Annotated in this window: 48 protein-coding genes and 2 tRNA genes (2 of these 50 only partly in view); 29 read left to right on the top strand and 21 right to left on the bottom strand. The window is 73.9% G+C overall.

Going from position 1 to position 57,671, the window contains the following annotated elements:
- The 3 genes in view from cobA to nirB are tightly spaced (each overlapping or abutting the next) and all read right to left on the bottom strand, a layout consistent with a single transcriptional unit that may run on beyond the window.
- Positions 1–808, bottom strand: the 5' portion of a protein-coding gene (gene cobA, locus CLV34_RS13385) for a uroporphyrinogen-III C-methyltransferase (protein WP_100350794.1). The gene continues 2 nt to the left of window position 1, outside the view; the window shows 808 of its 810 coding nt (coding positions 1–808); its start codon is at positions 806–808; the stop codon is cut by the window's left edge — 1 of its three bases falls inside, at position 1.
- Positions 805–1,269 carry a nitrite reductase (NAD(P)H) small subunit gene (locus CLV34_RS13380; protein ID WP_100350793.1) on the bottom strand — a complete coding sequence of 155 codons (465 nt, stop codon included), beginning with the start codon at positions 1,267–1,269 and terminating at the stop codon, positions 805–807. Before CLV34_RS13380 ends, cobA begins: the two co-directional genes overlap by 4 nt.
- Positions 1,266–3,890 (bottom strand): nitrite reductase large subunit NirB, encoded by a 2,625-nt coding sequence (gene nirB, locus CLV34_RS13375; RefSeq protein WP_100350792.1) that lies wholly within the window; start codon positions 3,888–3,890, stop codon positions 1,266–1,268. The genes CLV34_RS13380 and nirB overlap by 4 nt, the downstream gene beginning before the upstream one ends.
- Positions 3,891–4,106: 216 nt before the next feature.
- Here nirB and CLV34_RS13370 point away from each other — a divergent pair, with 216 nt between their 5' ends.
- Complete coding sequence (locus CLV34_RS13370) at positions 4,107–4,631, top strand: SMI1/KNR4 family protein (RefSeq protein ID WP_100350791.1); 525 nt, start codon at positions 4,107–4,109, stop codon at positions 4,629–4,631.
- Positions 4,632–4,684: 53 nt separating this feature from the next.
- On the opposite strand, the gene CLV34_RS13365 is transcribed toward CLV34_RS13370, so the two are convergent.
- The 6 genes from CLV34_RS13365 to CLV34_RS13340 all read right to left on the bottom strand — a co-directional run bounded on the left by CLV34_RS13365 (position 4,685) and on the right by CLV34_RS13340 (position 13,246).
- The gene (locus CLV34_RS13365) at positions 4,685–5,107 is read right to left on the bottom strand and encodes a hypothetical protein (RefSeq protein ID WP_100350790.1); all 423 of its coding nucleotides are present in this window, start codon (positions 5,105–5,107) and stop codon (positions 4,685–4,687) included.
- Complete coding sequence (locus CLV34_RS13360) at positions 5,104–6,264, bottom strand: hypothetical protein (RefSeq protein ID WP_100350789.1); 1,161 nt, start codon at positions 6,262–6,264, stop codon at positions 5,104–5,106. The genes CLV34_RS13365 and CLV34_RS13360 overlap by 4 nt, the downstream gene beginning before the upstream one ends.
- Complete coding sequence (locus CLV34_RS13355) at positions 6,261–7,553, bottom strand: SPFH domain-containing protein (RefSeq protein ID WP_100350788.1); 1,293 nt, start codon at positions 7,551–7,553, stop codon at positions 6,261–6,263. Before CLV34_RS13355 ends, CLV34_RS13360 begins: the two co-directional genes overlap by 4 nt.
- 84 nt (positions 7,554–7,637) lie before the next feature.
- Positions 7,638–9,410: a pyruvate dehydrogenase gene (locus CLV34_RS13350; RefSeq protein WP_100350787.1), complete on the bottom strand. Its 1,773-nt coding sequence runs from the start codon at positions 9,408–9,410 to the stop codon at positions 7,638–7,640.
- A gap of 122 nt (positions 9,411–9,532) precedes the next feature.
- Positions 9,533–10,840, bottom strand: coding sequence for an MFS transporter (locus CLV34_RS13345; RefSeq protein ID WP_245859219.1), 1,308 nt, complete (start codon positions 10,838–10,840; stop codon positions 9,533–9,535).
- Positions 10,841–11,245: 405 nt separating this feature from the next.
- Positions 11,246–13,246, bottom strand: a complete 2,001-nt coding sequence (locus CLV34_RS13340) for a discoidin domain-containing protein (RefSeq protein WP_100350785.1) — start codon at positions 13,244–13,246, stop codon at positions 11,246–11,248.
- Positions 13,247–13,448: 202 nt separating this feature from the next.
- Between CLV34_RS13340 and CLV34_RS17285 the strand changes: the two genes are divergently transcribed.
- The 4 genes from CLV34_RS17285 (at position 13,449) to CLV34_RS13320 (ending at position 17,124) form a co-directional block, all read left to right on the top strand.
- A complete protein-coding gene (locus CLV34_RS17285) occupies positions 13,449–15,293 on the top strand; it encodes a putative protein N(5)-glutamine methyltransferase (protein WP_342747230.1) in 1,845 nt (614 codons plus the stop codon).
- Positions 15,294–15,340: 47 nt separating this feature from the next.
- Complete coding sequence (locus tag CLV34_RS13330; RefSeq protein WP_211289455.1) at positions 15,341–15,664, top strand: GNAT family N-acetyltransferase; 324 nt, start codon at positions 15,341–15,343, stop codon at positions 15,662–15,664.
- A gap of 28 nt (positions 15,665–15,692) precedes the next feature.
- The gene (locus tag CLV34_RS13325; RefSeq protein WP_100350784.1) at positions 15,693–16,019 is read left to right on the top strand and encodes a GNAT family N-acetyltransferase; all 327 of its coding nucleotides are present in this window, start codon (positions 15,693–15,695) and stop codon (positions 16,017–16,019) included.
- 85 nt (positions 16,020–16,104) lie between these two features.
- Positions 16,105–17,124: a hypothetical protein gene (locus CLV34_RS13320; protein WP_100350783.1), complete on the top strand. Its 1,020-nt coding sequence runs from the start codon at positions 16,105–16,107 to the stop codon at positions 17,122–17,124.
- Positions 17,125–17,133: 9 nt separating this feature from the next.
- Here the strand turns inward: CLV34_RS13320 and CLV34_RS13315 are convergent, their stop codons facing one another.
- The 6 genes from CLV34_RS13315 to pgm all read right to left on the bottom strand — a co-directional run bounded on the left by CLV34_RS13315 (position 17,134) and on the right by pgm (position 23,643).
- On the bottom strand, positions 17,134–18,387 hold the full coding sequence (locus tag CLV34_RS13315; protein WP_100350782.1) for an RNA polymerase sigma factor: 1,254 nt from the start codon (positions 18,385–18,387) through the stop codon (positions 17,134–17,136).
- Between the two features lie 62 nt (positions 18,388–18,449).
- On the bottom strand, positions 18,450–18,842 hold the full coding sequence (locus CLV34_RS13310; RefSeq protein ID WP_100350781.1) for a YciI family protein: 393 nt from the start codon (positions 18,840–18,842) through the stop codon (positions 18,450–18,452).
- A gap of 127 nt (positions 18,843–18,969) precedes the next feature.
- The gene (locus CLV34_RS13305; protein ID WP_100350780.1) at positions 18,970–20,622 is read right to left on the bottom strand and encodes a peroxidase family protein; all 1,653 of its coding nucleotides are present in this window, start codon (positions 20,620–20,622) and stop codon (positions 18,970–18,972) included.
- Between the two features lie 122 nt (positions 20,623–20,744).
- Complete coding sequence (locus tag CLV34_RS13300; protein WP_100350779.1) at positions 20,745–21,287, bottom strand: hypothetical protein; 543 nt, start codon at positions 21,285–21,287, stop codon at positions 20,745–20,747.
- Positions 21,288–21,297: 10 nt separating this feature from the next.
- Positions 21,298–21,936, bottom strand: coding sequence for a TMEM175 family protein (locus CLV34_RS13295; RefSeq protein ID WP_100350778.1), 639 nt, complete (start codon positions 21,934–21,936; stop codon positions 21,298–21,300).
- A gap of 3 nt (positions 21,937–21,939) precedes the next feature.
- Positions 21,940–23,643, bottom strand: coding sequence for a phosphoglucomutase (alpha-D-glucose-1,6-bisphosphate-dependent) (gene pgm / locus CLV34_RS13290; RefSeq protein WP_100350777.1), 1,704 nt, complete (start codon positions 23,641–23,643; stop codon positions 21,940–21,942).
- Between the two features lie 102 nt (positions 23,644–23,745).
- Between pgm and CLV34_RS13285 the strand changes: the two genes are divergently transcribed.
- Positions 23,746–24,648 carry a M15 family metallopeptidase gene (locus CLV34_RS13285; protein ID WP_245859218.1) on the top strand — a complete coding sequence of 301 codons (903 nt, stop codon included), beginning with the start codon at positions 23,746–23,748 and terminating at the stop codon, positions 24,646–24,648.
- Positions 24,649–24,685: 37 nt separating this feature from the next.
- Here CLV34_RS13285 and CLV34_RS13280 read toward each other — a convergent pair whose 3' ends face one another.
- The gene (locus CLV34_RS13280; protein WP_157803850.1) at positions 24,686–26,266 is read right to left on the bottom strand and encodes a Na+/H+ antiporter; all 1,581 of its coding nucleotides are present in this window, start codon (positions 26,264–26,266) and stop codon (positions 24,686–24,688) included.
- A 37-nt stretch (positions 26,267–26,303) separates the two neighbouring features.
- Here CLV34_RS13280 and CLV34_RS13275 point away from each other — a divergent pair, with 37 nt between their 5' ends.
- The 7 genes from CLV34_RS13275 (at position 26,304) to CLV34_RS13245 (ending at position 34,034) form a co-directional block, all read left to right on the top strand.
- The gene (locus CLV34_RS13275; RefSeq protein WP_100350775.1) at positions 26,304–27,086 is read left to right on the top strand and encodes an LLM class F420-dependent oxidoreductase; all 783 of its coding nucleotides are present in this window, start codon (positions 26,304–26,306) and stop codon (positions 27,084–27,086) included.
- Between the two features lie 156 nt (positions 27,087–27,242).
- On the top strand, positions 27,243–28,358 hold the full coding sequence (locus CLV34_RS13270; RefSeq protein WP_245859217.1) for a DUF4037 domain-containing protein: 1,116 nt from the start codon (positions 27,243–27,245) through the stop codon (positions 28,356–28,358).
- 45 nt (positions 28,359–28,403) lie between these two features.
- Positions 28,404–29,363, top strand: coding sequence for a DUF389 domain-containing protein (locus tag CLV34_RS13265; protein ID WP_100350774.1), 960 nt, complete (start codon positions 28,404–28,406; stop codon positions 29,361–29,363).
- An 80-nt stretch (positions 29,364–29,443) separates the two neighbouring features.
- Entirely contained in the window at positions 29,444–31,501 is a 2,058-nt protein-coding gene (locus CLV34_RS13260) for an elongation factor G (protein WP_100350829.1), read from the top strand.
- A gap of 155 nt (positions 31,502–31,656) precedes the next feature.
- The gene (locus CLV34_RS13255; protein ID WP_100350773.1) at positions 31,657–32,217 is read left to right on the top strand and encodes a hypothetical protein; all 561 of its coding nucleotides are present in this window, start codon (positions 31,657–31,659) and stop codon (positions 32,215–32,217) included.
- Between the two features lie 73 nt (positions 32,218–32,290).
- Positions 32,291–33,115 carry a DUF5926 family protein gene (locus CLV34_RS13250; RefSeq protein WP_100350772.1) on the top strand — a complete coding sequence of 275 codons (825 nt, stop codon included), beginning with the start codon at positions 32,291–32,293 and terminating at the stop codon, positions 33,113–33,115.
- A 76-nt stretch (positions 33,116–33,191) separates the two neighbouring features.
- Positions 33,192–34,034, top strand: coding sequence for a glycosyltransferase family 2 protein (locus CLV34_RS13245; RefSeq protein ID WP_425436242.1), 843 nt, complete (start codon positions 33,192–33,194; stop codon positions 34,032–34,034).
- On the opposite strand, the gene CLV34_RS13240 is transcribed toward CLV34_RS13245, so the two are convergent.
- Together CLV34_RS13240 and CLV34_RS13235 are read right to left on the bottom strand one after the other, a co-directional pair.
- Positions 33,976–36,405: a hypothetical protein gene (locus tag CLV34_RS13240; RefSeq protein WP_157803849.1), complete on the bottom strand. Its 2,430-nt coding sequence runs from the start codon at positions 36,403–36,405 to the stop codon at positions 33,976–33,978. The genes CLV34_RS13245 and CLV34_RS13240 overlap by 59 nt on opposite strands.
- Positions 36,406–36,466: 61 nt before the next feature.
- A complete protein-coding gene (locus CLV34_RS13235) occupies positions 36,467–37,594 on the bottom strand; it encodes a diacylglycerol/lipid kinase family protein (RefSeq protein WP_100350770.1) in 1,128 nt (375 codons plus the stop codon).
- Between the two features lie 108 nt (positions 37,595–37,702).
- Between CLV34_RS13235 and serS the strand changes: the two genes are divergently transcribed.
- The 8 genes from serS (at position 37,703) to CLV34_RS13195 (ending at position 46,283) form a co-directional block, all read left to right on the top strand.
- Positions 37,703–38,983: a serine--tRNA ligase gene (gene serS, locus CLV34_RS13230; RefSeq protein ID WP_100350769.1), complete on the top strand. Its 1,281-nt coding sequence runs from the start codon at positions 37,703–37,705 to the stop codon at positions 38,981–38,983.
- Positions 38,980–39,834: an HAD family hydrolase gene (locus CLV34_RS13225; RefSeq protein WP_100350768.1), complete on the top strand. Its 855-nt coding sequence runs from the start codon at positions 38,980–38,982 to the stop codon at positions 39,832–39,834. The genes serS and CLV34_RS13225 overlap by 4 nt, the downstream gene beginning before the upstream one ends.
- Before the next feature lie 29 nt (positions 39,835–39,863).
- A complete protein-coding gene (locus tag CLV34_RS13220; protein ID WP_100350767.1) occupies positions 39,864–40,892 on the top strand; it encodes a LacI family DNA-binding transcriptional regulator in 1,029 nt (342 codons plus the stop codon).
- 201 nt (positions 40,893–41,093) lie between these two features.
- Positions 41,094–42,503, top strand: a complete 1,410-nt coding sequence (locus CLV34_RS13215; RefSeq protein ID WP_100350766.1) for an ABC transporter substrate-binding protein — start codon at positions 41,094–41,096, stop codon at positions 42,501–42,503.
- A 102-nt stretch (positions 42,504–42,605) separates the two neighbouring features.
- Positions 42,606–43,586, top strand: a complete 981-nt coding sequence (locus CLV34_RS13210; RefSeq protein WP_100350765.1) for a carbohydrate ABC transporter permease — start codon at positions 42,606–42,608, stop codon at positions 43,584–43,586.
- A complete protein-coding gene (locus tag CLV34_RS13205; RefSeq protein ID WP_100350764.1) occupies positions 43,586–44,524 on the top strand; it encodes a carbohydrate ABC transporter permease in 939 nt (312 codons plus the stop codon). The genes CLV34_RS13210 and CLV34_RS13205 overlap by 1 nt, the downstream gene beginning before the upstream one ends.
- Positions 44,525–44,568: 44 nt before the next feature.
- Entirely contained in the window at positions 44,569–45,426 is an 858-nt protein-coding gene (locus tag CLV34_RS13200) for an EamA family transporter (protein ID WP_100350763.1), read from the top strand.
- A gap of 68 nt (positions 45,427–45,494) precedes the next feature.
- Positions 45,495–46,283, top strand: coding sequence for a hypothetical protein (locus tag CLV34_RS13195; protein ID WP_157803848.1), 789 nt, complete (start codon positions 45,495–45,497; stop codon positions 46,281–46,283).
- A 35-nt stretch (positions 46,284–46,318) separates the two neighbouring features.
- Here CLV34_RS13195 and CLV34_RS13190 read toward each other — a convergent pair whose 3' ends face one another.
- Both CLV34_RS13190 and CLV34_RS13185 read right to left on the bottom strand, forming a co-directional pair.
- The gene (locus CLV34_RS13190; protein WP_100350761.1) at positions 46,319–46,864 is read right to left on the bottom strand and encodes a proteasome activator; all 546 of its coding nucleotides are present in this window, start codon (positions 46,862–46,864) and stop codon (positions 46,319–46,321) included.
- A gap of 26 nt (positions 46,865–46,890) precedes the next feature.
- Entirely contained in the window at positions 46,891–47,871 is a 981-nt protein-coding gene (locus CLV34_RS13185) for an NAD(P)H-quinone oxidoreductase (RefSeq protein ID WP_100350760.1), read from the bottom strand.
- Between the two features lie 253 nt (positions 47,872–48,124).
- Here CLV34_RS13185 and CLV34_RS13180 point away from each other — a divergent pair, with 253 nt between their 5' ends.
- The 8 genes from CLV34_RS13180 (at position 48,125) to CLV34_RS13140 (ending at position 57,322) form a co-directional block, all read left to right on the top strand.
- Positions 48,125–51,997: a sensor histidine kinase gene (locus tag CLV34_RS13180; RefSeq protein ID WP_170044686.1), complete on the top strand. Its 3,873-nt coding sequence runs from the start codon at positions 48,125–48,127 to the stop codon at positions 51,995–51,997.
- A gap of 78 nt (positions 51,998–52,075) precedes the next feature.
- Positions 52,076–52,522, top strand: coding sequence for a roadblock/LC7 domain-containing protein (locus tag CLV34_RS13175; RefSeq protein ID WP_100350758.1), 447 nt, complete (start codon positions 52,076–52,078; stop codon positions 52,520–52,522).
- 53 nt (positions 52,523–52,575) lie between these two features.
- Positions 52,576–52,962: a DUF742 domain-containing protein gene (locus CLV34_RS13170; RefSeq protein ID WP_100350757.1), complete on the top strand. Its 387-nt coding sequence runs from the start codon at positions 52,576–52,578 to the stop codon at positions 52,960–52,962.
- 214 nt (positions 52,963–53,176) lie between these two features.
- Positions 53,177–53,755, top strand: coding sequence for a GTP-binding protein (locus tag CLV34_RS13165; RefSeq protein ID WP_100350827.1), 579 nt, complete (start codon positions 53,177–53,179; stop codon positions 53,753–53,755).
- A 146-nt stretch (positions 53,756–53,901) separates the two neighbouring features.
- Positions 53,902–53,986 (top strand) — tRNA-Ser (locus CLV34_RS13160).
- Positions 53,987–54,616: 630 nt separating this feature from the next.
- The gene (locus CLV34_RS13150; RefSeq protein WP_211289454.1) at positions 54,617–55,318 is read left to right on the top strand and encodes a nucleoside/nucleotide kinase family protein; all 702 of its coding nucleotides are present in this window, start codon (positions 54,617–54,619) and stop codon (positions 55,316–55,318) included.
- 156 nt (positions 55,319–55,474) lie between these two features.
- Entirely contained in the window at positions 55,475–57,070 is a 1,596-nt protein-coding gene (locus tag CLV34_RS13145) for a gamma-glutamyltransferase family protein (RefSeq protein ID WP_211289453.1), read from the top strand.
- A gap of 163 nt (positions 57,071–57,233) precedes the next feature.
- Positions 57,234–57,322 (top strand) — tRNA-Ser (locus CLV34_RS13140).
- Between the two features lie 21 nt (positions 57,323–57,343).
- Here CLV34_RS13140 and CLV34_RS13135 read toward each other — a convergent pair.
- Positions 57,344–57,671: the final stretch of an MFS transporter gene (locus CLV34_RS13135; protein ID WP_100350754.1), read on the bottom strand. 1,739 nt of this gene lie beyond the right edge of the window; only the last 328 of its 2,067 coding nucleotides appear in the window; its start codon lies beyond the right edge, outside the window; its stop codon occupies positions 57,344–57,346.

Here is a 57,671-nt window from a genome sequence, read left to right as displayed (position 1 = left end):
ACCGGCCGGCCGGGGCGAGCAGCTCGGGGCGCAGCGCCACCGGGCCGAGCAGGTCGGCCGCGGCGACCGCCCCGACGACGACGACCGCCGGCGACCGCACTCCTGCGGCGGCGGCCGCGTCCGGCAGGTCCGCCAGGGAGCACCGCGTGACGCGCTGGGACGGGGTCGTGGCGCGCTCGACGACCGCGCACGGCGTCACCGGGTCCACGCCGCCCGCGAGCGCCCGCGCCGCCAGGTCGGGGAGGGTCGCGACGCCCATGAGCACGACGAGGGTCGTCGACCCGGCGGCGAGCGCGGCCACGGCCTCGGCGGGTACCGCCTCGTGCCCGTGCACGACCTGGACGGACGACGCGACGCCGCGGTGCGTGACGGGGATGCCGGCCGCGGCCGGTGCGGCGAGCGCGCTCGACACCCCCGGGACGACCTCGACGGGCACGCCCGCGGCGCGGCACGCGGCGACCTCCTCGCCGCCGCGTCCGAAGAGGAACGGGTCGCCGCCCTTGAGTCGCACGACGGTCTTGCCCTGCCGGGCGAGGTGCACGATCAGGGCGTCGATGCGGTCCTGCGGGACGGGGTGGCTGCCGGGCGTCTTGCCGACGTCGATCACCTCGACCTCGGGGGGCAGGTCGTCGAGCACGGAGCGCGGGCCGAGGCGGTCGGTCACCACGACGTCGGCCGTCGTGAGGGCGCGCCACGCGCGCAGCGTCAGGAGGTCCGGGTCGCCGGGGCCGCCGCCGACGAGCACGACGCGGCCGACGCGCGCGGGCGCGGTGCTGCGCCCGGTGCCCTCGGCGCGTGCGGCGGTCATCGGGCGTCCCCGGGGAGGCCGACCTGCACCAGACCGCCGGCGTCGTCCTGCCCGTCGTGCACGACGCGCACGGGATAGGTGCGCAGGTCGCCGGAGCCGCCGAGCGGGGCCTTGCCCGCGGTGTCGAGGCACGTGCCCGTCTCGAGCGAGAACACCTGCTTGTGCAGGGGGGACGAGAGCGTCGGGACGGGACGGCCGTCGACGGTGCGCCACCCGACGATCCCGCGCGAGAGGACGTTCGCGCCCGAGAACGGGTCGTGGTTGTCGACCGCGAGGACGCGTCCGTCGAGCAGCCGGACCAGCGCGACCTGGACGTGCCCGCCGGGGCTGTCGGGGCCGGGCAGCAGGGCCGCCGCGCCGCGCTCGGGCACGAGGTCGTCGAACCGGCAGACGGACACCCACACGACGGACGAGAAGGCGGGCGCCTCGGCCGCGACCTCCGTCACAGGAAGGGTGGTCATCGACGGACCTCCAGGCTCGGACCGGCGACCAGCACCGGCTCAGGGACGGCGTGGTCACGCTCGTCGGGGGACGCCGGACGGACCTGACCGCGCTCGGCGACGTACGCGAGGGACGGGTCGGCGGTGTCCGGGGCGTTGACGAACGACGCGAACCGTCTCAGCTTGTCGGGGTCCTCGAGGGTGGCGCGCCACTCGTCCTCGTAGGAGCCGACGTGCAGCGCCATCTGAGCGTCGAGGTCGGCGCCGATGCCGAGGGAGTCCTCGACGACGACCGCGCGGACGCCGTCGAGCCCGCCCTCGACGTCGTCGACCCAGGGCGCGGTCCGCTGGAGGCGGTCCGCCGTGCGGACGTAGTACATGAGGAACCGGTCGACCGTCCGGATCAGGGCGTCGTCGTCGAGGTCCTCGGCGAGGAGACGGGCGTGGCGGGGCGTGAACCCGCCGTTGCCGCCCACGTAGACGTTCCAGCCCTTCTCGGTGGCGATGATCCCGACGTCCTTGGACCGCGCCTCCGCGCACTCGCGGGCACAGCCCGAGACGCCGAGCTTGATCTTGTGCGGGCTGCGCAGGCCGCGGTACCGCAGCTCGAGCCGGACGGCCATGCCGACGGAGTCCTGCACGCCGTACCGGCACCACGTCGACCCGACGCAGGACTTCACCATGCGGACCGACTTGCCGTACGCCTGGCCGGACTCGAACCCGGCGTCGACGAGCCGTCGCCAGATGTCGGGGAGCTGTTCCATGCGGGCTCCGAACATGTCGATGCGCTGCCCGCCCGTGAGCTTCGTGTACAGGCCGTAGTCGCGGGCGATCTCGCCGATGACGATCAGCCCCTCGGGGGTGACCTCGCCGCCGGGCATGCGGGGGACGACCGAGTAGGTGCCGTCCTTCTGCATGTTGGCCATGAGGTGGTCGTTGGTGTCCTGCAGGGTGGCGCGCTCGCCGTCGAGGACGTGCGCGGGGGCGAGCGTCGACAGGATCGACACGACGACGGGCTTGCAGATGTCGCAGCCGCGCGACGCCCCGTCGGTACCGAATCGTCCGAGGACGTCGGTGAACGACGTGAGCCCGGCGACCCGGACCGCGTCGTACAGCTGCGCGCGTGACAGGTCGAAGTGCTCGCACAGGGCGTTGCTGACGGTCACGCCGGCCCGCTCGAGCTCGGTCGTCACGAGCTTCTTGACGAGCGGGAGGCACGAGCCGCAGGTCGTGCCGGCGCGCGTGCACGCCTTGACGGCGGCGACGTCCGTGCACGCGTGCTCGGTGACGGCGGCCCGCACCGTCCCTGCGGACACGTTGTTGCAGGAGCAGACGTTGGCGTCGTCCGGCAGGGCCAGGTTCGCGAGGCCGCCCCCCGCAGCGGGGTCGCCCTCGGGCAGCAGGAACGCGGCCGGGTCGCCCGGCAGCTCCCGGCCCAGCATGGGGCGCAGGGCCGTGTACGCGGACGCGTCGCCGACGAGCACCCCGCCGAGCAGGGTGCGGGCGTCGTCCGCGAGGACCAGCTTCTTGTAGACGCCGCCGACCGGGTCGGCCCACACGACCTCGAGCGAGCCCTCCGTCCGGCCGAACGCGTCGCCGAAGCTCGCGACGTCCACACCCGCGAGCTTGAGCTTGGTCGCCGTGTCAGCGCCCGGGAACGCGGCGCTGCCGCCGAGCAGCCGGTCCACCACGATCTCCGCCATCGCGTAGCCCGGCGCGACGAGGCCGATGCACGCGCCCTGGATGCACGCGACCTCGCCGACGGCCGACACGTGCGGATCGGCGGTGCGGCACGCGTCGTCGACGACGACGCCCCCGCGGGCGGCGACCTCCAGCCCGGCAGCCCGGCCGAGCTCGTCGCGCGGCCGCACGCCCGTCGCGAGGACGACGACGTCGACGTCGAGCCGGCCGCCGTCCGCGAAGTCGAGCCGCCCCGCCGTGCCGCGCCGGTTCGCGCGGATGCGGGACGTCGCCGTGTCGCAGCGCACCGCGAGCCCGAGCCCCTGGATCAGCCGCTGCAGGGCGTGGCCGCCGCCCAGGTCGACCTGGGCCGACATGAGGTGCGAGCCGAACTGGATGATGGTCGGCTGCGCGCCGAGGTGCTGGAGCGCGCCCGCCGCCTCGAGGCCGAGCAGGCCGCCGCCGATCACCGCACCGCGGACCGGGCGGTCCCAGCGGGCGCGCTGCTCCTCGACCCAGCCGCGCAGCGCCGCGACGTCGTCGATCGTCCGGTAGACGAACACGCCCGGCAGGTCGTTCCCGGGGATCGGGGGGACCGCGGCGTTCGAGCCCGTCGCGAGCACGAGGTGGTCGTAGGCGAACGTGCGGCCCGCGGCCGTCGACACGGTGCGCGCCTCCCGGTCGATCCCGACGACGGCCTCGCCGCGCAGCAGCCGGACGCGCGGGTCGGCCCACAGGGCCGCGTCACCGAGCGCGAGGTCCTCGGGGTCGCGACCGGTGAAGTAGCTCGTGAGCGCAACCCGGTCGTAGGGCGCGCGGGGCTCCTCCGCGAGGACCGTGACGTCCCAGGTGCCGTCCGTGTCGCGGTCGCGCAGCGCCTCCACGAGCCGGTGCGCGACCATGCCGCCGCCGACGACGACGAGGTGCTGCGGGGTGTCACGAGCGGGGTCGGAGCCGGGCATGTGTCCTCCTGAGGCCGTGGGCGATCTGCTCCTCGACAGTAGGAAGACGGTGTTTCACGCGGCGGTTCGGGTGCGTTTCCCCGAGGGAACACTTCGCTCACGGGCGCCCCGGTCGCTGTGTGAGCATGTGACAGGGGCCCTGGGCGGCGGGAGTCGGCACCGGCGAGCTCTCCCGAGAACCAGCACGGCTACCGAACCGGAACGGGGGGGGGACGCATGGCGAGCGTGGAAGACCTGATCGCTGCCGCAGGGCTCACAGGGGACTTCGAGCTCGACTGGGAGCGGGCCGAGGCGACCCTGGGGGCCCGGATCCCTGACGACTTCCGCCACCTGCTCGGTGCCGGGGGCGCCGGCGCCTGGTTCGACTACGTCCGGCTCTATCCGCCGGACGAGAACTTCGGAGACCAGAACCTCCTGGACTCGGTCGGGGCGTTCGAGGATCTGAAGATCCTCTGGGAGGGCGAGATCTCGACACCGCCGGACGACCTGGCCCCCGAGAGCCGGCTCATCGCCTGGGCCGATACCGCTGCGGGCGAGACCCTCTTCTGGCGTGTCGATCCGGGGGTGGAGCCCACCGCGTACCCGATCTACGTCGAGAACGCCGACGGTGACGCGTGGGAGCGGTACGACCTGTCGGTGGCCGACTTCCTCGCGGGCATCTCCCGAGGCGAGGTCCGCAGCGCCTTCTTCGCCGAGGCGTACCTCGACGTCTCCAGGACGTTCCGCCCGTACGCACGCTGAACCGAGCCGTGACGTGACCCTGTGGTGCGTCGGCGGCTCAGACAGGCGGCGGCTCAGACCGGCGGTGGGTCTGACGGCGGTTCGTCGGGCGGCGGCTGGTCGGCAGGCGGTCGGCCGCCCCCGACCTCGGCCGCGAGCGGGCCCGGCAGCTGGCTGGCTCGCGGCCAGGTGACGCGCAACGGCACGCGCGCCGTCACGTCGTCGTCGTTGCTGCCGTCCATCGAGGACGAGCGCAAGCCGGTGCGGTGGCCGGTCCGCTCGTCCTGGCCCTGGACGTTCGAGACCGTGGTCGTGGTGGTGTCCTCGAAGCGGAACCGGGCGTTCGCGTTGCGGTAGTACCGCGCGAAGCCCCAGTAGAAGCCGATCCCGACGGCGAGCGCCAGGATGACGACGAACGCCGGGCTCCCGTCCGACGTGGTGTCGGACGACGACGCGAGCACGACGGGGTGCCCGAGCAGCAGGGAGGCGGCGGTCACAGGAGCACCAGAGCCCCGAGGACGAGCACCACGGCCGTGAGGGCGACCGAGAACGCGGCCAGCAGGGGCTTGTTGACGGGGACCGAGCCCATGGTCGCCCCCGTCCGGGCGTTGACGGCGATGTAGTGCAGCACCTCGTCGTGCTCGCCGTGGTTCTCGTAGTAGGAGTACAGCCACACGGGTGCCAGCATCGCGAGGTAGCGCACGCCCTGCACGGTCACCGCGCCGGACTCCCAACGCACCCCGCGGTCGTACGCGGTGAGGGTGCGGCGGAGCTTCGACGTGCCCAGCCCGAACACCATCTGCGCGATCCGGTCGCCCGTGTCGTGGACGTCCATGTCGCGCTTCTCGGACGTGAACCCGCCCAGGTAGTTCGCGTCGTAGCTCACCGCGTTCTTGGTGTCGAAGGGCAGGACGGCGTTGATGACGTTCGAGGTGTCCTGGGCGCGTCCGCCGCCGGCGCGTCGGGCGGACGACTCCGCGGTGAGGTCGTCGACGGTGATGTCGGCCTGCCGCGCGACGTCGTAGACGTCGGCGTCGTAGCGGGTCTCGGTCGAGTTCTCGCCGACGCGCACCGTGTACCGGCGGGTCTCGACCTCACCGCGGCCCTGCGCCACGATCTGCGCGTTGACGTCGACCACGAGGTACGGCATGAACACGCCGACGACGTTCTCCGGCTGGAACTCCTTGCGGAACCTCCGGAGCGCGAAGAACCAGCGCTTGCGGGCGAAGCCGTGGATCGCGGTCACCGCCTGCTCGTGCGTCACGCGGAACGGCAGGACGGCGTCGGGGACCGCGCCGTTGGGGACGCGGGCGTCGAGCGACAGCACGCTGCGGCACCAGTGGCACCGCGCCTGGACGCTCGCGGCCGAGTTGACGACCACCTCGGCCCCGCAGCCCTGGCACCTGAGGGTGATGACGTCGGACGCGTCCCGGTCGATGTCCGACGCCCCGCGCGAGACCGTGGTGCCGCGCAGCGTCGCGATGTCGGTGTCGTAGCCGAGCGCCTGCTCCGCGAACGCCAGCGACCACTCGGCGCGGCAGTACCGGCAGACCAGGAGGCCCTTCTTCTGCGAGTACGCGATGTCGGTCGACCCGCACGTGGGGCACTTGTCGTGGCCGCCGACGTCGTCCGGCGGGTCCGCCGGCCCGGTCACAGCCCGAGCACCTTCGCCTTCGCGGCGTCGAAGTCTGCCTGGGTGATGAGGCCCGCGTCGAGCATCTGCTTGAACTGCGTGAGCTTGGCGACGGGGTCGTCGGCGGTGGGCTCGGCTGCGGGCGCTGCCGGCGCTGCGGGTGAGGGCGCGTTGGGCGTCGGCTGCGCGTCCGCCGCAGCGTCGGGCGTCGCGGCCGCCGGGGCCGCCGGTGCGGGCGCCGGGGGCGGCTGCACCCCGAACGGCCCGGGGGTCGCGCCGGGGTTCTGCTGGACGGCGCCGCCGACGCCGCCCGCCATCCCGGCGCCGAACCCGAACGCCGCGAGCCCGGCCCCGCCGCCGTTCTCGCCGGCGCCCTGCACGCCGCGGGCGACGGACTGCTGCAGGAACGAGTTGCCGCGCTGCCCGGACAGGGCGTCGGCCTTCTTCACGTCGGACAGCAGCGCGCGGGTGTCCGCGTCGTACTCGATCGCCTGGATCGCGACGGAGACGATCTCGAGGCCGCGCTCGGTGCGCCACTGGTACGCGTCCTCGACGGCCTGGCCGAGGGACTGCGCGAAGCCGAGCGCGTCGGACTGGATCCGGGTGATCCGGTTCCCCTTCGACGGGTCGTTCGTGTACAGCGAGAACCCGGGCGAGAGGGCAGACACGACCTCGTTGAACAGCTGCGACGCGGCGTCGTTGTCGACGTCCTGGAGGTCGAAGACCGGGGCTCCGGCGGTGATGTAGAGGGCGGGGACGAAGCGCGAGACGAACAGGACGGGGTCGGTGATCCGCAGCGTGTAGCTGCCGCGCACCAGGGCACCCACCTGCGCGTTGAGGTACGCGTCGTCCCAGTAGATCTCGGACTGGGTGCCGAACCGGTTGTTCGGGATCTCCTTGAGGTTGACGTACAGGGCGATCTGCTGGGCGCCCGGTTGGCCGCCGAACTTGAACCGCTCCCACGACGTCTTGACGAGCGGGCTGATGATCCCGTCGCCCGCGAAGATCGACTGCGAGTTCTGCTCGTCCGTGGTGAACGTGTACCCGCCCGGGTCGGCGACCAGACCGGTGAGGCGCCCCTCGGCGAACGTCAGTAGCCCGTACCCCTCGGGGACGACGATGCGGGAGCCGTTCGTGATGATGTTCGCCGAGCCCTTGGTGTTGGACCCGCGGCCCGCGTTCTGCCCCTGCGCGACGGCGGGGAACAGGGCCGCCGTGGGGGAGAGCCCCTGCGGAGGCGCGAGGAAGTCGAGCCACTGGTCGGCGAGCGTGCCGCCGAGAGCTCCGGTGAACGCCTTGATGAACCCCATCGTCTGCTCCCTGGTCGGATCGGTGCCGCACGGGTCCGTCGATGCTATCGAGACGACTCCGCGGACACCTGCTCGGCGAGGTGCTCAGGGACGCGGGACGTTGCGCAGGTTCGACCGCGCCATCGACACCGCCTCGCCCATGCCCTTGCCGAGGATCTCCTTGCTCATCGCGACGGCGAACCCGCGCACCTGCCCGGCGGTGATCGTCGGCGGGATGGACAGGGCACGCGGGTCGGTGACGACGTCGACGAGCGCCGGCCCGGGCCGGTCGAACGCCCCGCGCAGCGCGCCACGCACGTCCTGGGGCCGCTCGACGCGCACCGCGGGGATGCCCATCGCGGTCGCGATGGCGGCGTAGTCGAAGTGCGGCGACTCGGTCCCGAAGTTGGGCAGCCCGTCGACGAGCATCTCGAGCCGGACCATCGCGAGCGAAGCGTTGTCGAACAGGACGATCTTCACGGGCAGGTCGTACGCCTTGATGGTGAGCAGGTCGCCGAGCAGCATCGACAGCCCACCGTCGCCCGACATGGCGACGACCTGCCGCTCCGGGTCGGCGAGCGCGGCGCCGATGGCGTGCGGCATCGCGTTCGCCATGGACCCGTGCAGGAAGCTCCCGACGACGCGTCGCTTCCCGTTCGGGCTGATGTACCGGGCGGCCCACACGTTGCACATGCCGGTGTCGACGGTGAAGACCGCGTCGTCCGCGGCCTCCTGGTCGAGCAGGTCGGCGACGTACTCGGGGTGCACGGGCGTCATCTTCTCGACGTCCTTCGTGTACGCGCCGACGACCCCGTTGAGCGTCTTGACGTGCTTCTTGCGCAGCCGGTCGAGGAACGACCGGTCCGACTTCTCGCGGACCAGGGGCAGCAGGGCGCGGACCGTCTCGCCGACGTCGCCGACGACGGCGAGGTCGAGGCGGGTGCGCCGGCCGAGGCGCGACGGCTCGTGGTCGACCTGCGCGGTGCGGACGTCCGCGGGCAGGAACTGGTCGTACGGGAAGTCGGTGCCGAGCAGGATCAGCAGGTCGGCGTCGTACATGGCCTCGTGGCACGACCCGTACCCGAGCAGGCCGTCCATGCCGACGTCGAACGGGTTGTCGTACTGGATCCACTCCTTGCCGCGCAGCGAGTGGCCGACCGGGGACGCGATCTTGTCGGCGAGGGCGACCACGTCGTCGTGCGCCCCGCGGACGCCCGCGCCGGCGAAGATCGTCACCTTCTTCGCGCCGTCGATCGCGGCGGCGAGCGCCTCGAGCGACTCCGTCGACGGGATGACGCGCGGGCGGCCCACGGGCGTCGAGATGCCGGGCACGACGGGCGGGGCGTCCTCGTCGGCGACGTCGCCGGGGATCGTCAGGACGGCGACGCCGGGGCCGCCGAGCGCGTGCTGGATCGCGGAGTTGATGACGCGGGGCGCCTGCGCGGCGCTCGAGATCATCTCGGAGTACACCGAGCACTCGGTGAAGAGGCGGTCCGGGTGGGTCTCCTGGAAGAACTGGGTGCCGATCTGCGCCGACGGGATGTGGCTCGCGATCGCGAGCACGGGCACGCGCGACCGGTTCGCGTCGTACAGGCCGTTGATGAGGTGCAGGTTGCCCGGCCCGCAGGAGCCCGCGCACACCGCGAGCGTGCCCGTGACCTCGGCCTCGCCCGCCGCCGCGAACGCCGCGACCTCCTCGTGCCGCACGTGCACCCACTCGATCGCGTCGGACCGTCGCACCGCGTCGACGACCGGGTTGAGCGAGTCGCCCACGATCCCGTAGATGCGCTTGACGCCCGCCTCGACGAGCTGCGCGACCAGCAGGTCCGCGACGGTCTTGTTGCGCTTGTCCTGGGGTGCCTTGCGTCCGAGGGCCATGGGGCGTCCTCCCTGTGCGGGGTCGAGAGCGGAGCGGATGGGTTCCGTTCATCGTCCGTCGGAGGGCCGCGGGCCGCAGGGCGAGCGGCGTCCGCGAGGGTGTGACGTCCCTCGCAGCGGTCTCAGGCCGCCGCGCGCGTGGTGCGGCGGCGCAGCACGCCGACCGTCGCGAGCGTCACGACGACCGCCAGCACCCCTGCCGCGAGCACCACGTGGTACCCGCCGTGCGCGCCGGCGGCGTCGATGCGCGACCCGGCGATGGCCGACCCGACGGACACGCCGACGCCGAGCGCGGTGCCCGCCCACGCGAGGCCCTCGGTGAGCTGTCCGGGCTCGACGGCCTGCTGGATGAGCGCGTTGCCGTTGACGAGCGTCGGCGCGATGGCGAGCCCGGTGACGAACATGATGACGAGCAGCACCGGGACGCTGTGCGCGAGCTGGAACAGCGACACGCCCACGGCGAGCAGCACCATGCCGATCACGAAGCGCTTCCACAGGGCGGACCGCCAGTGCCGGGCGCCGTACAGCAGCCCGGACGTGAACGACCCGAGCGCGAACACGGCGAGCATCGCTCCCGACGCGGACCGCACGCCGTGCTCGGTCGCGAAGGCGATCGTCGAGACGTCGGTCGCGCCGAACACGCAGCCCAGGGCGACGAACACGACGCACACGACCGCGACGACCGGGTTGAGCAGCGCCGACCGGTGCGGGCCGTCGGTGTGGCGGGGGATCGGTGCGGGTTCCGTCGAACGCTGGCTGAGGAACCACAGGCCGCCCACCACCGCTGCGACGAGCGGCAGGATCAGCCCCGACCACGGCGTGACCGTGGTGGCGAGGAGGGTGACGGTGACCGGGCCGATCACGAAGACGACCTCGTCGAGCACCGACTCGAGCGAGTACGCCGTGTGGAGCCGGCGGGGTTCGTCGACGACGTTCGACCAGCGCGCGCGAACCATCGATCCGTAGGAGCCGGCCGTGGCGCCGGCGATGACCGCGAAGACGTAGAGGAGCGCCTCGGGCGCGTTCGTGACGGCCGTGATCACGAGGCCGGCGAGGCCGAGCGTCGTCGCGGCGAGCATGGGCAGCATGACGCGACGCTGTCCGTACCGGTCGACGAGGCGTGCGAGCTGCGGCGACCCGAGGGCCTGGGCGACCACGAGCGCGGCCGAGACGCGTCCGGCGAGCGCGTACGAGCCGTACATGCCCTGGATCATCAGGACGGTCCCGATGCCGACCATCGACATGGGCAGGCGCGCGACGACGGCGGCGGCGGAGAACCGCAGCGCGCCGGGGACGGCGAGGACCGCCGTGTACGGGTTGCGGCGGCGGGTCGGCGCGGGCGTCTTCGCGACGTTCGGGCGCGGGCTCGGGTTCGGCGAGGGGCTGGTGCTGGGGGTGGTCGACATGTCTCGGGTCAGGGTCTCAGGCACGGTGGTGCGCTCCGGTCGGTCGCGCGGGGCGCGGCACGCCGGTGGGCGTGCGGGCGCGGGTGGCGCGAGCAGAGCCGCCCGTCGTCGTGGCGGGCGGCTCGTAGGGGTGTGGCGATCTAACTCTGGTACGACTGTACCAGATCGGCGGCACGCTCCGAAACCCCCTCCGTGGCGTCCGCCCACCCCCCGCCCCCACGCGTCCGTCCGTCGCCTACGCAAGGTCCCTTCGCGCGCGATGCGGCGCACGCGAAGCGCCGAAACGCACGCGCACCGGCGCCGCACCGCACGCAAACCCGCACCGGCGCCGTTCCGCACGCGAAGCGCCCTTGCCTACGCGACGGCGCTTCGCGTGCGCCGAAGCGCACGCGAAGCGACCGTGCGTAGGCAAGGTCACCGCGCCCGGGGTCAGCGGTAGAGGCGCACGTCCGCGACGCTCCACCAGCTGCCCGACGACGCCGTCTGCGTCACTCGCACGTACCGCGCGAGGGTCAGCCGCAGGTCGACGTTCGTGAGCTGGCCCGTGCCGACGCCTGACGCCGCGTCACGCCAGTGCGTCCCGTCGAGGCTCGTCGAGACCGTCCACCCGCGGGCGTAGTCCCCGAGGTTCCCGCCCGCGTCGACGGCGACCCGGCGGAACACGGTCGCCTTGCCGAGGTCGACCTGCACGTACTGCCCCGGCGCCTGCGCCGCACCGGACGACCAGCGGGTCGACCCGTCGGCGTCGATCGCGAGCCCGGCGTCCCCGGCCGCCGACGACGCGGTGGCCGTCGCGTGCGCGAGCGACACCGGGACCAGCCCCGACAGGCCCGCGAACGCGGACGCCGTGACGGATCCGGGCCACGTGAACGTGGCGAGCGACCCGCCCGGCAGCGTGTACTCGACGTGCTGGGAGCCGACGGCGATCGCGACGGTCCGCGGGTCGTCGTTCTCGTTGTGCGCGACGACGACGGTCGAGCCGTCGGGGTTGCGGAACGCGACGTCCATGACCTGGCCGTTCCAGCCCGTGGTGCCGAACGACGTGGACCCGATGCGCACGGCGCCCGGCTTCACGAACTTCGAGAGGTGCCCGATCGTGTAGTACTCGGCGTTGCGCTGGACGGTCCCGTCGGCCGTGACGTCGAGGAACCCGGTGCAGGTGTCGCACCCGCCGAGGTAGGGCCCGTTCTGGTCGTCGAGCACGAGGTTCCAGTCGAGCACCGACTTGGCCCAGTTGCGGGTGGTGCCGAGGGTGATGGTCCGGGCGTGCCACTTCAGGGTGTCCTTGAAGTACTGCGGGTACGTGTCGGACGCGCCGTGCGAGCCGGAGCACTCGGTGAACCAGATGCCCTTGTCGGGGTGCGCGTCGTGCAGAGCGCTCTGTGCCGACGGGTCGCCGTAGTAGCAGTGGTACGCGGTCCCGGCGAGCCACTTGCCGGCCGGAGAGTCGAGCAGGTCGTACGGGTAGTCGTCGTCGCCGGCCTCGTCGGCGGGCGCGGACGCCACGTCGTTGGGGTGGGTCGACCAGTTGTGGTCGTAGCCGAGGATCTTGGTCCGTGGGCTCGCCTTCTTGAGCAGCGGTCCGAGGGCCTCGACGACCTTGGCCTCCTGCGCGACGCCCATGTCGGTGCCCGGGTACCCGGACGGGGTCCGGTTCTGCGGCTCGTTCTGGACGGTGAGGTAGTCGATCGGGACGCCCGCGGCGGCGTACGCCTGCACGTACTTCACGAGGTAGCGCGCGTACGCGTCGTAGTACCGCGGGTCGTCGACGAGCCGGCCGCCGACGAGCGAGCCCCCGGTCTTCATCCAGGCGGGCGGGCTCCAGGGCGTCGCGACGATCGTGACGGACGGGTTGAGCTTCTTCGCCCGGCGCAGCAGCGGCAGGATCTGGGCCTCGTCGTGCGCGACGGAGAAGTGCCGGAGCGAGAAGTCGGTCTGCCCGGCCGGGACGTCGTCGTACGTGTAGTGCGCGGACGCGGCCGTGAAGTCGGACGACCCGATCGGCTGGCGCAGGAAGCTCACGCCGATCCCGTCGGTGGGGGAGAAGAGCGAGCGCATCGCAGCGTCGCGGGCGGTCGGCGACAGCCGGTAGAGCACCGCTGCGGACGAGTCGGTGAGGGCGCCGCCGAAGCCGTCCATGGTCTGGTAGGTCTGCGTCGGCTCGACCGTGATGGTCGTCGCGTCGGTCGCGGTCGACGTGAACGGCAGCGGCGCCTGCTCGGTGAGCCGCTGCGAGCCGTCGACGGTCGTGAGCCAGACGCGGGCCTGTCCCGCAGCGGTGCCCCCGCCGTCGTGGGCGGTCGCGGTCGGCGCGGCGACGGCCGCGAGCGTGATCGCGGTGGCGATCGCGGTCCCTGCCGCGAGGGCGCGCCGGGCGTGCCGGGGACGGTGGGATCGGGGTGCGGGGGATGGCGTCGTCGGTGACGTCATGATGCTTCCTCTCATCGTCGAGCGGTGCGTCGTAGGGTGGCGGCCCGATGTGCGGCAGGCGCCCACCGGACGATCCACCGCTGTGGAACACCCTGTGGAACACTTCCGCCATCGATCCCGCTGCTCTCCATCCAGACACGCGCTCACAACCCTGTCAACGAGGCTCGTTATGATCCACAGATGGAACAGAACGGATCGGGGTGTGCCTAGGCGCCCGTCCGGCCGCGTCACCGTCCGTCAGGTCGCCGACGCGTCCGGCTACGCCGTCGGGACGGTGTCGCGCGCGCTGTCCGGGCATCCCGCCGTCGCACCCGCCACGCGCGATGCGATCCGTGCGGTCGCCGCCCGCCTCGGCGCCGACGTCCCGCCGCCCCCGAGCCCGGACGGCCCGGTGCTCGTCCGCTGCCCCTACGTGCTCGACGACTACTTCGGACGCGTCGTGACCGCCGTCGCCGAGGCGCTCACCGCCGCGGGCCGTCGCGTCGTCCTCGACACGGGCGAGTCGGCGCGCGACCGCGGGCCCACGGAGACGCTCGCCGACGACGGGTACGCCGGCGCCGTCCTCGTCCTGCCGCCCGAGCCGGTGCGCGCCCTCGAGGACCTGCGCGCCCGACGCGTCCCGTTCGTCGTCGTCGACCCGCGTGACGCGCTGCCCGCGGACGTCCCGTCCGTCTCGGCCGCACACCTCACCTCGTCGCGCGACCTCACACAGCACCTCCTCGACCTGGGTCACCGCCGCATCGGCGTCGTGTCCGGGCCGCCCGACTGGCTCGCCAGCCGCGCCCGCCTCGCCGGGCACGCGTCGGCGCTCGCGGACGTCGGCCTGCTGCCCGACCCGAGCCTGCGCCGCAGCATCCACGCCACCGCGGACGAGGGCTTCCGCGCCGCCGGCGAGCTGCTCGACGAGCCGGGTCCGGGCGGTCCACCGACGGCGATCGTCGCCTTCAACGACAAGGCGGCGTCGGGCGTCCTGCGCGCGGCCGCAGAGCGCGGGCTCCGGGTGCCGGACGACCTGTCCGTCACCGGGTTCGACGACCTCGACCTCGCGCGCTCGACCGTCCCACCGCTCACGACGGTCCACCAGCCGCTCGAGGAGATGGGCCGCATGGCCGTCTCGCTGCTGCTGCGGCTCGTCGCGCACCAGCCCGTCGACGCGCTGCACGTGTCGCTCGCGACGCAGCTCGTGGTGCGGGGCTCGACGGGCACGGCGCCCGGCGTCACCCCCGACACCTCCGCCCCCGTGCGCCCAGGCCGTGCGTCGGCCGACCGCGACGCGGTGGTTGCGCGCCTGCGCGCCGCAGGGTGCGTGTTCGCGGAGGACGAGGCCGACCTGCTCCTCGACGCCGCGGGTGCGCCGGGCGCTCTCGACGCGCTCGTGGCCCGCCGCGTCGCGGGCGAGCCGCTCGAGCACCTGCTGGGCTGGGTCGCGTTCGGCGGCCTGCGGGTCGCGGTCGGTCCGGGGGTGTTCGTCCCGCGGGTCCGGACGCAGGTCATGGCGGACGAGGCGACCCGCCTCGCGCTGGACGCCGGCCCCGAGCCGACCGTCGTCGAGCTCTGCTGCGGTGCGGCGGCGGTCGCGGCGGTGGTCCGACGCCGGCTCGCCGACGCGGGCCGGTCCGTCCGGACGCACGTGGCGGACGTCGACCCGGTCGCGGTGACGTGGGCGCGCCGCAACGTGGGCCCGGACGCCCGCGCCACGGTCGGCGACCTGTACGACGCGCTCGACCCGTCCGTCCGCGGGCGCGTCGACGTGCTCGCCGTGAACGCGCCGTACGTCCCGTCCGGCGAGATCGCGCACATGCCGCCCGAGGCGCGCGACCACGAGCCGGTGGTGGCGCTCGACGGCGGTTCGGACGGGCTGGACGTGCAGCGCCGCGTGATCGCGGAGGCGCCGGTGTGGCTGGGTCCGGGCGGGAGCGTGCTCGTGGAGTCGAGCGTCGCGCAGGCGCCGGCGACCGCCGCGCTCATGGAGGAGGCCGGCCTGGGCGTCCGCGTCGTGCACGACGACGACGTCGACGGGACGGTCGTCGTCGGCACCCGCCGTTGACCTGTGCTTGTTCGTGCGAGGGCCTCGGCGGGTGGGATCATCGGAGCATGACCCCCACCGCCCGCGCGAGCCACATCGAGTTCGAGGTCGTCGACAACCCTGACGAGTCCCGGTACGAGGCACGCACACCCGACGGCGAGGTGGTCGGCGCGTGCGACTACCGGCGCAGTGCCACCCCGGAGGGGTCACGGATCGTGTACCCGCACACGTTCGTCCTGCCCGAGCTCGAGGGGCAGGGCATCGCCGCGACGCTCGCCCACCACGCGCTCGACGAGGCCCGCGACCAGGGCGCGCAGGTCGTCCCGGCGTGCTGGTTCATGGAGGGGTACATCGAGCGTCACCCGGAGTACCAGGACCTCGTGGAGCGCTGATCCGGGACGGCACCGGCAAGATGGGGGCATGGCTGAACCCACCCCGGTGGCGGTGACCGACCACCCCGACCACGACCGGTTCGAGGCGTCGACCGCGGACGGCGCCTTCGCGGGCCTGGTCGCCTACCACCGCACGCCGGGCCGCATCGTGCTGGTGCACACGGTCGTGCCGGATGCCTTCGAGGGCCACGGCGTCGGGTCGCAGCTCGCGCGCTCCGTGCTGGACGCGGCGCGCCGCGCAGGCGAGGACGTGGTCGTGGTCTGCCCGTTCGTGCGCGCCTTCGTGCAGCGGCACCACGACTGGGACGACATCATCGTGCCGGTCCGTCCGGGGGACCTGCCGCTGGACAGGTGACCCGCGCGACGGACCGCAGCATCGTGACGGCTCTGTGACCTGCGGTTCCTCGACGCGGTGGACGACCAGGCGGGACGCTGGACGTGTGGAGCGTCGTGGCGTCGCGAGCGTGGTCGGGATCCTCGCTGCCGTGGGTGTGCTCGGCACGGGAGCGTGGTGGATGACGACGTCCCCGGACCACGTCCCGGTCGCCGCCGTCGTCGCCCCGGTCGCCGACGCGCAGCCGGACATCATGTGCCCGCGCCCGGGCAGCGACCTCGACCCGGAACCCGAGACCACACCCGCACCGAGCCCGACGCGCTCGCTGGTCCCGGGGCGGGTCCCGGACGGGTTCGGCCCGGTCGCCGCGGTGGAGTGCGTCACCGGCGACGACGTCACGGACGCGCAGGGGCGCTGGTCGACGTTCGAGACCGTCCGGTACGAGGGGGACGTGCAGGGGTTGGTCGACGCACTCGCCACCCCGGACGAGCGGGCTCCCGTGAACGCGGCGTGCAACGCGATCGCCGAGGCGATCCCCGACCTGTGGCTCGTCGACGCGTCGGGCCGTGCGGTGCTCGTGCACTGGCCACGCGACGCCTGCGGCCTCACCCAGGACGTGACGCGGACGGCGCTGAGCCGGATGACGGTGGCGAGCACCACGACGACCCGGAGGACGCTCGCGGAGCCCGCGGCCGCGATCGACTCAGGGTGCTCGACGGGCTGGAAGCTGATGCCCCCGGGGCGGGGGCCGACCGTCGCCGACGGGGCCCCCGATCCCGCGACGGTGGCACCCGCGTCAGGCGCGTCGGACGACGGCGCCCGCAGCGTCTGTCGGTACGCCGTGGACCCGGCGCAGGCCATCGGAGAGGGCGCCGCGGTCGTCCAGGTCGGCACGTTCGCCTCCGGGGAGCGGGTGCCGGGCGCACGGCTCGCTGCCGCGGTCGCGTCGTCAGCCGACCCGGCTCCCAGGTGCACGAGGACACCGACGTCGTTCGCCGTCATCGACCCGTCGGACAAGGGCGGCGCGGTGCGGTGGGTCGAGCTCGACGGGTGCCACCGCACCTGGACGGACGGGTCGACGGCGACCCGCGCGTCGGTCGCGCTCCTCGCGCTCGTCCGCGGCTGACCCGGCGCGTCAGACGACGGGCCCGCCGCCCAGCGCCGCGGCCCGGGCGCGCAGGTAGCGCTGCTCCGGCAAGGACGTGGCGAGGTCGGCGGCGACGTCGTACTCGGCGCGCGCCTCGTCGTCCTGGCCGAGCCGTTCGAGCAGGTGCGCGCGGACGGCGTGGAGGCGGTGGTGACGCAGCATCCCGCGGTCGGCGCGCAGCGGCTCGACGACGGCCAGCGCGGCCGCAGGCCCGTGCACCTCGCCCACGGCCACCGCCCGGTTCAGGGTGACGGCCGGGCCGGGCGCGACGTCGTCGAGCATGCCGTAGAGCACCTCGATCTGGGCCCAGTCGGTCGCGTCGGCGGTGGGCGCCTCGTCGTGGACCGCGGCGATCGCGGCCTGGAGCTGGAGAGGTCCCACCGGCCCGACGGGCAGCGCTGCCTCGACCAGCGCGACGCCCTCCGCGACGAGCGCCGCGTCCCACCGGGCCCGGTCCTGCTCCGCGAGGGGGACGAGCGACCCGTCGGGCGTCGTCCGGGCGGCGCGCCGCGCGTGCGTGAGCAGCAGCAGCGCCAGGAGCCCGGTCACCTCGGTGTCGTGCGGCACGAGCCGGTGCAGCTCACGCGCGAGCCGCACCGCCTCGACGGCGAGCGACACGTCGTCGAGCGCGCCCGCGACGGTCGACGTGTGACCCTCCGTGTAGACGAGGTGGATCACGTGGGTGACGGCGGAGACGCGGTCGGGCAGGTCGTCCGCGGGCGGCAGGACGAACCGTGCCCCCTGGTCGCGCAGGCGCGCCTTCGCCCGCGAGATGCGCTGCGCCACCGTCGCCTCGGGCACGAGCAGGCCGCGCGCGACCTGCGCCGTCGTCAGTCCCGCGACGGCCCGCAGCGTCAACGCGACCTGAGACGCCGGCGGCAGCGTCGGGTGGCAGCACAGGAGCAGCAGGGTGAGCGTGTCGAGCGCCCCGGTGTCACCACCGCCGACGGCGTGCGGCTCGTCGGCAGGGCGGGTGACGAGGGCGTCCGCCGGGGTCCGCGCCGCGTCGGAGAGCTCGCGGCGCTCGCGGGCGGTGTCAGCACGCCACGCGTCGACGTACCGGCGGGACGCGACCCGGATCAGCCACGCCTTCGGGTCGTGCGGGACGCCATCCGTCGGCCACTGCCGGGACGCCGCCAGGAGGGCTTCCTGGACGGCGTCCTCGGCGCGGTCGAAGTCGCCGTGGTGCCGGACGACCGCGGCGAGGACGTCGGGCGCCCACCGGCGCCAGGCGGCTGCCACCGCGTCGGACGCGGCGTCCGACGCGGAGTCGGACGCGGCCGCGTGGCCATCACCGTCCGTGGTCAGGCGTCCTCACCGTCCCCCCACATGGCGGGGCGCAGCTCGATGGTGTCGCCCGGCCCGGTGAAGCGCGCGGCGAGCGACTCGGCGCGCTCGCGCGTCGCGCAGTCGAGCAGGAAGAACCCGGCGAGGTGCTCCTTCGACTCGGCGTACGGGCCGTCGGTGACGACGTGCCCGCCGTCGCCCCACCGATACACGGTCGACGACGTGGGTGCCGCGAGCGCCTCGGCCGTGACGAGCTCGCCGGACGCGGAGATCTCGGCGAGCATCGCGTCGAAGGCGCGGCCGGACGCCTCGCGCTCGGCCTGCGGGACCGCGCGGCCCGCCTCGGTGTGCTCGATGGTCGGGTGACCCCACGGGTCGGGGTTGGAGTGGATCAGGACGACGTACTTCACGGTGACCTCCGGGTCGCGGTGCTCGAGCCTCGAGCATGGTGCAGACCGGGTCGGCCTGCACCGGGGACGTCGGAGCGAGGACCCGGTTTTCGACACGTGCCGGGAACCGGGTCCTTCCGGGACGCCCTCAGGCGCCGTGGACGGCGAAGTTCACCAGGTCGGCGAGGGTGAACCGGTCGGGTTCCTTCGACGGCAGGGTGGGCGTCCACGTCGGGTCGACGGACAGGAACGACAGCGGGTCGCCGGCGAGCAGCCCGACGAGCACCTCCGCGACGATCCGCCCGCCGACGGGTCCGAGGTGGGCGCCGTTCGCGGTGACCTCGGCCTCGCGGAGCACGTAGAACCACAGGGGCGTGTGGCCGGCGAGCCGGTCGCGCACCGCGTGGGGGACCGCGACGGCCTCGCGGTCGCCGTCGGCGTCGTACAGCTCCTCGGGCGTGAGGGGGGTGATCGCCATGCAGCGGGCGACGTCCTCGCCGCACGGGATCCCGAGCTGCATCCCACGCAAGAGGTTGCGGACGGCGAGCTCCTGGGCGAGGGCCTTGGGCATGCCGGAGACGACCGTCTCCTTGCCGGCCACCGAGTCCGGCAGCGTCGACAGGGGCCGGGCGAGGACGTGGTCGATCTTGTAGGACGGCTGCGGCAGGTGGTCGTCCTGCGGTCCGGCGGTGTCGTCGATCCCGGAGAGGAAGTACTTCCACTGGAACCCCCACTCGCCCGGCAGCTCGCGGAACCCGTTGAGGTTGTGGAGCGGGTCGGCGTCGTGGGAGAAGATCGGGATCCGGTCGGCGTCCGTGACCCCGCGGACGGGCAGCGGGATGCGGTCGTTGATCGCGTACGACGGCCGGACCATCGAGTGCCCGTAGCGGTAGGCCGCCACCGAGAACTCGACGGGCATGAACGGGTCATCGTTCCAGTCGAAGTAGCGCAGGTCCGCGACGGTCGACTCGACGGTCCCGCCGCCGGGCACCCGGTACTCGTCCGTCACGAGGATGTCGTCGACGACGTCCTGCCCGACGAGCCGTGGCAGGAAGTCGTGCACGACGACCCACTGGTAGTGCCAGCGCACCTCCTGCTGGGCGAGCTTGAACACGTCGTCGTGGCTGAGGCCCGAACCGGCCGTGTCGGCGAGCACGCGGTCGACGACCTTGTTGTGCAGGCGCAGGATCGCGGACTGGAGCTGTGAGACGACGAGGTTCTCGTCGTTGCGGGGGTCGCCGATGAGCGCGACCTTCGTGGTCTCGGTGCGTGGCAGGTCCGGGCCCTCGAAGTCGGGCGTGGACGACACCGGCTTGCCGACCGTGAGGTGCAGGCCGTCGTGCTCGTACAGGAACGGCTCGTCGGACGGTCCCCGCCCGTAGACGTTGTCGAGGTCGAACCGCGGGGTCCGGTAGTCGGTCAGGGCGTCCGGGTCGGACTGCTTGGTCAGGCTCGAGACCGGGTCGAACGTGATGTCGTGGTCCACGAACTGGCCGAAGTAGGTGTACCCGGCGGGGAGGCGGAGCTCACCGTCGTCCAGGGTGGCGGTGTTCTCGTCGTCGTCGACCTCGCCGAGCGGCTTGTCGATCTTGCCGCCCTCGAGCTCGGCGACCATGGCCTCGCCGAGTGCAACCAGGTCCTTCGCGGACTGCGACCACACGGGGACGTGACGGAACATGCGGCCGAAGCGCCCGCGCGTCGTCGAGGACGCCGGGGTGGTCGCGAGCCCGCGCGGCGGGGTGCCGTGCGGTCGGGGTGCGGTCGGGGTCGTGGGCTGTGGCTGCCCGGTCAACGCGCTCATCGGAGTCCTCCCGGTATGACGAGCCGTCGGGGCACGGACGTGCTCCACCTGGGGGGAGGGTGCGTCGGGCGCTTCCGTGACACCGGTGCTCCGGGCGACGGGCGCGGTGTCGAGCCGCGCGGTCAGTACCGCGTGAGCCCGGGGACGTCGCCGTCATCCGGCGGGTTCGGTGGTGTCGAGCCCGCCCGCTTCTTGCTCCTCGCCGCGCGGCCGGCGCGGGTGTTGCGCAGGGCCACACGCACCGTCAGGCCCGTCACGACGAGAAAGCCGATGATGATCACCGCTGGGACGAGCGCGATCACGTGGCTGCGCGTGGTGTCCGGGACCACGGCCCTGCCGCTCCAGGGGACGACGTGCGCGGTCCACGCCTCGTGCTGCGTGCCGTCGGACGTCCATGCGGCCGCCTCGAACGCGCCGTCCGGGTTGCGGTACCCGTGCGGCGCGAAGATGCCGTGCCACGTGCAGGACTCGTGAGACCCGTGCTTGTCGTGGGTGGTGTGGCACTCCTCGTTCGTGGGCGTGTAGGTGCCGTGGGTGCCGAGCCCCGCGGTCGCGACGAGGGTGTTGACGTACGTCCCGCCCCAGTACCAGGCGAGCGGCAGCGCGATGGCGGCGACGACGGCGAGCACGCTCACGACGACGGGGAAAGGGCTGGCGGGCTTCACGCGCGAGAACCTACCGCGCGGGGCGCGAGATGCGGTCCTCCACCAGGCCGGCGGGGACGAGGAGCAGCATGCCCCACATCCCGACGCCCGGGACCGTGGCGGCGAGCACGAGCGCCAGCGCCGCCGCGGCCGGGGTGGCCCACGACCGCGCCGTCGGCGCGCGTCCGTCGAGCTTGCCGGACCGCCACAGGTCCGCGTACTCGAGGCGTCCGGCGACGAGCGCGACGAGCACCGTGCCGATGTAGAGCACGGGCGCGCTGCGGTCGCCGTGCGGCGCCTCGACGACCAGGAGCGTCGGCAGCGGCAGCACGACCACGGCAGCGAGCCAGACGACGTGCAGCGTCGCCGTCCGGGGCGTGTACCCGTGGGCGCGCTCGAACACGCGGTGCTGCGGACGCCACAGCACCCAGATCACCAGGAAGCTCAGGGCCGCCGCACCGAGGCCGGCGCGGTGGTCCTGGACGAACTGCCAGGCCGTCCGGTCGTCGAGGTCCTGGGCGGCGTCGACGAGCGGCAGGACCACGAGGGTGATCGCGATCGCGACCACCGCGTCCCCGAACACGAGCAGGCGCTCGAGTCCGCGCTCACCGCCGGTCCCGGTGTCGTCCGCCGCGACCTCGTCGTCCGCACCGCCGCCGCCCGCCGACACGGCTCAGCCGCCGAGCGCGTCGCCCACGACGTCCTTCGCCTCGGCCTGCACCTGCTCCAGGTGCTCCGCAGACACGAACGACTCGGCGTAGATCTTGTACACGTTCTCCGTGCCGGACGGCCGGGCCGCGAACCAGGCGTTCTCGGTCGTCACCTTGAGCCCGCCGATCGCGGCGTTGTTGCCGGGCGCCTCGGTCAGCTTGCCGGTGATGGGCTCGCCGGCGAGCTCGGTCGCCGTCACCTGGTCGGGCGACAGCTTCGACAGCGTCGCCTTCTCCTCGAGCGTCGCAGGGGCGTCGACGCGCGCGTACCAGGACTCGCCGTACTGCGCGACGAGGTCGGCGTGGTGCTGCGACGGCGTCCGCCCGGTCTTCGCGAGGATCTCGGACGCGAGCAGCGCGAGGATGATGCCGTCCTTGTCGGTCGTCCAGACGCGGCCGTCGAGCCGCAGGAACGAGCCGCCGGCCGACTCCTCGCCGCCGAACGCCACGGACCCGTCGAGCAGCCCGGGGACGAACCACTTGAAGCCCACCGGCACCTCGACGACCGTCCGCCCGAGCCCCGCGACCACCCGGTCGATCAGCGCCGACGACACCAGCGTCTTGCCGACCGCGGCGTCCGGCTGCCAGCCGGGACGATTCGGGGTGCCGTCCGGCCCGGTGCCGTACAGGTAGGCGATCGCGACCGCGAGGTAGTGGTTCGGGTTCATGAGGCCCGCGTCGGGGGTCACGATGCCGTGCCGGTCGGAGTCGGCGTCGTTGCCCGTCGCGAGGTCGAAAGGGGTCTTGCCCTCGGCGTCCGGCTCCATGCGGTGCCGCAGCGACGCCATCGCGTACGGGGACGAGCAGTCCATGCGGATCTTGCCGTCCCAGTCGAGCGTCATGAACGACCAGGCCGGGTCGACCTCCGGGTTCACGACCGTGAGGTCCAGCCCGTACGTCTCGCCGATCGCCGCCCAGTACTCCACCGACGCCCCGCCGAGCGGGTCGGCGCCGATGCGCACGCCGGCCTCGCGGATCGCCTCCATGTCGACCACGTTGCGCAGGTCGTCCACGTACGCCGTGAGGTAGTCGTGCTTCTGCGTGCTGGGGACGCTGAGCGCGACCGACAGCGGCACGCGCTTCACCTGGTCGACGCCGCTGCGCAGGATCTCGTTGGCGCGGTCCGCGATCCAGCCCGTGGCCTCCGACCCGGCCGGGCCGCCGTGCGGCGGGTTGTACTTGAACCCGCCGTCACGCGGCGGGTTGTGGGACGGCGTCACGACGATCCCGTCGGCCAGCTCCGGCCCCTGCGTGCGGACGCCGTCGACCGTCGTCGCGCCGTTCGCCGTGAGGATCGCGTGCGACACCGCAGGAGTGGGCGTCCACGAGTCGCGAGCGTCGATGCGCACCTCGACGCCCGCCGCGGCGAGCACCTGGAGCGCCGACTCCCAGGCCGGCAGAGACAGCGCGTGCGTGTCGCGCCCGATATAGAGAGGGCCGTCTGTGCCCTGGCTCGCGCGGTACTCCACGATCGCCTGCGTGATCGCGACGATGTGGTCCTCGTTGAACGCCGCGTCGAGGCTCGAGCCGCGGTGACCCGACGTCCCGAAGACCACCTTCTGCGCCGGATCGTTCACGTCCGGGTGCAGGTCGTAGTACGCGCCGACCACGGCGTCGACGTCGATGAGGTCCGAAGGCTGAGCGGGGGTACCGGCGCGTGGATCCATGCGTCTCATCCTGCCAGCGCGCGCCTCCCCACGCGCGGGTCCGCACGGGCGGGTCGGACGCGGGCGTGAAGGGCCGGAGCGTGGCCTCCGTAGGATCGACCCATGACCGCGACGGGGCGCCGCACGCCCGAGCCGCCCCACGTCGGACGCGCGCGTCGTCCGCCGGCGTCGCGGCGCGCCCGGGCCGAGGCGGCCGCGCGGGAGCGCGCACGGGCGCGACGGGCCCGGCGACGGCGCCGCATGACGCTCCTCGTCCTGGTCCCGGCGCTGGTGGTGGGCGGTGCGGTCGCGGCAGCGGTCGCCATCGACCCGTCCAGCACGCCCGAGCACGCCGACGCCGCGGCGCGCGTCGATCGCCCCGCCCCGAGCCCGACTCCTCGGGCGACCCCGACCCGCGCCGCGACCCCCGCCGAGCCGACCTTCACCGCCGCCCAGCTCGACGACCCGACGAGCACCCTCGTCGTCGTGGACAAGCAGCGGCCGTTCCACCCGAAGGACTGGGCGCCGGCCGACCTCGTGCGCGTCGGCACGGGCAGCGAGCAGCTCCGCCCCGAGGCCGCGACCGCGCTCGGGCACCTGTTCGCCGCCGCGAAGAAGGCCGGCAAGCCCCTGGTCGTGCACAGCGCGTACCGGTCGTACCCCGTGCAGGTGAGCACCTACGAGGGCTGGGTCGCGAAGTTCGGCAAGAAGAGCGCGGACGCGCAGTCCGCGCGCCCGGGGTACTCGGAGCACCAGAGCGGGCTCGCTCTCGACGTGCTCGACGCGGGCTCGTGCGGGGCGCTGTCGTGCTTCGGGACGACCCCGCAGGCCGCGTGGCTCGGTGCGAACGCGTGGCGGTACGGGTTCGTCGTGCGGTACCCGAAGGGCGAGCAGGCCGTCACCGGGTACGTGTACGAGCCGTGGCACATCCGGTACGTGGGCACTGCGGTCGCGAAGGGCATGCACGACAGCGGCGAGACCGTCCTGGAGACGTACGTCGGCCTGCCCGCCGCGCCCGACTACTGACGAGTGCCCGCGCCCGACTACTGACGAGCGCCCGCGCTCAGTGCTGCTCGCGCCGCGCCCGGGACTCGACGTCGTCGAGCACCTCGTCAGCGGCCTCCGCGCTGACCTCGCCGCGAGCCCGGGCGTCGACGACGAAGTCCCGCTCCGCCTCGCTCGCCCGCTCCAGCAGGCCTTCGAGGGCGTCCTCGTCCCCGTCGTCGTGGTCGTCGTCCGCACGCCCGCGGCGCGCCTCGAGCAGTGCGTCCTGCGCGGCGAGGTACCCCTCGTACTGCAGGACGACGGCGTCGCGCACCCGCGGCGGGGTGCGTCGGTCGACGTCGGTGCGGACGACGTCGAGCGCCTGGGCCGTAGCGGCGCGGCGCAGGTCCGCGGCCTCGGCGGCGATGTCGCCCTCGGTGCCGACGCCCAGCCGGGTGACGAGCGGCGCGAGCGTCAGTCCCTGCACGACCAGGGTGACGAGGACCGTCGCGAGCCCCACCACGAGCACCTCGGTGCGCCAGGGGAACGCCCCGCCGCCGGCGTCGGCGTCGACCGTCAGGGGCAGCGCGAGCGCGGACGCGACCGTCACGACGCCGCGCATTCCCGCCCACGACACGACGAGCGCCTCGCGCGGGCTGCCCGGCACGGCCTGCGGCAAGCGCGCACCCCGGCTCGCCAGGTACGACGCGGGGAAGACCCACACGAACCGCACCACCACGAGCGCGGCGACCACCGCGGCGGCCACCGCGACCGTCGACCGGTCGAGCACGTCGTCCTCGAGGACGGCCGTCAGCTCGAACCCGATGAGCACGAACACGAGCCCGGTGACGATCCAGTCGAGGTAGTTCCACACGGCCCGGCCGAGCAGCCACCCGCCGCTCGTGTAGGAGCGGTGGCCGCGCGTCCGCAGGTACAGGCCGAGGACGAGGACGGCGAGGACGCCCGACCCGCCGAGGTGGTCCGCCCCGACGTACGCGGCGAACGGGACGGCGATCGTCACGGTGGTCTGCGGCGCGGCGTCGTCGAGGCGGGCGAGCGCGAGCCGGGTCAGCCAGCCGGCCACCAGCCCGACCCCCACACCGACGACGACGCCGAGCACGAAGCTCACCCCGATCGCGCCCGTCGTGGCGTGCCCGGCGACCACCGCACCCACCGCCACCTTGTACATGACGAGGGCGGTCGCGTCGTTGAACATGCCCTCGCCCTCGAGGACGGCGACGAGCCGGCCGGGGAGGCGCAGGCGCCGCGCGACGGCGGTCGCGGCCACCGGGTCGGGCGGGGACACGATCGCGCCGAGGACCGCCGCCGGACCCCACGGCATCCCGAACGCGTGCGCGACCACGGCCGCGACCACCGCGCTCACGACGGTCAGCCCGACGGCGAGCACGAGGATCGGCTTGGCGTTGTCCCGGAACTCGCGGGCCGACGCGCGCTGCGTCGCCGCGAACAGCAGCGGGGGCAGCACGACCGGCAGGATGAGGTCCGGGTCGACGCGCAGCTCGGGCACGTGCGGGAACAGCGGGACCACGAGCCCGAACACCGTGAGCAGCACCGGCTGCGGGATGCGCAGTCGCTCCGCGACCGGGCTCAGCACGACGATCCCCGCGACGAGGACGGCGAACAGCAGGAGCTCCGGCACGTCCCTCACGGTAGCGGCGCGGGCATAGGCTCGTCGGGTGACCGACCGTAACCTGCGCATCGCCGTCCAGCTCCAGCCCCAGCACGCCGAGTACGGCCAGATCCGCGACGCGGTCCTCCGCGCCGAGGAGCTGGGCGTCGACGTGGTGTTCAACTGGGACCACTTCTACCCGCTCAGCGGCGACCCCGACGGCCTGCACTTCGAGTGCTGGACCATGCTGGGCGCCTGGGCCGAGCAGACCGAGCGCGTCGAGATCGGCGCCCTCGTCACCTGCAACTCGTACCGCAACCCCGACCTGCTGGCCGACATGGCCCGCACGGTCGACCACATCTCGGGCGGCCGCCTGATCCTCGGGATCGGCGCGGGCTGGTTCGAGAAGGACTACGACCAGTTCGGGTACGAGTTCGGCACCCCGGGCACCCGGCTCGCGGACCTCGCCGAGGCGATGCCGCGCATCAAGAACCGCCTGGCCGTCGGCAACCCGGCACCGACCCGCGAGATCCCGATCCTCATCGGCGGCGGCGGCGAGAAGAAGACCCTGCGGATCGTCGCCGAGCACGGCGACATCTGGCACTCCTTCGGCGACGTCGAGACGCTGACCCGCAAGTCCGCCATCCTCGACGAGCACGGCGCGGCCGTCGGTCGTGACACCGCCGCGCTCGTCGAGCGGTCCGTCGAGGTCGGCCGGCACTCGCCCGCCGAGGTGGGTGACGCGCTCGTCGCCGCGGGCGCGTCGCTGTTCACCGTCGGCGTCAACGGGCCGGACTACGACCTGAGCGCTGCGGCGGAGTGGGTCGCCTGGCGCGACGCCCAGCGCTGACCCGCCCTTCCGCTCCGCCCTGCCGCGCTCCCCGCTCCGCCCTGCCGCCGTGCGGGTGGTTGCCCACCCGAAACACGATGAATGGGTGGGTGACCACCCGTTCGGGGCGGGGCGATCGCCTGGTCGGCGCCGGTCGACCTCGCTAGCGTGCACGGCGTGAGCAGCGGCGACAGCGTGACCAGCGGCGGTGGCGTGAGCAGAGCCCCGGAGGTTCCCGGCGGCGCGGAGCTCGCCCGCCGGTATCACGACGACGTCGTCGGCCCGATCCTCGCGGCCGAGGGCATCGCGTGGGCGGGTGCGCGGCTCGGGAGCGGGTCCGACGTCCTCGGGTTCGACGACGCCACGTCGCGTGACCACGACTGGGGGCTACGCCTCACCGTCGTCGTCGCGGAGGACGACGTCGCGGGAGTCGACCGGCTCCTCGCGGACCGCCTGCCCGCCACGTGGGCCGGTCAGCCGACGCGCTTCCCGGTCACCTGGGACCCGCAGCCGCGGCACCGTGTCGAGGTCCTGACCGCGCACGACCTCGCGACAGCTCGCCTCGGCCTGGACCCCCGGCCGGTCCTCGACCCGCGGCCAGGCTCCGACCCGCGGCCCGGTCTGGCGCCGTGGCAGTGGCTCGGGCTGACGGGCCAGAGCGTCCTGGAGGTCGTCGCCGGGCCCGTCTTCCACGACGGACCGGGTGAGCTCGCCGCGCTCCGCGCCGCCGTCGCCGGCTACCCGGACGACGTCCGCCGGTACGTCGTCGCGTCCGCGTGGGCGCACCTCGGGCAGGAGCTCCCGTTCGTCGGGAGGTGCGGCAGTCGCGACGACGAGCTCGGCTCGGCCGTCGTCGCCGGGCGGCTGGCGCGCGTCCTGATGCACCTGGGGCACGTCCTCGAAGGGCGTTGGGCCCCGTACGGCAAGTGGCTCGGGACGTCGTTCGCCGGGCTGCCCGGGTCGGCGTCGGCGGCGGGCGACCTCCGCGGCGCCCTCACGGCGACGACGTGGCGCGAGCGCGAGGCGCGGCTGGTCGCCGCGACGGACCGGCTGCTCGACGTCCAGCGAGCCACGGGTCTGCCGGCGCCGGAGCACGCGACCGAGGCTTTCCACGACCGCCCGTTCCGCGGGGTCACGGGCGTTCCCGAGGTCGTCGCGGCCGGTGTCACGGACACCGCGGTGCGTGCTCTCCCGCACGGCGTGGGCGCGGTCGAGCAGTGGGTCGACGACGTCCACGTGCTCATGGACCCGGCGCGGAGGCTCGCCGTGGCGCGGGCGGCCCTCGCGCCCTGACCCGCCTGCCCGGCGGGCGGTCGCGCCGGGGGGTACGTTGCGGCGGTGATCCACCTCCGCCTCGTCGTCTCCGCGGACCTCAGCCCGCGCGTCGTCGGCCTCCTGCGCGACGACGACGCGACGACGGACGTCGTCCTGGTCGCGGGCGCGGCGCAGCAGCCCGAGGGCGACCTCGTGCTCGCCGACGTGACGCGGGAGGCCGCGTCGGCGGTCATCGACCGGCTCGTCGACCTCGGCGTGCCGGACGACGGGTCCATCTCCGCGCAGGAGGTCGACACCGTCGTCTCCGCCGCTGCGGACCGCGCCGAGCAGGCGGCACCGGGTGCGCCGTCCGACGCGGTGGTGTGGCAGGAGCTGCAGAAGCGCGCGGGCTCCGAGACCCGGCCGTCCGTGACGTTCTGCGTGCTCATGGCCGTCGCGTGCGTCATCGGCATGATCGGCGTGCTGACGAACCAGCCCGTCCTCGTCGTCGGCGCGATGGCGGTCGGGCCGGACTTCGGCCCGCTCGCCGCCCTGGCGCTGGGCGTGGTCCGGCGCAGCCGCGAGATGCTCCTGGGCGGCCTGCGCGCGACGGTCCTGGGCTACGGGTGCGGGGTCGCGGGGGCGGCGGTCGGTGCGCTGCTGCTGCGCTGGTGGGGTCTGCTCGACCCGGCCGACCTCGTCGCGAAGCACGCCATCACCGACTTCGTCTACCACCCCGGCGGCCTGAGCTGGGTCGTCGCGTTCCTCGCGGGCGTCGCCGGTGCGGTCTCGCTGGCGACCGAGCGGACCGGCGCGCTCGTGGGCGTCCTCATCTCGGTGACGACGATCCCGGCCGCCGGCGTCCTCGGGGCGTCGCTCGCCTTCGGGGTCGGTGACGAGGCGTGGGGCGCGGCGGTCCAGCTCGCGGTCAACGTCGTGATGATCGTCGCCGGCTCGTTGACGGCGCTCGGGGTGCAGGCCCTCTCCCAGCGCACGGGCCGCCGCGGTGACGCTCCCCGCGGCGCGGCGCGCAGGGCCGCCTGAGCGACCCCGCGCTCGCGCGGTCGCGGCCCGGCGGCGCGATCATGGGACGGTCGACGACGACGCATCCCCGGGAGGTCGGCATGAGCGCGACGGACGCAGACCGACGCCGACCCCGCACGGTCGCGCTGGTCGGGCACGGCGGCTGCGGCAAGACGACGCTCGCGGAGGCGCTGCTGCACCGCGCGGGCGCGCTGCAGCGGCCGGGACGCGTCGAGGACGGCACGACCGTGAGCGACCACGAGCCCGAGGAGGCCGCGCACGGCATGTCCGTGACGCTCGGCGTCCTGTCGCTCCCCTGGACGGCGCCGGGCGGCACGCCGTGCACCGTGACGCTGCTCGACGCGCCCGGCCACCCGGACTTCGCGGGTGCGGTCGACGCGGCGCTGTCGGTGGCGGACGCCGCGGTCGTCGTCGTGAGCGCCGTGGACGGCGTCGCGGCGGGCACCCGGGCGGCATGGGCGGCGGCCGCGTCGGCGGGAGTGCCGCGGCTGGTCGTCGTGACGCAGGAGGACCGGGCGCGTGCGGACTTCCACGGGACGCTCGACGCGCTGCGCGACGCGTTCGGCGCGGGGGTGGTGCCGCTCGAGCTGCCGCTGGGCGAGGAGCAGGCGTTCCACGGCGTGGCCGACGTGCTCTCGGAGCACGCACGCGACTACGACGCGGACGGCACGGCTCACGACGTCGACGTCCCCGACGACGTCGCCGCCGAGGAGCACGCCGTGCACGTCGAGGTCGCCGAGGACATCGTGTCCCACGACGACGCCCAGCTCGAGGCGTACCTGGCGGGCGACGAGCCCGACGCCGCGGCGCTCGGCCGCACGCTCGCCCGTGAGGTCGCGGACTGCGAGGCGTTCCCGGTGCTGGTCGCCTCGGGAGTGACGGGAGCGGGGGTGGACCGGGTCGCGGACGCCCTGTGCGAGCTGGTCGCCCTGCGGGCGGGACGCGTGCTCCTGGGCGACGTGTCCGCGGACGACGACCCCGTCGCCGTCCCCGTCGACCCGGACCCTGCCGGCGAGCCCGTGCTGCACGTGTTCCGGACGTTCGCGGACCCGTTCGTGGGCCAGGTCTCGGCGTTCCGGGTCCTGTCGGGCACGGTCCGGGCGGGCGACCGGCTGCGCAACGGCTCGACGGGCACGGAGGAGCGCCTGCACGGCCTGTTCCGCCTGCAGGGCAAGGAGCACGTCCCGGCGGACGACGTGTTGGCGGGCGAGGTGGCGGCGGTCGCGAAGCTCACGGGCACGCCGACGGGCACGCTGCTGTGGGCGCGCCCGGGTGCTGCGCGCCCGGCGGGACCGGTGCCGCGCCGCCCGGTGCACGGCCTGGCCGTGGCGCCCGTCTCGCAGGCCGACGACGACCGCATGTCGACGGCGCTCGCCCGGCTCGTCGCCGACGACCCGTCCCTCGCGGTCGAGCGGGCGGGCGACGCGACGGTGCTGCGCGGCCTCGGGGACACCCACCTGACGGTCGCGCTCGAGCGGCTCGCGCGCCTCTTCGGGGTGCACGTGACGACGGGCCCGGTGCCGGTCGCGTACCGGGAGACGGCCGCGCGGCCCGCGGAGGCGGAGGGCAAGGTCAAGAAGCAGTCGGGTGGGCACGGACAGTTCGCGGTCGTGCGGCTGCGCGTCGCGCCCCGCCCGGCGGGCAGCGGGACCGAGCTCGTCGACGCGGTCGTGGGCGGCGCGATCCCGCGGGCGTTCCTGCCCGCGGTCGAGAAGGGCGTCGTGGACGCGCTCGCGTCGGGCGGCCCGCAGGGTCACCCGGTGGTCGACGTCCGGGTGGAGGTCTTCGACGGCAAGGCGCACTCGGTGGACTCGTCGGAGGCGGCGTTCCGTGCCGCGGCCGCGGCGGGCGTCCGGGAGGTGCTCGCTGCCGCGGGGACCGTCGTCCTCGAGCCCGTGTCGCGCGTGACGGTCACCGTGCCCTCCGACCTGCAGGGCGCCGTCCTCACCGATCTCTCGGGGCGCCGCGGCCACGTCGTCGCCACGGACCAGGGCGCGGACGGCGCGACCCGCGTCGTCGCGCACGTCCCGGAGGTCGAGCTCGCCCGCTACGTGCTGGACCTGCGGTCGCTCACGGGGGCGCGCGCCGACCTCGCCGTCGAGCACGACCACTACGAGGCGGTCCCCGCACGGCGCTGAAGGACTCGTCCGGACGCGCCGCCGCCGCCTTCGTGTCACGATCCGGCAACAATGTAAGCGGCCTTGAGAAACCACGCGTGTGACGAGGCAGACTCCGCCCTGGCGCGCCGGCATCCCTGCCGGTCACCGCCTCTCACGGTTCGAAGGAGAATGGCGTGAAGATCAGCACCCGACGCGTCGCAGCCCTGTTCAGCGGCGCGGCCCTCGTCCTCGCAGGAAGCGTCCTGGTAGCCCCCACCGCGCAGGCGGCCACGTCCTGCGTGACGACGGCGAACACGTCGAACTACCGCACGGTGGCCTGCTCGACGATCACCAGCAAGTCGTCGACGTTCGTGGTGGCCGACTCGGACGGGGTCATCAACAGCACAGGGCAGACCGCGACCCTCGAGTGCTCGATCACGAAGTCGGCCACGGTGTCGATGTCCGTGTCGACCACGCTCGAGGCCAGTGTCAAGGCCGGGATCCTCGCCGACTTCAAGGCGTCGGTGGGGGTCTCCATGTCGGCGTCGGTGACGACGGAGTCGTCGATCAAGACCTCCGTCAGCGTTCCCGCGCACAAGACGATCCTGTGCGAGCGCGGCATCGTGAAGTACACGCTCAAGGGCCAGACCGTCTACACGACGACCAACATGGCGACGGGCTCGACGTCCAAGAGCACCAAGACGTGGACGATCGCCGGACCGACCTCGAAGACCTGGAAGCTCGTGCAGCAGTGAGCTGAGCGGGGGTCCCTCGCACGGGGGACCCCCGCACGCTCCCGCCCCGCCCTCGCCACTAGACTCGGGCACCATGGCGTCCTCCACCTCTTCCGACTTCGTGCTCCGTCCCTTCGCCGGGCTGCCCGGCGAGCCCGACTGGGTGGCCCTGCGCGAGGTGGTCCCCGCGGCGACCGCGACCGCCCGCACCACGAAGGAGCACGGCGCGCGCGACGTCGTCGTCACGACGGTCCTCCCGGCCGGGTGGCACGCCCTGCACCGCGAGGACGGCACGATCCTCCTCGCGCTCCAGGCCGCGGGCGCCACCGGCGACACGAGCCGTTACCTCGCGGCCGCGCTGCTCGAGGCGATCGACAACGAGCCCGGCACGTCCGTCGTCCTGGTCGACCTGCCCGAGCCGGGGCCGCGCCTCCAGGACGTCCTCGACCTGGACGTCCCGTTCGAGGTCACCGTCCAGGACGGCTTCGACTACTGGCTCGACGCGTCGGCCGAGCGCACCCCCGAGCTCGTCCAGTCGCTCGAGGAGGCCGCGGGGACCATCATCCCGACGGTCAAGCTCGACGCCGTCCCGTCCGCGTACTGGTGCCGCATGAACCGCGAGTTCCTGCGCTGGGCCCTCCCGCAGGACGAGGAGACCGTCATCGACGCGATCTCCCGCCTCCAGGCGCGGCGCGCGTCGGGCTTCGCGGGCGGGAAGTTCGTCGGAGCCTTCCGCTCGTCGGGTCTCGTCGTGCCCGTCTGGGAGCTGCCGCGTGGCACCGAGGCAGCCGACCTCGAGGGGCCGGTGGCCGAGTTCGCGAAGACGCTCGACGCGGCGCTCGCGGACGACGCGCCGCTGGACGCGAACGAGCGGCGCGCCCGCGCGGGCATCGTGGCCCGCCAGGTCACGCTGCGCTGACGTCCGGGAGCCCCACGATGGACGCCCCCGCGCGCGGCGCGACGCCGACGCCCGCCCACGCACTAGGGTGGGCCGTGTGACCCAGGACGACAGTCCGCAGGACGCCGCCTCGAGCGGCATCCCCGCGTCACCGGGCGAGCTCCCGGTCGCGAAGACCACCCGTGTCCCGACGCCGGAGGGGGTCCGGTTCCGGCAGCGGGTCGCGGTGATCATCCCGGCCAAGGACGAGGCGAAGCGGATCGCGGCGACGATCCGGTCGGCGCGCGCCATCCCCAACGTCGACCTGGTCCTCGTGGTCGACGACGGGAGCGAGGACGCCACCCAGCACGTCGCGCGGGACGCGGGCGCGGTCGTCGTGCGCCACCCGCACAACCGCGGCAAGGCGGCGGCGATGGAGACGGGCGCGCTGGTCGTCGCGATGCGCGACGTGCCGGGCCGCCCGCCACGGCACCTGTTGTTCATCGACGCGGACCTCGGCGAGACGGCGGTCGCGACGGCCGCGCTCGTCCCGCCGGTCATGCAGGGCGTCGCCGACATGGCGATCGCGATCATCCCGCCGCAGCCCGGTGCGGGCGGCCACGGCTTCGTGGTGGGCGCGGCGCGCCGGGCGATCCAGTCGCTGACGGGCTGGACCCCCAAGCAGCCCCTGTCCGGGATGCGCTGCATCACGCGCGAGGCGTTCGAGACGGGCACGCCGCTGGCGCGCGGCTGGGGCGTCGAGGTCGGGCTGACGATCGACCTGCTGCGGCGTGGCTACGTGGCCGTCGAGATCCCGTGCGAGATCCGGCACCGCCCGTCGGGCAAGGACTTCAAGGGGCAGATGCACCGGGCGGCGCAGTACCGCGACGTGCAGCTCGCGATCAACTCGCGTCGGATCCGTCGGACGGCGGGCGCGGTGCGGCCGCACCACGGCTCCTGACCCCCAGCAGCCAGTCCGCGTACACGGCGAGGAGCACGGGCAGCGCGACGAGGATCCCGGTCGCGGGCACGAGGATCCCGGAGTCGTTCGCGAGGAACCCCAGGCCGAGGATCGTCGTGGTGGCCACGATCCCGGGGCCGAGCATCGGTGCGTCGTGCCCGAGCTGGCTGAGCGGGGTGTCCCGCGTGAGCCACTCGAGCGGGCTGCCGGCCGGCCGGACCAGAGCGCCGCGCAGCGGGCGGCCGAGCACCAGGACCAGCACGAGCACGCCGCCCGTCACGACGAGGGCGAGCGGGTTGGTCAGGGTGGCGAAGTTCTGGCCGAGCTTGCGCGTCAGCACGGCGGACTGCCCGCCGTGGAGCACGTCGTCGACGAACCGCCCGAGATGGGTCCGCTGCTCGGGCGGGCGGAGGTAGTCGGAGACGGCGAGGGCGACGACCACCAGCGCCGCGCCCACGAGGACGACGAGGACGCGGCGCCAGGTGAGCCGGACGCCGGCGGCGAGCAGGGTGAGCAGGGCGAACCCGACGACGAGCCCGGGCGGCCCGCCGAAGTCGGCGCCGACGCTCGGCAGACCGTCGATCGCGGTGGCGACGACCCCGACGACCGCGACCACGACGGCGGCGGCGCGGCGCCGACCGCGCAGCACGAGCGGGTTGGCGAGCGCGACGGCGAGCATGACGCTCGCGGTGGCGAACAGCGCGAAGGACGTGTTGTTGATCCCGTAGAAGCGACCGGCGACCATCGGCTGCGTCCCCATGAGGCCGCTGAGCTGGAGGGTCGCGCCGGTCACCGCGTCGAGGGCGAGGACGCCTGCGGTGACGCCGCCGACCACGCCGAGGGGCCACAGGAGCGGGCGGCGCCACGGCATCGCGGTCGCGACGGCCGTGATGAGGGCGACCCAGCCGACGACGACGGCTGTCAGCACCCAGCCGGGGGAGCCGGCACGCCACCACGGCACGAGGTTCGCGAGCGTCGTCGCGACGGGCAGCGAGCCCAGCGCGACGCCCGCGGTGACGAGCGCGCGGAGCACGCCGTCGGGATGCCGGCGCAGCCACTGCCCGGCGCCACCGAGCCAGCGGGCGTCGACGCGGAGCCCCAGCACGACGAACACGTAGAGGAGCAGGTTGGCGAGCACGAGGAACACGTAGAAGCCCGCGATGAGGGGTCGCGCGGCGGACGCGTGCTCGCTGACGTCGACGAGCGCGTGGAGGCGCGCGGTGCCGTGCGTGCCGGACGGCGCCGTGCCGATCGCCGAGCCGACGGTGACCTCGGGCGCCACCGGGATCCCGAGCGCGTCGGTGACGGTGACCTGCACGTCCGTCGTCTGGACGAGCCCGGGCTGCCGCGTCGACGAGGACGCCAGCACGGTGGTGCCGTCGGACGCGTCACCGTCGGTGGACAGGGCGGGGCCGGTGCCCAGCGCGAGCTGCAGGTGGGGCGTGGTGCCGGAGTCGGCGAGCGACACCACGAGCACGTCGGTCGCCGCCGGGGACGGTCCGGCGGCCACGGCCCGCAGGACGGCGCCGACCCGCGCGTCCACGGCGGCGACCTGCTGCGCGTGCGCGTCGGCACCGGGGGTCCCGTCCTGCGCGCCGGCGCTCGTTCTGCCGTCGACGGTGACGCTGCCGGCGTCCACGACGACGAGGTCGCTCGACCCGAGCGCCGCGCGCACGGCCGTGCCCAGCGCCGCAGGGTCCGTGGGGAGGTCGACGTGCGTCCCGACGACGGCGCCGTCCGCGTCCGAGACCGCGATCGCCGCACCGGGGCCGATCGACGTGACCCGGGTGCCGGCGGCGCGCGCCGCGTCGCCCAGGGCGCCCGGCCGGGCGTCGAAGTCCTGCCCGTCGACGGCCGCGGTGTACTCGTCCCAGGCAGGGACGCGTCCGTCGGCGCCGGGCTCGACGAGGGTGCGGCAGTCGGGCTGGGTGCGGTCGTCCGCGGCCCGGCGGCCGGTCGACACGGCGAGCCACCCGTCCGCGGGGCAGGTGCTGGCGCCGACGGAGCGGACCACGTCGAGGCCGGGTGCGACGGCGAGGGTCTCGCCGGCGCCGCCGGTGCCGCCGGCGCTGCCGGACGACGTGCGGGCCGCGGCCAGTGCGCGCCAGCCGCCCAGGGCCCGCCAGATCTCCGGGGTCGCGGTCGGCGACACGTCCTCTGCCCGCAGGCCGCCGGTCCCGACGAGCACGAACGGCCCGCGTGATGCGTCGCCCTCGGCCGCTGCGGGCCCGGCCGCTGCGGGTCCGGCCGTACCGGCGAGCAGCGCGAGCAGGGTCGTCACGAGCAGGGCCAGCACGACACCGGGGCTCCGGCGCGCGCCGGGCGGACTGAGCGGTACGCGTGGCACAGCGGGGCGGAGGGCGTCGGGCACGGGCCCAGCCTAGGTGCGCGGCCTCGCCGGACCGAGCGGACCGCTCACGCCGACCGGACGCTCACGCCGACCGGACGACCAGGGCCCGCGGCTCCACCCAGGCCCGGACGACGCGCGCGACGCCGAGCAGGTCGCCGTCCACCTGGACGTGCTCGCCGCCCTCGGCTTCGATGAGCACCTGGCGCGCGGGGACGGTCTCGATGCGCCCGACCTTCGCGGGCAGGTCGTTGCGCACCCCCATGCCCTGCATGACGACCTCGCCGAACACCTGGACCCAGCCGACGAGGCCGGCCCGGGCGTCGATCGCGACGACGTCGAGGCGGCCGTCGTCGATGACGGCGTCCGGGATGAGGTTGATGCCGCCGGGCAGCCGGCCGCAGTTGCCGACCATGATGCTGCGCATGCGCGCGGTCACGGACTGCAGGTCGTCGACGCCGACGGTGATGCGCATGCGCCGCCCGTGCAGGTGCCGCACCCCGGCGAGGAAGTACGCGACCCAGCCCATCTTCTTCTTGAGGGTGTCGTCGGCGTCGGCGACCATCGCGGCGTCGAACCCGAGGCCGGCGATGACGAGGAACACGTGGTCGACGTCCCGGGCGCCCTCGCTGCCCGCCTCGGGGGCGTGCTCGTAGCGCTCGACGCGCAGGCGCCCGACGTCGATGTGGCGGTCGTGGCCGCCGAGGATCACGGCCATCGCGTCGGCGACGGTCGTCGTGGGGATGTCGAGGTTGCGGGCGAGGAGGTTGCCCGTGCCGCGCGGGAGGATCCCCATCGCGGTGCGGGTGCCGACGAGCGACTCGGCGACGGCCCGGACGGTGCCGTCCCCGCCGACCGCGACGACGATGTCGGCGCCCAGCTCGACGGCGCGCCGTGCCTGCCCGCGGCCCGGGTCCTCGATCGTCGTCTCGAACCACAGCGGCTCGGGCAGCGCCGCGTCGAGGCACGCGCTCACGAGGTCGTCGCGCAGCTCGGGCACACCGGGCTTCGACGGGTTGGCGACGAACGCCACGAGACGACGGCCGGGCGGGGGCTGCTCCTCGTCCGACGCGAGCCCGGGGCCGTAGACCCGGCCGGGGCGCCCTTCGCGGCGGCGCAGGCGCAGCGCCTGCGTGTAGACGACGAGGGCGCCGACGAGCACGACGAGGGACGCGACGAGCGCGCCCGCGCCCACCCACAGCTCCCAGGTCATGCGGACACGGTAGCGGGGAGGGTGCCGGCGGTCGCGTGGACCGGCACGGGCGGTCACGCGGCCGCACTCCGTGGGCCGTCGCGCGGCGCGCCCCGATAGGGTTGGACTGTGATCGACCTGAAGATCCTGCGCGAGGACCCCGACCGTGTCCGGGCGAGCCAGACGGCCCGCGGCGACGACCCGGGCCTCGTGGACCGTGTGCTGGACGCCGACTCGCGTCGCCGCTCCGCGCTGACCGACTACGAGACCCGCCGCGCGGAGCAGAAGACGCTCGGCAAGCAGGTCGCGCAGGCGAAGGGCGACGAGAAGGCCGACCTGCTCGTCCGGACGAAGCACGTGGCCGATCAGGTCAAGGCGCTCCAGGCGGACGCGTCGGCCGCCGAGGAGGACCTCGACCGTCTCCTGTTCCAGATCTCGAACGTCGTCGAGGACGCGCCGCCCGGCGGCGAGGACGACTTCGTGGTCCTGCGCACGGAGGGCACGCCGCGCGACTTCGCGGCGGAGGGCTTCACCCCGCGCGACCACCTGGAGCTCGGCGAGGGCCTGCGCGCGATCGACACCGAGCGCGGCGCGAAGGTCTCGGGCGCCCGGTTCTACTACCTCACGGGCGTCGGGGCGCGGCTCGAGCTCGCGCTGCTCAACGCGGCGGTCGACCAGGCCGTGGAGGCCGGGTTCACCCCCGTGATCACGCCGACGCTGGTCAAGCCGGAGATCATGCGGGGCACCGGGTTCCTCGGCAAGCACGCCGACGAGGTGTACCGCCTGGAGGCGGACGACCTGTACCTGGTGGGCACCAGCGAGGTGGCGCTCGCGGGCTACCACAGCGACGAGATCCTGGACCTGTCGGACGGCCCGAAGCGGTACGCGGGCTGGAGCGCGTGCTACCGGCGCGAGGCGGGCTCGTACGGCAAGGACACCCGCGGCATCATCCGGGTGCACCAGTTCCACAAGGTCGAGATGTTCAGCTACTGCCGGGTCGAGGACGCCGCGGACGAGCACCAGCGTCTCCTCGCCTGGGAGGAGCAGATGCTCGCGAAGGCGGGGCTGCCGTACCGGGTGATCGACACGGCGGCGGGCGACCTGGGCTCGAGCGCGGCGCGCAAGTTCGACTGCGAGGCGTGGCTCCCGACGCAGGAGCGCTATCTGGAGCTCACGTCGACGTCGAACTGCGCGACGTTCCAGGCGCGCCGGCTGGGTGTGCGGGAGCGCACGGAGGTCGACGGCCGGAGCGAGACGCGCGCGGTCGCGACGCTCAACGGCACGCTCGGCACGACGCGCTGGATCGTCGCGATCCTGGAGAACCACCAGCAGGCGGACGGCTCGGTCGTCGTGCCGGAGGGCCTGCGCCCGTACCTGGGCGGCCTCGAGGTGCTCGAGCCGGTCGGATGACGGACCCCGGGGCCCCGGGAGGGGGCCGCGCCGACGGCTCCGCGCCGTTCCTCGTCGCGCTCGACGTCGACGGGACGATCCTGTCCTGGGACGAGGAGCCGCCGCACGACGAGCACATCTCGCCCGCGGTCCGGTCCGCGGTGGCGGCCGTGCTGGCAGGCGGCCACCACGTCGTCATCTCGACGGGCCGCACGGTGCTGTCGACGCTGCACGTCGCCCGCGAGCTGGGCCTCGAGACCGGGTGGCTCGTGTGCTCGAACGGCGCGGTGACCGCGCGCCTGGACGCGTCGGTGCCCGCGGGGTTCGTCGTCGAGGAGCAGGTCACGTTCGACCCCGGTCCGGCGGTCCGGCTCGTGCTGGGCGGCATCCCGGACGTGTACGTCGCGGTGGAGGACCTGGGCCAGGGGCACCGCGTGAACCGCGCGTGGCCGGAGGGCGAGATCTGGGGCGAGCAGACCGTCGTCGACGTCGACGACCTGGGCCGCCACCCGGTGACCCGTGTCGTCGTCCGCTCGCCCGAGCGCACCCGCGAGGACTTCCACGAGCTGGTCGAGCAGCTGGGCCTCGAGGACGTGACGTACGCGATCGGCTGGACGGCCTGGATGGACGTCGCGCCGCAGGGCGTCACGAAGGCGACGGCGCTCGAGCAGGTGCGCCGCCGCCTCGGTGTGGAGCCGTGGGCGACGGTCGCGGTGGGGGACGGCCGCAACGACGTCGGCATGCTGGAGTGGGCGGCGCGCGGGGTCGCGATGGGCCACGCGGACGACGTGGTGAAGGCCGCGGCGGACGAGGTCACCGGGAGCGTCCACGAGGACGGCCTGGCGCGCGCGCTGGAGCGCCTGCTGGGCTGAGGTCGCCGCAGAGGGGCAGAATCTGTCCCGTGGCGAGCATCGACGACGTCGCTCGCGCCGCGGGGGTGTCGACGGCGACGGTCTCGCGCGCGCTGCGCAACCTGCCGAACGTCCAGCCGGCGACCCGGGTGCGGGTGCTGTCCGTCGCGGCGGAGCTCGGCTACGTCCCGTCGCCGCACGCGGCCACGCTGGCTTCGGGCCGCACCCGGACGGTGGGGGTGCTGACTCCGGGTATCGCGCGCTGGTTCTTCGGCGAGGTGGTCGACGGTGCGGAGCACGCGCTGCGGGGGCTGGGCTTCGACGTGCTGCTGTACGCGCTGGGCTCGCCGCGGACGGACGGTCCGCGGCCGCCCGTCGACCCGAACGTGCTGCGGCGCCGGGTGGACGGGACGCTCGTGGTGGGGCTGCCGCTGGAGGCCGCGGAGGTGTCGTCCCTGGTGGGTCTCGGGGTGCCGCTGGCGTTCGTCGGCTCGGGACCGTCGGGCCAGGTGACCCACAGGATCGACGACGTCGCGGCGGGGGCCCTGGCGACGCGCCACCTGCTGGGGCTAGGGCACCGCGCGGTGGGTCACGTCACCGGCGCGCGCGACCCGCTGTCCGTCTGGTCGCCCGCGGCGGGGCGGCGCGAGGGGTGGCGTCGTGCGCTCGCGGAGGCCGGGGTGGACGGTCCGCCGACGTGGGTGGTCGACGACGCGGAGTTCGACCTGGCGGGCGGTCGAGCGGCCGCGCACCGGCTGCTGGCGGCGCGCCCCGAGCTGACGGCGGTGTTCGCCGCGTCGGACGAGCTGGCCATGGGCGTGGTGCTCGCGGCGCGCGACCGGGGCCTGCGGGTACCGGACGACCTGTCGGTGGTGGGGGTGGACGGGCATCCCCACGGCGAGCTGGTGGGGCTGACGACGGTCTCGCAGGACGCGTTCTCCCAGGGGCACGACGCGGCGGTCGGTCTGCTCGGCATGGTCGTGGGGGAGCGGGCGCCGGAGAGCGTCACGTACCCGACGCGTCTGGTGGTCCGGGAGTCGACGTCCGCTCCGCGCGCGGACCGCGGGCCGCGTCGCTAGCCTGGCTGCACGTCAGGGGTGGGATCGCTCCCACTCCGCCGACCGGCGTGACGGAATCGTGATCGAAACCCGGTTGCGGGTCCCTCATGCAAACGCTTACATGGGCGGAGGAGAGTTCCCGGACGAGAGTTCTCCGTGGGAGTTCTCAAGCAGACGACGCGCGTGGCGCGTACGACAGCACCACGACGAGGTGGAGGGGAAATGACCAGCAAGACCCGGGTCCGCACCGCTCGGTACGGATCGTTCTTCGCAGCGACGGCGGCCATCGCGCTCGTCGTCGCCGGCTGCTCCAGCAGCGACGACGACAACGGCGGCGGAGGCTCGACCGGCGGCAGCACCGCAGCCGGCGACATCGACTGCAGCCAGTTCTCGAGCTACGGCGACCTCAAGGGCAAGGAGGTCACGATCTACGCAGGCGTCGTGGCCCCCGAGGACCAGCCCTACGTCGACTCGTTCAAGCCCTTCGAGAAGTGCACGGGCGTCAAGGTCAACTACACGGCCGACAAGAACTTCGAGCAGCAGGTGCTCGTGCAGGCCGAGGCGGGCAACGCCCCGGACCTCGCGATCGTCCCGCAGCCTGGCCTGCTCAAGCAGCTCGTCGCGACCGGCAAGGCCGTCAAGGCGCCCGACTCCGTGTCGCAGAACGCCGACAAGTGGTTCGGCGCGGACTGGAAGAAGTACGGCACGGTCGACGGCACCTTCTACGCCGCGCCCTCCGGTGCCAGCGTGAAGTCGCTCGTCTGGTACTCGCCCACGCAGTTCGCGTCAGCCGGGTACGAGGTCCCGACGACGCTCGACGACCTCAAGGCGCTCTCCGACAAGATGGTGGCGGACGGCAACAAGCCATGGTGCGCGGGCATCAACTCGGGCGAGGCGACCGGTTGGCCCATCACCGACTGGGTCGAGGACTTCGTCCTCCGTCTCGACGGCCCGGACGTCTACGACCAGTGGGTCGCCGGAGACGTGAAGTTCACCGACCCGAAGATCGTGAGCGCGTTCGACGGCGTGGGCGCCTACCTCAAGAACAGCGACTACGTGAACGCCGGGATCGGCGACGTGAAGTCGATCGCGACGACCACGTTCCAGGACGCGGGCCTCAACATCGACCCCGTCAACGGCGACGGCAGCTGCTGGCTGCACCGCCAGGCGTCGTTCTACGCCGCGAACTTCGACAAGAACGCGAACATCGGCCCTGACGGTGACGTGTACGCGTTCTACCTCCCGGGCAAGACGGCCGACGACCACCCGGTGCTCGGCGCCGGCGAGTTCGTCCTCGCGTTCTCCGACCGCCCCGAGGTCCAGGCGCTCCAGACCTTCTGGTCCACGGACACCTGGGCGAACCTCAAGGCGAAGGCCAGTTCCGAGGACACCAAGGGCGGGTGGATCTCGGCGAACAAGGGCCTCGACGAGGCCAACCTCGTCGGACCCATCGACAAGCTGTCCGTCCAGATCCTCAAGGACCCGAAGACCGTGTTCCGCTTCGACGGCTCCGACCAGATGCCCGCGGCCGTCGGCTCGGGCTCCTTCTGGAAGCAGGCCACCAACTGGATCACCGGTCAGTCCACGCAGGACACCGTGACCAAGATCCAGGCCGCCTGGCCGAAGTCCTGACCCGCTGACGACGGGGCGCGCAGCCGACCGGCTGTGCGCCCCGTCGCCGCACGGACGCGGACCGACACACCCTGACCCACCACCCCATGGAGGCGTGACGAGATGGACTGGGCCCCCAAGCTCCTGGACATGCTGTGGGCGATCGTGCTCTTCGGAGCGGTGGTCGCCGTCATCCTCGGGCTCGCCGCGCTCTACGAGAAGCGCGGCGGGCGCCGCGTCGGCTGGTGGTTCGTGGCGCCCTCGCTCGTGCTGGTGAGCATCGGCCTGGTCTACCCGGCGCTGCGCACGCTCTGGACCTCGTTCAACGACGCCAGCGGCAAGAAGTTCGTCGGCATCGACAACTACACGGCGGTCTTCACCAACTCCGACGAGCTCGTCGTCCTGCGCAACACCGTCCTGTGGACGCTCGTCACGCCGTTCGTCGCGACCGCCATCGGGCTGGTGTACGCGGTGCTGGTCGACAAGGCGAAGGGCGAGGCCGTCGCCAAGGCCGTGATCTTCCTTCCGATGGCGATCTCCCTGGTCGGGGCGTCGATCATCTGGAAGTTCATGTACTCGTACAAGGACCCGGCGGGCGGGAGCGAGAAGAACCCCACCCACCAGATCGGGTTCCTCAACCAGGTGCTGGTCTGGCTCCATCTCGACCCGGTGAACTTCCTGCTCAACTCGCCACAGAACACGTTCTGGCTGATCGTCGTCATGATCTGGATCCAGGCAGGCTTCGCGATGACGATCCTGTCGGCGTCCATCAAGGCCATCCCTGACGAGATCGTCGAGGCAGCGCGGCTCGACGGCGTCGGGGCGTTCGAGATGTTCCGGTTCGTGACGCTGCCGAGCATCCGTCCCGCCGTGGTCGTGGTGCTCACGACGATCGCGATCTCGTGCCTCAAGGTGTTCGACATCGTCCGGACGATGACGGGCGGCAACTTCAACACGAACGTCATCGCGAACGAGTTCTACTCGCAGACGTTCTCGCAGGACAACAGGGGTCTGGGGGCCGCGCTCGCCGTGATCCTGTTCATCCTCGTGGTCCCGATCATCGTCTACAACGTCCGCCAGCTGCGAGCATCGGAGGCACGCTGATGTCCGGCCTCTCCACGTCTCCCGACGACGTCGCGATCGACGGCGCGGTCCCGCCCGCCGCGGGCGGCAAGCCCCCGAGCGCCGCCGCAGCGGCCAAGAAGCGGCTCTCGTCGCCCTGGGCCTCGCTCGCCGCGGTGATCCTCGCGATCGTCTGGACGATCCCGACGGCCGGCCTTCTCATCACGTCGTTCCGGCCCGCGCTCGACATCAACAAGACGGGCTGGTGGACCGTCTTCACCAACCCGGACTTCACGCTCGACAACTACAAGGCCGTGCTCGACAGCGGCCAGACGACGTCCCTGTCGCCGTACCTCGTGAACTCGATCGTCATCACCATCCCCGCGGTGCTGCTGCCGATCCTGCTCGCGTGCCTCGCGGCGTACGCGTTCGCGTGGACCGACTTCAAGGGCAAGAACGTCCTGTTCGTCGCGATCTTCGCGCTCCAGGTCGTGCCCATCCAGGTGACGCTGCTCCCGCTGCTCAAGCTGTACGTGACGCTCGACATCTCGGGCACCTTCTGGGCCATCTGGCTGTCGCACACCATGTTCGGGCTGCCGCTCGCGATCTTCCTGCTCCACAACTTCATGCGGGAGATCCCCGCCGAGCTCATCGAGGCCGCGCGGGTCGACGGCGCCGGGCACGTCACGATCTTCTTCCGCATGATGCTGCCGATGCTCAAGCCCGCCATCGCGGCCTTCGGCATCTACCAGTTCCTGTGGGTGTGGAACGACCTGCTCGTCGCCCTGACGTTCGCCGGTCCCGGCAGCGCGACCGCGCCGATGACCAAGTTCCTGTTCGACCTCACCGGGTCGCGCGGGACGGCCTGGTACCTGCTGTCTGCCGGCGCGTTCGTGTCGATGGTCATCCCGGTGATCGTCTTCCTGTCCCTCCAGCGGTACTTCGTCCGGGGTCTCCTGGCCGGTTCCGTGAAGGGCTGACCAGCCGTACGACGGCGCGTTGCACGCGGGCCTACGCTCGACGGGTGCCGGCACCGCTGCTCCTCGTCGTGTCCGGGCTCGCGATGTACGGCGGTGCGGGCCTCGCGACCTGGCTCTTCCCGTACGCCGGACCGGGCGGGACCGCGTGGCTGCGCACCCTCGTGGGCGCCGTCGCGCTGGTCGCCTGGCGCCGGCCCTGGCGGGAGCGGTGGCCGCGCCGGCGGCTCGCCCTCGCCGTCGTGTTCGGCGCCGCGCTCGCCGTCATGAACACCGCGTTCTACGTCGCCATCGACCACCTGCCGCTCGGCGCCGCGGTCGCCGTCGAGTTCACCGGGCCCGTCGCCGTCGCCGCCGCGACCGGACGCGGGTGGCGCGAACGGCTCGCGATCGTCCCCGCCGCCCTCGGCGTCCTGCTGCTCGCGGACGTCGCCGTCGACCGGCTCGACCACCACGACGCCGTCGTCGGGCTCACCGCCGTCGGCGTGGCAGCGACCGCCTGGGCCGCCTACATCCTGCTCGGCCGCCGCGTCGCCGTCGGTGGTCCCGACGCCGCGTCGGGCGTGACCACCCTCGCCGTCGCCATGTCGTGCGGCGCGCTGCTCAGCGCGCCCCCGTTTGCGGCGGACGCCGTGCGAGGGCTCGCCGCCGCACCGCAGCCGGGGGTCGCCGCACTCGCCGCCGTCGGCGTCGGGGTGCTGTCGTCCGTGGTGCCCTACGCGCTCGACCAGGTCGTCCTGCGCCGGGTCGGGACCGCGACGTACTCCGTGCTGCTCGCGCTGCTGCCCGCGACGGCAGCGCTCGTCGGGGTGGTCGTGCTCCGGCAGTCACCGCGCCTCGTCGAGGTGGTCGGGCTCGCGTGCGTGACCGTCGCGATCGTCCTCGCCGGGCGCCCGCGGGGCTGATGTCGGTCCCGGGCGCCCCGCCCGGCGTGTCGGGAGCGGGCGAGTGACCGCGCCCCTATCTTGCTGGCATGAGCTCACAGGGGAAGATCGGCGGACCGCGCGTCCGGGCAGCAGTGGGAGGGGTGACGGCTGCGGTCGTCGCACTGCTCGGCGTGGCAGCGGCGACGCCGTCGGCCGAGGCCGCGTCGTGCGTGGCGACGAAGACGTCGACGATGACGGTCCACGCCACCGAGTACGAGTACGAGTACGACACCATGCTGGACCGTTCCGGCCACATCTCGACCTCGCCACGGAGATACCTCAACGACGGGGGGAGCAAGGGCATGCAGGTTGCCCACCACAGCATCACGGTCCTCGCGTGCAAGAACGCGACCACCAAGAAGTGGTCACCGTTGTCCATCCAGGTGACGCCCCGGCACAACGACCTGTCCTACGTGGTGAAGAACGGGAACGCTACGGTCTCGAGCGCCGGGACCGGCGTCACGATCCCGAAGATCACGTCGACGCGCGTCTACCTCGACGCGATCGCCTGTGGCAAGAAGCCTCAGCCGCTGTCCGCGCTCGGGGTCGTGCGAGGGCTGACCAGGATCCCGGTCCCCGCTCCCTACTGGGTGGCGGTGGGTCAGGCCGTGCTCGGCGCGGTCCTTCCGTCGAGCGGTACCAAGTACACGTGCGGCGGCATCGGGGCTCAGGCCTCCGCGACCTGGAAGTTCAGCACGAGCGGGGTGGCGTCCCTCAGCTTCGGGTCGACCGCCCACGCGCTGCGCTACACGTCGGTCACCTGGGAGGAGTCGCCCGGCCCGTTCTACGTGTCGTTCGAGACGACCCACCAGTTCGTCGTGAACATGACCAAGTAGTCGGCGACGGCACGGGCGCACGCACGCCCGTGCCGTCAGAGGTACTGGCCCGGCGACGGACGACCGTCGCCGGGCTCGTGCGGCCCGTCGGCCTGCGGCGGGAGCAGCCCAGGCGGCAGGTGACGCATCTGGGTGAGCTGCTGCTGTGCCGCGAGCTGCTGCGCGACCAACGCCGTCTGGAGGCCGTGGTACAGGCCCTCCAGCCAGCCGACGAGCTGGGCCTGCGCGATGCGGAGCTCCGGCTCGGTGGGGGTCCGGTCGTCCGCGAACGGCAGGGTGATGCGGCGCAGCTCCTCGACCAGGTCGGGCGAGAGCCCGTCCTCGAGCTCGTGCAGCGACCGCTCGTGGATCGACGCGAGGCGCGCCCGGGCCTCCTCGTCCAGCGGGGCCTCGCGGACCTCGTCGAGCAGCCGCTTGACCATCGCGCCGATGCGCATGACCTTCGCGGGCTCCTCGACCGCTGGGCCTGGCTCCTCCCGCTCCGTGCCGTCGTCGGGCGCGTCGTCGGAGGGCACGTCGGGGGGAAGGATCTGCGCCGGCGGCTGCTCGTCCGGGGTCGGGCTCTCGGTGGGCTCGCTCATCGCGCCAGTCTCCCGCGTCGCGCAGCTCACGGCACGAGCAGGACCTTGCCGAAGACCTCGCCCGCGGCCATCGCCCGGTGCGCGTCCGCGGCGTCGGCGAGCGGCAGCCGGGCACCGACGACGGGCCGGAGGCGTCCGTCGGAGAGCCACGGCCACACCTGCTCGGCCACCTGCGCGACGATCGCGGCCTTCTGCGCCGCCGGACGGCCGCGCAACGTCGTCGCGGCGACCGTCTGGCGTCTGCGCATGAGCCGGTCGAGGTCCAGCGTCGCGGGCTCTCGCCCCTCCAGCAGGCCGATGACGACGACGCGCCCGTCGACGGCCAGGGCGGCGAGGTTCCGGTCCAGGGCAGGGCCGCCGAGGACGTCGAGCACCACGTCGACGCCGTCGCCGTCCGTCGCGGCGAGGACGCGCTCGACGAAGTCCTCCGCCCGGTGGTCGACCACGAGGTCGGCACCGAGCTCCCGGCACCGGGCGCCGCGGTCGGGGCCGCCGGCCGTCGTCGCGACCCAGCAGCCGGCCGCCGCGGCGAGCTGGACGGCCACCGACCCGACGCCGCCCGACCCGCCGTGAACCAGCACACGCTCACCAGCGGTCAGCCGGCCGGGCCCGGCGAGGTTGCTCCACGCGGTGCAGACCGCCTCGGGCAGGCCGGCGGCGTCCACGAGGTCCACCTCGTCCGGCACGGGCAGGAGCTGCGCGGCCGGCACGGCGACGCGCTCGGCGTACCCGCCGCCCGCGAGGAGGGCGCACACCCGGTCGCCGACCGCGAGACCGTGCACGTCCCGTCCGGCCCGCGCGACCGTCCCCGAGACCTCCAGGCCCGGCCACGACGGGCTGCCCGGCGGCGACGGATAGTGGCCGGCACGTTGCAACAGGTCAGCGCGGTTCACGCCCGCGGCGGCGACCTCGACGACGACCTCGTCCGGCCCGGCGACCGGATCGGGGACCTCGGTCACGACGAGCTGCTCCGGACCCCCGGGCGAGCGAACTGTGACGGCCAGCATGCGACCAGACTATTGCGCAGCGACCCACTCATACCGGATGGTGGGACCGCTCGACGACGCAGCTCGGCCCTCGGGGGGCACGCGTCCACGCAGCGAACGGATTAGGCGATGGCGGGATCTTCACCGATAGTAGGTCGGAAGTTCCGTGGCTTGACTCACGCGCGCGGACCGATGAAGGGGCCGCGCGCGCGCCGTCCCGGCTGATGCAGGCGCTGCCCCAGCGTCGACTAGGAAGGTGCGTATGCTCCGCAGGTTGAGCGTCCGAGGGAAGATCCTCGCCGCCCTCGCCGTGCCCGTCCTCGTGCTCTTCGTCGCTGCCGCGTACATCGCCGGCCAGTCGATCGGAGACGCTCGGGTCGCCGGCGCCGTCGGCCAGATCGTCGACACCTTCCCCGCGCAGGACGACGCGATCGACGCCATGCAGGCCGAGCGAGCCGCGTCCGTGGCCGCCGTGACGAGCGGTGGCAAGGAGGACGAGGCCACCCTCAAGGCGGCGCGCACCGCGACGGACGACGCCCTCGCCAAGCGTGACCGGCTGCTCCGCGACGTCAACCTCGGCGCCCTCGACCACCGCGTCGAGACCGCGGTGACCGGCACCCTCGCGTCCGCGGACCGCCTCGAGGTCGTGCGTCGCCAGGTCGACGTCCACGGCGTCAACGGCGACTACGCGAGCGACGCCTACCAGGCGATCGTCGACACCGCCCTCCGCGTCCCGACCGCGGTCGCCCAGTCCATCCCGGACCGCGACCTCGCGCGCTACATCTCCGCGTACGCCGCCACCGACCAGGTGGTGTCGCAGTTCACCGTCGAGGCCACGACCGGTTACGAGGTCCTCAAGGGCGGACAGGTGATCCGCAACTCCAAGGCGTCCGTCTCCGAGACCGACCCCGTGATCATCGCCGCCGTCATCGGCACCGCGGCCATCATCAAGAACGACGACACCGACGTGAACGACGCGAACTCCGCGCTCGTCGACCTCGGCATCAAGAACCTCCTCGAGGCGCCCACCGGCGAGTACCAGGTGCTCCGCGGTGCCATGGCGACCGGTAGCCCGGACGCCGCGACCCCGGACAGCGTCGCGAAGTGGCCCGCGCTCGCCCGCGACGCCACGAACCAGAAGATCTCGGTCCGCGACTCCGTCCGGACCGAGGTGGGCAAGCAGACCGACGACACGCGCGGCGCGGCCGTCACGCAGTCCGTCATCACCCTCGGGATCACCGTCCTCGCGCTCGTCCTCGCCGTGGTGATCGCCCTCGCGATCGCCCGCCAGATCGTGCGCCCGCTGCGCCGTCTGACGGCGGCCGCCGCGAACGTCCGTGAGGAGCTCCCGCGCCTCGTCGAGCAGGTGGCCGAGCCCGGTCGCGCGCCCGACACCCACATCGAGCAGATCCCCGTCGAGTCCTCCGACGAGGTCGGCCAGCTCGCCCGCGCGTTCAACGACGTGAACTCGACGACCGTCCAGGTCGCGAAGGAGCAGGCGGCGCTCCGCGGCTCCATCGCCGAGATGTTCGTCAACGTCGCACGCCGCGACCAGGTGCTCCTCAACCGCCAGCTGTCGTTCCTCGACGACCTGGAGCGCACCGAGGAAGACCCGAGCGCTCTCGCGAACCTGTTCCGGCTCGACCACCTCGCGACCCGGATGCGTCGTAACGCCGAGTCGCTCCTCGTGCTCGCCGGCATCGACTCGGGGCGCCGCGTGCGCCAGCCCATGCCGACCTCCGACGTCATCCGTACCGCGTCGTCCGAGATCGAGATGTACGACCGGATCCGCCTCGTGCTTCCGGTCGACCCGCTGATGCTCGGCCACAACGCGCTGTCCTCCGCGCACCTGCTCGCCGAGCTCTTCGAGAACGCGACGCGCTTCTCCGAGCCGCACACGCCTGTCGAGGTCAGCACCAACCGCACCGCCGAGGGCGTCCAGGTCCTCATCCGCGACTACGGCCTCGGCATGGGTCCGGACGAGCTGCGCGAGGCGACGTCCCGCGTGTCGTCGCAGTCCGCGTCCGAGGTGCTCGGCGCACAGCGTCTCGGCCTCTACGTGGTCGGTCGCCTCGCCGGTCGTCTCGGTGCGGTCGTCCAGTTCGTGTCGACCGGCGAGAACGGCCAGGGCACGACCGCGATCGTGAACTTCCCCGGCGCGCTCTTCGTCGCCGACTCCGCGGTCCCGCTGCCGCAGCCGACCGACCCGCTGACGGCCGAGACCCAGGCCGCAGCCCGCGAGATCTCGGGCGACACGGCCCCCGCCGCGCTGCCCACCCGCGAGTCCGCCACCCGCACGCCGCTGCCGACGCCCGAGCCCGAGGTCGTCCAGGCCGTCGACCTCGACAAGCTCACCGACGGCACGACCGCGACCGGAATGCCGCGCCGCCGCACCGCGCGCCCCGAGACCGCGGGCGTCGCGACGAGCACCGGTGCCGGGTCCGTGGTGCTCCCGCCGCTCGCCTCCCCGGAGCTGTCCTCCGACCTCGGCGACGAGGCGTCCGGCTGGGCGCCGCCGGAGGCGCCCAGCGCCGCGGCGTCGCTGCCGAGCCGGCCGCGCACGCCCGCCCCGGCAGAGCCCGTGGTCGAGTCCGGTCTGCTCTCGCTGCCCGCCTCCGCGGCATCGCCCGGCGAGCTGCCCGACGACACGTCGGTCGACCTCCTGGCCGTGCCCGACGACGTCGTCCGCACCTCGATGTTCAGCGGCTTCCGCTCGATGAACAGCCTCGACCGCGTGGTGGGCGGCGAGCCCGAGGCCGTCCAGGCGCCCGCGGCGAACGTCCCCGAGCCGACCGTCGCGCCCGAGCCGTACGTCCCCGCCGGGCGCGGGCTCGAGGAGCCGGCCGTCGGCCAGCAGGCGGACGAGCACGCGTACCACGCGCTCTTCGTCGACGACCAGGGCCTGACCGACTTCGAGGTCGAGCCCCAGGAGTCGTGGGCGCCCCAGTTCGAGGCCGGCACCGAGCTCCCGTCCCGCACGGAGGCCCTGCCGGCACGCGGCGCCGCCGCGACCGGCGCCGGTGACGACGTCGCCTCCCCGCTGTGGGAGCCAGCGCCCGCCGGTGCGGAGTCGTCCCCGTACTCCGACCTCGGCGGCTACTTCGGCCGTGGTGCGGAAGAGGCCGAGGGCGAGCCCGCCGTGGGCGCCTGGACGGACGAGGCCCTGCCGGTCGTCCCGGCGGGCGAGCCGCAGGCCGCCGTGTCGGACGACGTCGCCTACGAGCAGCACGCCGAGGTCGACCCGTTCGCGCAGCAGCTCCCCGGCTTCGACGACCTGCTGTCCAACCTGCCGACCCGTCGCGACGTCCGCGAGGCCGCCAAGCGGAACCGCGGCTGGTTCCGGCGCGGCTCGTCGCAGCAGGCGTACACCGACGCGCTGCGCACGCTGACGCACCCCACGCCGGTCGTGCCCGCCCCCGCTGACGGTGCCTGGCGCACCCCGGCGCCTTACGCCCCCGCACCCGCGGAGCCGCAGGTCGTCGAGTCGCAGCAGGCCGCGCCGGGCCACTGGGACGCGCAGCCGGTCGACGACGCACGGACGCCGTACGCCGGCGCCCGCTCGTACGAGGAGGCCGTCTACGAGCCCGCCGGTCCGCCCGTCGCGGACTCCGCAGGCTGGCAGCCCGCCGCACCGGCACCCGTCGACCTCGACCCGGCACGCGGCGACCACGCCGGACCCCGCGTCGTCGCGGCGTCGCCCTCGGCACGCTCCTACCGTCCGACCGAGCCCGACCCGCTCGACCCGGCCTACACCGTCGACCCCGTGGCCGCGAAGTCCGAGTGGCTCGCGTCCGCCGTCCTCTACGAGGAGATGACGAGCCTCTTGCGGACCAGCCCGAGCCTGGCCGACGCGCCCCCCACCGGTGCGACCTACCAGCCGATGGTCGAGGTGGGCTCCGGTCCGTCCCTCACCCGTCGCGCCCGGCGGGAGCAGGCGTCGGAGCCCCCGGCAGGGACGTCCGACGGCATCGACCGCGACGCCGAGGTGCTGCGCGAGCGGCTCCGGGCGTTCCAGAGCGCCACCCAGCGCGCGCGGGAGGAGGCGTCCACCGGGACGTCCTCCCTGGACCTCGACGCCGAGTTCGAGGCCGCGTTCGGGCGGCGCGACCAGACCGCGGGACCCGACGGCCCGCGGGGTCAGCACTAACCGAACACCGACCGACCACCACCGCCGCGAGGCGTGGAGCACGATCCGAGCTGCACCGCAGCGAGACCTGGAGGAAGAGTGAACGCGCTCAGCACCGAGGCCACCACGTTCGGGTGGCTCCTCGACAACTTCGTGCGGACCGTACCTGGTAGCCGCCACACCTTGGTGGTGTCCGCCGACGGCCTGCTGATGGCGATGTCGGACCGGCTCGACCGGACCAGCGGCGACCAGCTCGCCGCGATCGTGTCCGGTATGTCCAGCCTGACCCGCGGCGCGGCCCGCCAGCTCGGCGGCGGCAACGTCCGCCAGGCCATCATCGAGATGGACAACGGGTTCCTGTTCCTGATGAACATCTCCAACGGGTCTGTTCTCGCGGTCGTCGCTGAGTCAAACTGTGACGTCGGCCTGATCGGTTACGAGATGGCGATGCTCGTCTCCCGCACCGAGGCGACGCTGACCCCGCAGCTCATCTCCGAGATGCGTGGCAACCTGCCCATCGACGGCGCAACGCGCGCCCAGGGCTGAGCAGCAGGACGGAGAGGCGAGTGACGAACACGATTCCCGGAGGGATTCCGGCCATGCCGCACGGGCACGAGGTGTTCGAGGCCGCCACGGTGCGCCCGTACGCGGTGACCGGAGGCCGCGTGCGGTCCGCGACGTCGGACCTGCCGCTCGAAGCCCTCGTCGAGGTCATGCCCGGCGCGGTCAACGGCTACGGCCTGCCGCCCGAGAAGCGCTCCATCCTCCAGCACGCAGCCCACAACTACGTCTCCGTCGCGGAGCTCTCGGCGTTGCTGCGCCTTCCGCTCGGTGTCGTCCGCATCTTGGTCGCGGACCTCTCGGACGAGGGGTACGTCACCGTCCACACGTCAGCCCCCGTCAACGTGCACACGGGCCACGGTCACAACCCCGGCCTGTCCCTGAGCGTCCTGGAGAGTGTTCTCAATGGCATTTCCTCCCTCTGAGCACCCCGCGCCCGGCGCGCCGGTGCGCAACTCGGTCGGTGTCGCACCCGCCGCCCCGCAGCCGGCAGCGCAGCCGGGTGTCGCGGCGCAGCCGGCCCCGCCGGTCCTGCGTGGCGTCCCCGCCGACCTCAACGCGCCGGCGCAGCCCGCAGCCCCCGCGACCGGTGACGCGCAGGGCACCGCGGCCGAGGTCGGCCGCCCCGCCCCGACCGTCGTGAAGATCGTCGTCGCCGGCGGATTCGCCGTGGGCAAGACGACCTTCATCGGGTCGATCTCCGACGTCGAGCCCCTCAACACCGAGGCCGCGATGACGGAGCACTCCGTGGGCGTCGACGACGCCGGGGGCGTCTCCGACCGCAAGCTCACCACGACCGTCGCGATGGACTTCGGCCGCGTCGCCCTCCCCGGCAACCTGTGGCTGTACCTGTTCGGTACGCCCGGCCAGGACCGGTTCCTCTTCATGTGGGACGACCTGGTCCGTGGCGCGATCGGTGCGGTCGTCCTCGTCGACACGGAGCGCCTCGAGCAGTGCTTCCCCGCGATCGACTACTTCGAGTCGCGCGGCATCCCGTTCGTCGTCGGCGTGAACTGCTTCGACGGTGTCGCGAAGCACCGCATCGAGGACGTCCGCGAGGCCCTGCAGATCCCGGCGAACGTCCCCATGCTGTACACGGACGCCCGGTCGCGCGCCGCCACCAAGCAGACGCTCGTCCAGCTCGTGCAGCTCGCGATGCAGCAGCTCCGCGCGCAGCAGGGTGCCGCCCAGGCAGCACCGGCGCCCGCCGCCCAGTGACGGCGGTGTGACCACGCGCTGACGCGGCCGGTCGCTCTCACCCGCGACAGACGCGCCGTCGACGGCCCCCTGACCCTCGTGGTCCGGGGGCCGTCGCGCGTCCGGGACGTGCCAGAATGGGCCGCGCGGGAGCCCTGCGCTCCCCGGGAGGGCTGACAGAGCGGCCTAATGTGACGGTCTTGAAAACCGTTGTGCGGCAACGCACCGGGGGTTCGAATCCCTCGCCCTCCGCTCTGCTGGACGGGCCGGGATCGTGGGAACGACCACGATCCCGGCCCGACCGCGTGCGGTGGCGTCGTCCGGCGTCCGGCGTCCGGCGTCCGGCGTCCGGCGCCCGGCGCCCGGCGCCCGTGGTCCCGCTCCCGCGCTCCCGCTCTCGCTCCCGTTCGCCGCCGCGCTTCCGGCTCGCCCGCCGTTCCTTGGGCGCGCACGGTGCTCGTCGCGCGCCGGCCGTTCCCGTCTTCGTGCCGTGGAGCACCACAGCGCCTCGGCGGTGGGCTCCCGGGCGTCGGCGGCGTGGCGGCAGCGTGCGGTTCGCGACGATGTGGTGCGGCGTGGTCGGACTCCGTGCGGGGGGTTGTGGTGCGTGGCGTCACGAACCGCGGGGTTCGTCGCCCGACGGTGGCGCCGACCGTCCCGTTCGCCGGCGACTACGGTGGACCCCGACATGACGCGAGACACCGTCCCGACACCTGCGCCGTCGCTCGCCGCGCCGGCCGCCCCGACCGCGCCGACCGCCCCGACCGCGCCGACCGCGCCGACCGCGCCGGTCGCGCCGGCCGCGCGCGACGCCGACCACGGGGACTCCGGACGAGCCGCCGAGCCAGCGGCCGGACGCGACCTCCAGGTCATGACGCATCCGTGTCGCGGCGGGACGAGGTGGCGGTGGGCTCGGTGACGGTCCGGCCGGTGACGCCGGCGGCCCTCGTCGAGGGCGTCGTCGCGACGGTGCTCGCTGTGGGGGCGTCCGGGGCGTCGGGGGCGTCGGGCGGACGCCTCAGGGTCGTCGTCGACGGGGACCCGTCGACCCGTCCCGATGCGCTGGCGGACGCGCTCGTGGCGCCGCTCGAGGCGGCGGGCCGAGCCGTCGTGCGGGTCGCGGCCGCGCTCTTCTGGAGACCTGCGTCGCAGCGGTTCGAGCACGGCCGGGAGGACGTGACGGCGCTGCGCGACCTGTGGCTCGACGAGCGTGCGCTGCGTCGCGAGGTGCTCGACCCGTTCGGGCCGGGCGGCACGGGGGAGTACCTGCCGTCGTTGCGCGACCCGCGCACCGATCGCTCGACCCGCTCGGTGCGCCGACCGACGCCGGCGGGGACGGTCCTCGTGGTCGACGGCTCGCTGCTGCTCGGGCGTGCGCTCCCGTTCGACGTCGCGATCCACCTCTCGACGCGTCCCGGTACGCGGTCGCGTGTCGCGCGGGACGCACCCGACGTCCTGCCGCCGTGGACCCTGCCCGCGTACGTCGCGTACGCCGACGAGGTCGACCCCGAACGGGTGGCCGGCGTCGCGGTCCGGTACGACGACCACCGCCATCCCGCTGTCGTCGAGCGCGCCGACGCGTGAGTGCCCGGACCCCCGGGACTCCACCGCTCCCACTGGGTTCTTGTCCCGCGCCGAGCGGGAGCCTGTCCACCCTTGGGGCCCGGATGCGGTGGACAACCGCCCGTTCGGCGACGGCGCGGGCGGGCGGGTGCGGGCGCGGGTCGTAGGGTCGGACGGGTGAACAGGGCAGCATCGACCGCAGCACCGACCGCAGCATCGACCCGGTACGCGTCCCGTGGCATGGTCGCGTCGGTCGACCACCTCGCGACGGCGGCGGGCGTGGACGTCCTGGCCCACGGCGGCAACGCGGTCGACGCCGCTCTGGCGACGCACGCCGTCCTGGCCGTCACGGCCCCGCACCTGTGCGGCCTCGGGGGCGACCTGTTCGCCCTCGTGCACGACGGGTCCGCGGCGCCGGCGGCGCTCGACGCGTCGGGGCGGGCCGGGTCCGGTGCGGACCCCGACCGTCTCCGTGCCGAGGGCGCGACGCGCATGCCGTTCCAGGGCGACGTGCGGTCGGTCCCCGTGCCGGGGTGCGTCGACGGGCTCGTCGCACTCCACGAGCGATACGGCACGCGTCCCCTCGCGGACCTGTTCGCTCGCGCCGTGCAGCTCGCGGACGACGGGTTCCCCGCGTCGCCGCTCCTGGTGCGCCCGGCGGCGCGGCTCGTCGGGACGGTCGGTGCGACGGACCTGCTCGCGGCGACCCACGCGGGCGCCCGGGTGCGTCGACCGGGCGTCGCGCGGACGCTGCGGGGGATCGCGGCGCGGGGCAGGGACGCCTTCTACGGCGGCGAGCTCGGCGAAGGGCTGCTGGCGCTCGGCGCGGTGGATCGTGACGTCCCCGAGTTCGTCGCGGGCGACCTCGAGCGCCTCCTGGCCGACTGGGTGGCACCGGTGTCCGCTCCCGCCTGGGGGCACGTCGTGTGGAGCACGCCGCCGGCGTCGTCGGGGTACCTGGTGACGCTGGGGGCGGCGATCGCGGACGGGCTGGACCTCCCGGACGATCCGGCCGACCCGCTCTGGGCCCACCTGCTGGTCGAGGCGGCGCGCGCGGCCGGGCACGACCGGCCGGACGTCCTCGCGGAGGGTGCGGCCCCGCCGGACGACGCAGCCGCCCGCCGCGCGGGGATCGCGCCGGACGTCCGGGCGCCCCGGCCCGAGCCGGTGCAGCGCGACGGCGACACGACGTACCTGTGCGCGGCCGACGGCGGTGGGCTCGCGGTGTCGCTCATCCAGTCGAACGCCGCGGGCTTCGGCAGCGGTCTCTTCGAGCCGCGCACGGGCATCAACCTGCAGAACAGGGGCTACGGCTTCTCCCTCGTGCCCGGGCACCGGGCGGAGTACGGGCCGGGGCGACGTCCGCCGCACACGCTCGCGCCGGTCGTCGTGACGCGGCCGGACGGTGCGCTGCGGGCCGTCCTGGGCACGATGGGCGGTGACGCGCAGCCGCAGGTCCTGCTCCAGCTGCTCGCGCGGATGCTGCGCGGCGGCGAGGACGCGGGGGCCGCGGTGGACGGTCCGCGCTGGCGGCTCGGGTCCGGGGCGACGGGATTCGACACGTGGACCGCCGACGTTGCGGCGGCGCCGACGGTCGAGGTCGAGCACGGAGCACGGTGGTCCGACGGTCTCCGGGCGCGCGGGCACGTGGTCGTCGACGAGCCGGCCGGGGTGGGGTTCGGTCACGCGCACGCCATCGAGGTCACGGCGGACGGGACGTTCGCGGGGGCGGCGGACCCGCGCGCCAGGGTCGGGGCGGCGTCGGGCGTCTGACGTCCGGGCCGGTGCCGGGCCCGTCGCCGCTCGCCCCGCGACCCACCACACCGGCCCCGGGGGTCACGCATTTGGTCGCAGGCCGGTGGCCCGGGTAACCTTGCGAGGCCTGATCAGTAGCCGCCGCCCCCGTCACGGGAGCGGCGGAACCACGGTCGGCGAAGGAGACGTCGCATAGTCAGGTCTAGTGCGCCACCCTGCTAAGGTGGTAACGGGGCAACCCGTTCGAGGGTTCAAATCCCTCCGTCTCCGCCCAAGAAGCGGTCAAGAGATTCACGAAGGCTCCGGCCGGGCATCGCCCGCCGGGGCCTTCGTCGTGTCCGGGGTCCGGTCGCCGTGGTCGTTGTCGAGCGTCGACGCCAGGTGCTGGAGCATCGCGGCGAGCTCGTCGTGCTGCTCGGGCGACCAGCCCTGCAGCAGCTCGGCCAGCCCGTCGCGCCGGGCCGCCTCGAGCGCGTCCGCGTCGGCGCGTCCGGCGTCCGTGACGGTGTACGTGCCGGGCGGGTCGTCCCGGACCAGACCGCTGTCGACCAGCTCGTCCCGCGCGTCCGCGAGCTTCGGACCGCCCCGCCCGCCGGCCCGTTCGACGAGCTGCTGCCAC

Origin of the sequence: Luteimicrobium subarcticum (assembly GCF_002798015.1) — a bacterium.
Classification (GTDB): domain Bacteria; phylum Actinomycetota; class Actinomycetes; order Actinomycetales; family Cellulomonadaceae; genus Luteimicrobium; species Luteimicrobium subarcticum.
Note: the sequence above shows the minus strand (reverse complement) of the source record. Positions and strands in the feature narration are given on the sequence as shown.

Excerpts from the sequence above, each read along its gene's own strand:
- CLV34_RS13380 (WP_100350793.1), bottom strand. The coding sequence starts at position 1,269 with ATGACCACCCTTCCTGTGACGGAGGTCGCGGCCGAGGCGCCCGCCTTC.
- nirB (WP_100350792.1), bottom strand. The coding sequence starts at position 3,890 with ATGCCCGGCTCCGACCCCGCTCGTGACACCCCGCAGCACCTCGTCGTC.
- CLV34_RS13370 (WP_100350791.1), top strand. The coding sequence starts at position 4,107 with ATGGCGAGCGTGGAAGACCTGATCGCTGCCGCAGGGCTCACAGGGGAC.
- CLV34_RS13355 (WP_100350788.1), bottom strand. The coding sequence starts at position 7,553 with ATGGGGTTCATCAAGGCGTTCACCGGAGCTCTCGGCGGCACGCTCGCC.
- CLV34_RS13350 (WP_100350787.1), bottom strand. The coding sequence starts at position 9,410 with ATGGCCCTCGGACGCAAGGCACCCCAGGACAAGCGCAACAAGACCGTC.
- CLV34_RS13340 (WP_100350785.1), bottom strand. The coding sequence starts at position 13,246 with ATGACGTCACCGACGACGCCATCCCCCGCACCCCGATCCCACCGTCCC.
- CLV34_RS13330 (WP_211289455.1), top strand. The coding sequence starts at position 15,341 with ATGACCCCCACCGCCCGCGCGAGCCACATCGAGTTCGAGGTCGTCGAC.
- CLV34_RS13325 (WP_100350784.1), top strand. The coding sequence starts at position 15,693 with ATGGCTGAACCCACCCCGGTGGCGGTGACCGACCACCCCGACCACGAC.
- CLV34_RS13305 (WP_100350780.1), bottom strand. The coding sequence starts at position 20,622 with ATGAGCGCGTTGACCGGGCAGCCACAGCCCACGACCCCGACCGCACCC.
- pgm (WP_100350777.1), bottom strand. The coding sequence starts at position 23,643 with ATGGATCCACGCGCCGGTACCCCCGCTCAGCCTTCGGACCTCATCGAC.
- CLV34_RS13285 (WP_245859218.1), top strand. The coding sequence starts at position 23,746 with ATGACCGCGACGGGGCGCCGCACGCCCGAGCCGCCCCACGTCGGACGC.
- CLV34_RS13260 (WP_100350829.1), top strand. The coding sequence starts at position 29,444 with ATGAGCGCGACGGACGCAGACCGACGCCGACCCCGCACGGTCGCGCTG.
- CLV34_RS13250 (WP_100350772.1), top strand. The coding sequence starts at position 32,291 with ATGGCGTCCTCCACCTCTTCCGACTTCGTGCTCCGTCCCTTCGCCGGG.
- CLV34_RS13235 (WP_100350770.1), bottom strand. The coding sequence starts at position 37,594 with ATGACCTGGGAGCTGTGGGTGGGCGCGGGCGCGCTCGTCGCGTCCCTC.
- CLV34_RS13225 (WP_100350768.1), top strand. The coding sequence starts at position 38,980 with ATGACGGACCCCGGGGCCCCGGGAGGGGGCCGCGCCGACGGCTCCGCG.
- CLV34_RS13215 (WP_100350766.1), top strand. The coding sequence starts at position 41,094 with ATGACCAGCAAGACCCGGGTCCGCACCGCTCGGTACGGATCGTTCTTC.
- CLV34_RS13210 (WP_100350765.1), top strand. The coding sequence starts at position 42,606 with ATGGACTGGGCCCCCAAGCTCCTGGACATGCTGTGGGCGATCGTGCTC.
- CLV34_RS13205 (WP_100350764.1), top strand. The coding sequence starts at position 43,586 with ATGTCCGGCCTCTCCACGTCTCCCGACGACGTCGCGATCGACGGCGCG.
- CLV34_RS13195 (WP_157803848.1), top strand. The coding sequence starts at position 45,495 with ATGAGCTCACAGGGGAAGATCGGCGGACCGCGCGTCCGGGCAGCAGTG.
- CLV34_RS13190 (WP_100350761.1), bottom strand. The coding sequence starts at position 46,864 with ATGAGCGAGCCCACCGAGAGCCCGACCCCGGACGAGCAGCCGCCGGCG.
- CLV34_RS13185 (WP_100350760.1), bottom strand. The coding sequence starts at position 47,871 with ATGCTGGCCGTCACAGTTCGCTCGCCCGGGGGTCCGGAGCAGCTCGTC.
- CLV34_RS13170 (WP_100350757.1), top strand. The coding sequence starts at position 52,576 with ATGCCGCACGGGCACGAGGTGTTCGAGGCCGCCACGGTGCGCCCGTAC.